52 protein-coding genes, 1 tRNA gene, 1 other RNA gene and 2 pseudogenes (2 of these 56 only partly in view) are annotated in these 57,671 nt (G+C 44.1%); 36 read left to right on the forward strand and 20 right to left on the reverse strand.

The window, feature by feature from the left end:
• Window positions 1-49: transfer RNA gene (locus ACED28_RS00805), tRNA-Tyr, on the reverse strand (it extends 136 nt beyond the left edge of the window).
• 566 nt (window positions 50-615) lie between these two features.
• Here ACED28_RS00805 and ACED28_RS00810 point away from each other — a divergent pair.
• From ACED28_RS00810 to ACED28_RS00820, 3 genes are all read left to right on the forward strand, one after another.
• Complete coding sequence (locus ACED28_RS00810; protein ID WP_371709071.1) at window positions 616-1,734, forward strand: efflux RND transporter periplasmic adaptor subunit; 1,119 nt, start codon at window positions 616-618, stop codon at window positions 1,732-1,734.
• Window positions 1,734-4,847 (forward strand): vibriobactin export RND transporter permease subunit VexH, encoded by a 3,114-nt coding sequence (gene vexH, locus ACED28_RS00815; protein ID WP_371709072.1) that lies wholly within the window; start codon window positions 1,734-1,736, stop codon window positions 4,845-4,847. Before ACED28_RS00810 ends, vexH begins: the two co-directional genes overlap by 1 nt.
• A gap of 159 nt (window positions 4,848-5,006) precedes the next feature.
• Window positions 5,007-5,327, forward strand: coding sequence for a DUF1244 domain-containing protein (locus ACED28_RS00820; RefSeq protein ID WP_004736423.1), 321 nt, complete (start codon window positions 5,007-5,009; stop codon window positions 5,325-5,327).
• 91 nt (window positions 5,328-5,418) lie between these two features.
• On the opposite strand, the gene ACED28_RS00825 is transcribed toward ACED28_RS00820, so the two are convergent.
• Entirely contained in the window at window positions 5,419-6,486 is a 1,068-nt protein-coding gene (locus ACED28_RS00825; protein WP_017103198.1) for a PLP-dependent cysteine synthase family protein, read from the reverse strand.
• 129 nt (window positions 6,487-6,615) lie between these two features.
• Between ACED28_RS00825 and ACED28_RS00830 the strand changes: the two genes are divergently transcribed.
• Complete coding sequence (locus tag ACED28_RS00830; protein WP_017062025.1) at window positions 6,616-7,089, forward strand: Lrp/AsnC family transcriptional regulator; 474 nt, start codon at window positions 6,616-6,618, stop codon at window positions 7,087-7,089.
• An 88-nt stretch (window positions 7,090-7,177) separates the two neighbouring features.
• Window positions 7,178-7,843, forward strand: a pseudogene (locus ACED28_RS00835) (hypothetical protein).
• A 301-nt stretch (window positions 7,844-8,144) separates the two neighbouring features.
• Here the strand turns inward: ACED28_RS00835 and tesB are convergent.
• Complete coding sequence (gene tesB / locus ACED28_RS00840; RefSeq protein ID WP_371709073.1) at window positions 8,145-9,005, reverse strand: acyl-CoA thioesterase II; 861 nt, start codon at window positions 9,003-9,005, stop codon at window positions 8,145-8,147.
• Between the two features lie 168 nt (window positions 9,006-9,173).
• Here tesB and ACED28_RS00845 point away from each other — a divergent pair, with 168 nt between their 5' ends.
• Window positions 9,174-9,614: a YbaY family lipoprotein gene (locus ACED28_RS00845; RefSeq protein WP_009847253.1), complete on the forward strand. Its 441-nt coding sequence runs from the start codon at window positions 9,174-9,176 to the stop codon at window positions 9,612-9,614.
• 91 nt (window positions 9,615-9,705) lie between these two features.
• On the opposite strand, the gene ACED28_RS00850 is transcribed toward ACED28_RS00845, so the two are convergent.
• Window positions 9,706-10,008: an MGMT family protein gene (locus ACED28_RS00850; protein ID WP_009847252.1), complete on the reverse strand. Its 303-nt coding sequence runs from the start codon at window positions 10,006-10,008 to the stop codon at window positions 9,706-9,708.
• Window positions 10,009-10,235: 227 nt separating this feature from the next.
• Between ACED28_RS00850 and ACED28_RS00855 the strand changes: the two genes are divergently transcribed.
• From ACED28_RS00855 to hsdR, 3 genes are all read left to right on the forward strand, one after another.
• Window positions 10,236-10,979 carry a hypothetical protein gene (locus ACED28_RS00855; protein ID WP_009847251.1) on the forward strand — a complete coding sequence of 248 codons (744 nt, stop codon included), beginning with the start codon at window positions 10,236-10,238 and terminating at the stop codon, window positions 10,977-10,979.
• A gap of 196 nt (window positions 10,980-11,175) precedes the next feature.
• Window positions 11,176-11,272: signal recognition particle sRNA small type (gene ffs / locus ACED28_RS00860), an RNA gene on the forward strand.
• A 442-nt stretch (window positions 11,273-11,714) separates the two neighbouring features.
• On the forward strand, window positions 11,715-14,162 hold the full coding sequence (gene hsdR / locus ACED28_RS00865) for an EcoAI/FtnUII family type I restriction enzme subunit R (RefSeq protein WP_371709074.1): 2,448 nt from the start codon (window positions 11,715-11,717) through the stop codon (window positions 14,160-14,162).
• A gap of 45 nt (window positions 14,163-14,207) precedes the next feature.
• Here hsdR and ACED28_RS00870 read toward each other — a convergent pair whose 3' ends face one another.
• Window positions 14,208-14,585 carry a hypothetical protein gene (locus ACED28_RS00870; RefSeq protein WP_046225068.1) on the reverse strand — a complete coding sequence of 126 codons (378 nt, stop codon included), beginning with the start codon at window positions 14,583-14,585 and terminating at the stop codon, window positions 14,208-14,210.
• Between the two features lie 77 nt (window positions 14,586-14,662).
• On the opposite strand from ACED28_RS00870, the gene ACED28_RS00875 reads away from it, so the two are divergent.
• Window positions 14,663-14,812 carry a hypothetical protein gene (locus ACED28_RS00875; RefSeq protein ID WP_008220701.1) on the forward strand — a complete coding sequence of 50 codons (150 nt, stop codon included), beginning with the start codon at window positions 14,663-14,665 and terminating at the stop codon, window positions 14,810-14,812.
• Window positions 14,813-14,972: 160 nt separating this feature from the next.
• Here the strand turns inward: ACED28_RS00875 and ACED28_RS00880 are convergent, their stop codons facing one another.
• Entirely contained in the window at window positions 14,973-15,371 is a 399-nt protein-coding gene (locus tag ACED28_RS00880; protein WP_102457679.1) for a hypothetical protein, read from the reverse strand.
• A gap of 155 nt (window positions 15,372-15,526) precedes the next feature.
• Between ACED28_RS00880 and ACED28_RS00885 the strand changes: the two genes are divergently transcribed.
• The 5 genes from ACED28_RS00885 to ACED28_RS00905 are packed head-to-tail and all read left to right on the forward strand — an operon-like array spanning window position 15,527 to window position 23,428.
• Window positions 15,527-17,026 carry an N-6 DNA methylase gene (locus ACED28_RS00885; RefSeq protein WP_371709075.1) on the forward strand — a complete coding sequence of 500 codons (1,500 nt, stop codon included), beginning with the start codon at window positions 15,527-15,529 and terminating at the stop codon, window positions 17,024-17,026.
• Window positions 17,026-18,816: a restriction endonuclease subunit S gene (locus ACED28_RS00890; RefSeq protein WP_371709076.1), complete on the forward strand. Its 1,791-nt coding sequence runs from the start codon at window positions 17,026-17,028 to the stop codon at window positions 18,814-18,816. The genes ACED28_RS00885 and ACED28_RS00890 overlap by 1 nt, the downstream gene beginning before the upstream one ends.
• A gap of 2 nt (window positions 18,817-18,818) precedes the next feature.
• A complete protein-coding gene (locus ACED28_RS00895; RefSeq protein ID WP_371709077.1) occupies window positions 18,819-20,165 on the forward strand; it encodes a DUF262 domain-containing protein in 1,347 nt (448 codons plus the stop codon).
• Window positions 20,158-22,077 carry a DUF262 domain-containing protein gene (locus ACED28_RS00900; RefSeq protein WP_371709078.1) on the forward strand — a complete coding sequence of 640 codons (1,920 nt, stop codon included), beginning with the start codon at window positions 20,158-20,160 and terminating at the stop codon, window positions 22,075-22,077. The genes ACED28_RS00895 and ACED28_RS00900 overlap by 8 nt, the downstream gene beginning before the upstream one ends.
• Window positions 22,078-22,126: 49 nt before the next feature.
• Window positions 22,127-23,428: a cell envelope integrity protein TolA gene (locus ACED28_RS00905; protein WP_371709079.1), complete on the forward strand. Its 1,302-nt coding sequence runs from the start codon at window positions 22,127-22,129 to the stop codon at window positions 23,426-23,428.
• Window positions 23,429-23,515: 87 nt separating this feature from the next.
• Here ACED28_RS00905 and ACED28_RS00910 read toward each other — a convergent pair whose 3' ends face one another.
• The gene (locus tag ACED28_RS00910) at window positions 23,516-23,854 is read right to left on the reverse strand and encodes a hypothetical protein (RefSeq protein ID WP_012604479.1); all 339 of its coding nucleotides are present in this window, start codon (window positions 23,852-23,854) and stop codon (window positions 23,516-23,518) included.
• Window positions 23,855-24,091: 237 nt separating this feature from the next.
• On the opposite strand from ACED28_RS00910, the gene ACED28_RS00915 reads away from it, so the two are divergent.
• The 5 genes from ACED28_RS00915 (at window position 24,092) to ACED28_RS00935 (ending at window position 27,307) form a co-directional block, all read left to right on the forward strand.
• The gene (locus ACED28_RS00915) at window positions 24,092-24,925 is read left to right on the forward strand and encodes an AraC family transcriptional regulator (protein WP_371709080.1); all 834 of its coding nucleotides are present in this window, start codon (window positions 24,092-24,094) and stop codon (window positions 24,923-24,925) included.
• A 104-nt stretch (window positions 24,926-25,029) separates the two neighbouring features.
• Complete coding sequence (locus ACED28_RS00920; protein WP_102257800.1) at window positions 25,030-25,758, forward strand: AzlC family ABC transporter permease; 729 nt, start codon at window positions 25,030-25,032, stop codon at window positions 25,756-25,758.
• A 2-nt stretch (window positions 25,759-25,760) separates the two neighbouring features.
• On the forward strand, window positions 25,761-26,090 hold the full coding sequence (locus ACED28_RS00925; RefSeq protein ID WP_009847233.1) for an AzlD domain-containing protein: 330 nt from the start codon (window positions 25,761-25,763) through the stop codon (window positions 26,088-26,090).
• Between the two features lie 56 nt (window positions 26,091-26,146).
• The gene (locus ACED28_RS00930) at window positions 26,147-26,452 is read left to right on the forward strand and encodes an NIPSNAP family protein (protein WP_102249511.1); all 306 of its coding nucleotides are present in this window, start codon (window positions 26,147-26,149) and stop codon (window positions 26,450-26,452) included.
• An 81-nt stretch (window positions 26,453-26,533) separates the two neighbouring features.
• Window positions 26,534-27,307: a viroplasmin family protein gene (locus tag ACED28_RS00935; protein ID WP_102257801.1), complete on the forward strand. Its 774-nt coding sequence runs from the start codon at window positions 26,534-26,536 to the stop codon at window positions 27,305-27,307.
• Window positions 27,308-27,503: 196 nt separating this feature from the next.
• Here the strand turns inward: ACED28_RS00935 and ACED28_RS00940 are convergent, their stop codons facing one another.
• Window positions 27,504-28,652, reverse strand: a complete 1,149-nt coding sequence (locus ACED28_RS00940) for a glycosyltransferase family 4 protein (RefSeq protein ID WP_371709081.1) — start codon at window positions 28,650-28,652, stop codon at window positions 27,504-27,506.
• A gap of 296 nt (window positions 28,653-28,948) precedes the next feature.
• Here ACED28_RS00940 and ACED28_RS00945 point away from each other — a divergent pair, with 296 nt between their 5' ends.
• From ACED28_RS00945 to ACED28_RS00960, 4 genes are all read left to right on the forward strand, one after another.
• Window positions 28,949-29,875 (forward strand): glycosyltransferase family 2 protein, encoded by a 927-nt coding sequence (locus ACED28_RS00945; protein ID WP_371709082.1) that lies wholly within the window; start codon window positions 28,949-28,951, stop codon window positions 29,873-29,875.
• 15 nt (window positions 29,876-29,890) lie between these two features.
• Window positions 29,891-31,327 carry a lipopolysaccharide biosynthesis protein gene (locus ACED28_RS00950; RefSeq protein ID WP_371709083.1) on the forward strand — a complete coding sequence of 479 codons (1,437 nt, stop codon included), beginning with the start codon at window positions 29,891-29,893 and terminating at the stop codon, window positions 31,325-31,327.
• Between the two features lie 136 nt (window positions 31,328-31,463).
• Entirely contained in the window at window positions 31,464-31,796 is a 333-nt protein-coding gene (locus tag ACED28_RS00955; protein ID WP_029223143.1) for a hypothetical protein, read from the forward strand.
• A gap of 98 nt (window positions 31,797-31,894) precedes the next feature.
• The gene (locus ACED28_RS00960; RefSeq protein ID WP_017104159.1) at window positions 31,895-32,509 is read left to right on the forward strand and encodes a LysE family translocator; all 615 of its coding nucleotides are present in this window, start codon (window positions 31,895-31,897) and stop codon (window positions 32,507-32,509) included.
• Between the two features lie 113 nt (window positions 32,510-32,622).
• Here the strand turns inward: ACED28_RS00960 and ACED28_RS00965 are convergent, their stop codons facing one another.
• The 4 genes from ACED28_RS00965 to ACED28_RS00980 all read right to left on the reverse strand — a co-directional run bounded on the left by ACED28_RS00965 (window position 32,623) and on the right by ACED28_RS00980 (window position 35,842).
• On the reverse strand, window positions 32,623-33,090 hold the full coding sequence (locus tag ACED28_RS00965) for a DUF3429 domain-containing protein (RefSeq protein ID WP_009847224.1): 468 nt from the start codon (window positions 33,088-33,090) through the stop codon (window positions 32,623-32,625).
• Window positions 33,087-33,632: a glutathione peroxidase gene (locus ACED28_RS00970; RefSeq protein WP_371709084.1), complete on the reverse strand. Its 546-nt coding sequence runs from the start codon at window positions 33,630-33,632 to the stop codon at window positions 33,087-33,089. The genes ACED28_RS00965 and ACED28_RS00970 overlap by 4 nt, the downstream gene beginning before the upstream one ends.
• Window positions 33,633-33,736: 104 nt before the next feature.
• Window positions 33,737-35,056 carry an ABC1 kinase family protein gene (locus ACED28_RS00975; protein ID WP_371709085.1) on the reverse strand — a complete coding sequence of 440 codons (1,320 nt, stop codon included), beginning with the start codon at window positions 35,054-35,056 and terminating at the stop codon, window positions 33,737-33,739.
• Between the two features lie 399 nt (window positions 35,057-35,455).
• Window positions 35,456-35,842 (reverse strand): thiol-disulfide oxidoreductase DCC family protein, encoded by a 387-nt coding sequence (locus ACED28_RS00980; RefSeq protein WP_371709086.1) that lies wholly within the window; start codon window positions 35,840-35,842, stop codon window positions 35,456-35,458.
• Window positions 35,843-36,244: 402 nt separating this feature from the next.
• Here ACED28_RS00980 and ACED28_RS00985 point away from each other — a divergent pair, with 402 nt between their 5' ends.
• Window positions 36,245-38,035, forward strand: a complete 1,791-nt coding sequence (locus tag ACED28_RS00985; protein WP_371709087.1) for a hypothetical protein — start codon at window positions 36,245-36,247, stop codon at window positions 38,033-38,035.
• A 120-nt stretch (window positions 38,036-38,155) separates the two neighbouring features.
• Here the strand turns inward: ACED28_RS00985 and ACED28_RS00990 are convergent, their stop codons facing one another.
• Window positions 38,156-39,499 carry a sigma-54 interaction domain-containing protein gene (locus ACED28_RS00990; protein ID WP_371709088.1) on the reverse strand — a complete coding sequence of 448 codons (1,344 nt, stop codon included), beginning with the start codon at window positions 39,497-39,499 and terminating at the stop codon, window positions 38,156-38,158.
• Between the two features lie 286 nt (window positions 39,500-39,785).
• Here ACED28_RS00990 and ACED28_RS00995 point away from each other — a divergent pair, with 286 nt between their 5' ends.
• The 6 genes from ACED28_RS00995 (at window position 39,786) to ACED28_RS01020 (ending at window position 44,526) form a co-directional block, all read left to right on the forward strand.
• Complete coding sequence (locus ACED28_RS00995) at window positions 39,786-40,343, forward strand: DUF1439 domain-containing protein (protein WP_371709089.1); 558 nt, start codon at window positions 39,786-39,788, stop codon at window positions 40,341-40,343.
• 226 nt (window positions 40,344-40,569) lie between these two features.
• A complete protein-coding gene (locus tag ACED28_RS01000; RefSeq protein ID WP_371709090.1) occupies window positions 40,570-42,132 on the forward strand; it encodes a glutamate synthase-related protein in 1,563 nt (520 codons plus the stop codon).
• Window positions 42,133-42,379: 247 nt separating this feature from the next.
• Entirely contained in the window at window positions 42,380-42,901 is a 522-nt protein-coding gene (locus tag ACED28_RS01005) for an NADPH-dependent FMN reductase (RefSeq protein ID WP_371709091.1), read from the forward strand.
• Window positions 42,902-43,065: 164 nt separating this feature from the next.
• Window positions 43,066-43,506 carry a redox-sensitive transcriptional activator SoxR gene (gene soxR / locus ACED28_RS01010; protein WP_009847217.1) on the forward strand — a complete coding sequence of 147 codons (441 nt, stop codon included), beginning with the start codon at window positions 43,066-43,068 and terminating at the stop codon, window positions 43,504-43,506.
• Between the two features lie 154 nt (window positions 43,507-43,660).
• The gene (locus tag ACED28_RS01015) at window positions 43,661-44,041 is read left to right on the forward strand and encodes a VOC family protein (protein ID WP_009847216.1); all 381 of its coding nucleotides are present in this window, start codon (window positions 43,661-43,663) and stop codon (window positions 44,039-44,041) included.
• 83 nt (window positions 44,042-44,124) lie between these two features.
• On the forward strand, window positions 44,125-44,526 hold the full coding sequence (locus tag ACED28_RS01020) for a globin (protein ID WP_029224030.1): 402 nt from the start codon (window positions 44,125-44,127) through the stop codon (window positions 44,524-44,526).
• 60 nt (window positions 44,527-44,586) lie between these two features.
• On the opposite strand, the pseudogene ACED28_RS01025 reads toward ACED28_RS01020, so the two are convergent.
• Both ACED28_RS01025 and ACED28_RS01030 read right to left on the reverse strand, forming a co-directional pair.
• Window positions 44,587-45,171 (reverse strand): annotated as a pseudogene (locus tag ACED28_RS01025) (hypothetical protein).
• 378 nt (window positions 45,172-45,549) lie between these two features.
• The gene (locus tag ACED28_RS01030; protein ID WP_009847213.1) at window positions 45,550-46,317 is read right to left on the reverse strand and encodes a hypothetical protein; all 768 of its coding nucleotides are present in this window, start codon (window positions 46,315-46,317) and stop codon (window positions 45,550-45,552) included.
• Between the two features lie 139 nt (window positions 46,318-46,456).
• On the opposite strand from ACED28_RS01030, the gene ACED28_RS01035 reads away from it, so the two are divergent.
• Complete coding sequence (locus ACED28_RS01035) at window positions 46,457-46,846, forward strand: DUF4345 domain-containing protein (RefSeq protein WP_009847212.1); 390 nt, start codon at window positions 46,457-46,459, stop codon at window positions 46,844-46,846.
• 9 nt (window positions 46,847-46,855) lie between these two features.
• Window positions 46,856-48,358 carry an arylsulfatase gene (locus tag ACED28_RS01040; RefSeq protein ID WP_371709092.1) on the forward strand — a complete coding sequence of 501 codons (1,503 nt, stop codon included), beginning with the start codon at window positions 46,856-46,858 and terminating at the stop codon, window positions 48,356-48,358.
• Window positions 48,359-48,426: 68 nt separating this feature from the next.
• On the opposite strand, the gene ACED28_RS01045 is transcribed toward ACED28_RS01040, so the two are convergent.
• The 4 genes from ACED28_RS01045 to ACED28_RS01060 all read right to left on the reverse strand — a co-directional run bounded on the left by ACED28_RS01045 (window position 48,427) and on the right by ACED28_RS01060 (window position 53,597).
• Window positions 48,427-49,452 carry a LacI family DNA-binding transcriptional regulator gene (locus ACED28_RS01045; protein WP_371709093.1) on the reverse strand — a complete coding sequence of 342 codons (1,026 nt, stop codon included), beginning with the start codon at window positions 49,450-49,452 and terminating at the stop codon, window positions 48,427-48,429.
• Between the two features lie 316 nt (window positions 49,453-49,768).
• Window positions 49,769-50,863: a porin gene (locus tag ACED28_RS01050; RefSeq protein ID WP_371709094.1), complete on the reverse strand. Its 1,095-nt coding sequence runs from the start codon at window positions 50,861-50,863 to the stop codon at window positions 49,769-49,771.
• A gap of 295 nt (window positions 50,864-51,158) precedes the next feature.
• Window positions 51,159-52,175: a nuclear transport factor 2 family protein gene (locus tag ACED28_RS01055; RefSeq protein ID WP_371707931.1), complete on the reverse strand. Its 1,017-nt coding sequence runs from the start codon at window positions 52,173-52,175 to the stop codon at window positions 51,159-51,161.
• 126 nt (window positions 52,176-52,301) lie between these two features.
• Window positions 52,302-53,597, reverse strand: coding sequence for an MFS transporter (locus tag ACED28_RS01060; protein ID WP_371707930.1), 1,296 nt, complete (start codon window positions 53,595-53,597; stop codon window positions 52,302-52,304).
• A gap of 348 nt (window positions 53,598-53,945) precedes the next feature.
• Here ACED28_RS01060 and ACED28_RS01065 point away from each other — a divergent pair, with 348 nt between their 5' ends.
• Entirely contained in the window at window positions 53,946-55,487 is a 1,542-nt protein-coding gene (locus tag ACED28_RS01065; protein ID WP_371707929.1) for a sodium/solute symporter, read from the forward strand.
• Window positions 55,488-55,513: 26 nt separating this feature from the next.
• Entirely contained in the window at window positions 55,514-56,884 is a 1,371-nt protein-coding gene (locus tag ACED28_RS01070; RefSeq protein ID WP_371707928.1) for an L-serine ammonia-lyase, read from the forward strand.
• A gap of 117 nt (window positions 56,885-57,001) precedes the next feature.
• On the opposite strand, the gene ACED28_RS01075 is transcribed toward ACED28_RS01070, so the two are convergent.
• Window positions 57,002-57,487, reverse strand: coding sequence for an Lrp/AsnC family transcriptional regulator (locus ACED28_RS01075; protein ID WP_004736367.1), 486 nt, complete (start codon window positions 57,485-57,487; stop codon window positions 57,002-57,004).
• Window positions 57,488-57,609: 122 nt separating this feature from the next.
• On the opposite strand from ACED28_RS01075, the gene ACED28_RS01080 reads away from it, so the two are divergent.
• Window positions 57,610-57,671: the beginning of a LysE family translocator gene (locus ACED28_RS01080; RefSeq protein WP_004736366.1), read on the forward strand. The gene runs 538 nt beyond the window's last position; the window shows 62 of its 600 coding nt (coding positions 1-62); its start codon is at window positions 57,610-57,612; the stop codon falls past the right edge of the window.

The following is a 57,671-nucleotide window of genomic DNA, read 5'->3' on the forward strand; positions in this document are numbered from 1 at the left end:
TGCCGGCAGATTTACAGTCTGCTCCCTTTGGCCACTCGGGAACCCCTCCAGGGTGTTTTTTCCTAACTCATAATGGATAGGCTAAAGAGATGTTTTTCCCAACGCATCTCTCAAGTGCGGAGCGCATCATAGCAAACACGTTAAACCTGTAAAGGGTTTTTCTTATGGTTTTGTGTTAAATGCTGCCTTTTTGGGCAAAGATGGCGAAAAGTACGCATATTGCTCGTGAAGTGAACATCTGTATTAAGATTTACGTACTGATAGGTAACACCTTGAGGTAATTAGCTTTCTGTATCGCGTTTGGTTCGTGTCATTCGTCATGAAACGTCAATTGAATTTAACTTAGATTTACACTTCTTGACGTTACAGCATTCATCAGTTGATAGAATACGGTTAATTTCATTTATAGATAATAATACCAATCGTAGTAAATAATTGGTCACCCTAGCTGGTTAAAACGCTCGATAACTGCGTTAAGAATTTTTGATTGTAGAATAACTACTTATCGAAACTATCTGTTGAAAAGAGCTGCCTTGTTCTCAAGTCTTTTCCCTGCGCTATTTCTGACCGCTTACCTATTGTGATTGGTATAAACCTTACTTGCAGACCATTATTATGAAGCATAAAACTGTTTTAACCCTGCTTAGCTTGTCTATCATTATGACGTCTCCAGCCGCACTAGCGAAACGTATGGGCCCTAGCACGGTCACTGTTGTTACCGAGCAAGTTGATATTCACCAAGTTAGCCAGTCTCTTTCTTTGGTCGGTAAGTTAGAAGCCGAGCAATCTGTAATGATCACTTCTGAAGTGGCTGGCAGAGTGAACTCTATTAACATCAAAGCCAATCAAGATGTCACCAAAGGGCAGATGTTGGTTCAACTCGATGACGACAAAGCAAAAGCAGCAGTTGCAGAAGCACAAGCATATTTAAAAGATGAAAAGCGTAAGCTTGCTGAATTTCAACGACTAGTGAAACGTAACGCGATCACTCAAACTGAAATTGACGCTCAGAAAACTAACGTAGAGATCGCTAATGCTCGCCTAGCTGCCGCTAACGCTAACCTGAAAGATCTACATATCAGTGCACCTTTCTCTGGTACGGTCGGTTTTATTGACTTTAGCCGCGGCAAAATGGTGACATCGGGTACAGAGCTCGTGACGTTAGATGACTTGTCTGTGATGCAGTTAGATCTTCAGATTCCAGAGCGCTACCTTTCTAAACTGTCTAAAGGTATGACAGTAACGGCTCGCACCAGTGCGTGGGGCGATACTCAGTTCACGGGTACTGTGGTGGGTATTGATTCTCGCATTAACGCCGAAACTTTGAACCTTCGAGTTCGAATCCACTTCGATAACAACAATGATTACCTAAAACCGGGCATGTTAGTGGCGGCTGATATGGACTTCCCACCAGTAGAAGCCCCAATCATTCCAGTTCAAGCGCTTGAGTATTCAGGCACTAAGCGTTTCGTTTATGTTATTGGCGAAGATAACAAAGCGACTCGTACCGAAGTATTCCTCGGGGCTCGTCTTGATAACGAAGTCGTGATCGAAAAAGGTATCGAGATTGGTCAGAAGATCGTAGTGCAAGGTATCGTGAACATGCGTGACGGTGTTTTGGTTCAAGAACTTGCCGTTAATCGCCCTGCTAAACTTGACGGCGATACAGCTAATCTTGATGGCAACAAAGCTAAACTTGATGAAAATACAGCAGCACAAGAAGGCGCTAACTAATGTTGTTATCTGATGTTTCTGTGAAGAGACCAGTAGCGGCTGTTGTATTGAGCCTGCTTTTGGTTGTGTTTGGTATTGTCTCTTTCAATAAGCTCGCAGTTCGTGAAATGCCCGATATTGAAAGCCCGGTGGTATCGATCAGTACTCGTTATGAAGGTGCATCTGCCACCATCATTGAAAGCCAAATTACCTCCAACCTTGAAGATCAGTTATCTGGCATCAGTGGTATCGATGAAATCGAATCTACGACACGAAACGGATCGTCACGAATCACCATCACCTTTGAACTTGGTTATGACCTCAATACAGGTGTCAGTGATGTGCGTGATGCGGTAGCGCGTGCTCAGCGTTCGTTGCCAGATGAAGCCGATGACCCGATTGTTTATAAAAACAATGGTAGTGGTGAAGCGTCGGTTTACATCAATTTAAGCTCAACTGAGATGGATCGAACGCAGTTAACCGACTACACCGAACGTGTGTTGATTGACCGCTTTAGTTTGATCTCTGGTGTGAGCTCGGTGGATATTTCTGGCGGTTTGTACAAAGTCATGTACGTGAAGCTGAAACCTGCGTTAATGGCGGGTCGTGGTGTTACCGCCTCTGATATTACACAAGCCCTACGTAACGAGAACATTGAAAGCCCGGGTGGCGAAGTGCGTAACGATGCGATTGTGATGTCGGTTCGTACTGCTCGTTCATATACTGAAGCCAAAGATTTCGAATACTTAGTGGTGAAACGTGCCTCTGATAACACACCTATCTACTTGAAAGATGTAGCGGATGTTTACATTGGCGCAGAAAACGAGAACTCGACCTTTAAGAGTGACGGCGTTGTTAACGTCAGTATGGGCATTGTGCCTCAGTCTGATGCCAACCCACTTGAGGTGGCTGACTTAGTCCATAAAGAAGTCGAAGCGATTCAAAAGTTCTTGCCTGACGGAACTCGCTTGGCGATTGATTATGACTCCACTGTCTTTATCGACCGTTCGATCTCAGAGGTTTACAGCACACTCTTTATTACGGGTGGTTTGGTTATACTCGTGCTTTACGTCTTCATTGGCCAAGCGCGTGCCACGCTGATTCCAGCCGTGACGGTTCCTGTGTCACTAATCTCGTCGTTTATTGCGGCGTACTACTTTGGCTTTTCTATCAACCTCATCACCTTGATGGCACTTATCCTGTCTATCGGTTTAGTGGTCGATGATGCGATTGTGGTGGTTGAGAATATTTTCCACCACATTGAACGTGGTGAATCACCATTGCTTGCGGCTTATAAAGGCACGCGTGAAGTAGGCTTTGCGGTAATCGCAACCACGCTAGTACTGGTAATGGTGTTCCTACCAATCTCGTTTATGGACGGTATGGTAGGCCTTCTGTTTACTGAGTTCTCGGTACTGTTGGCGATGTCGGTGATCTTCTCATCTGTCATAGCATTAACCTTGACGCCGGTTCTGGGCAGCAAGATTTTAAAAGCGAACGTGAAACCTAATCGCTTCAATCAATTTGTTGAACGTGTGTTTGGTAAGTTAGAAGCTGGATACAAATCGGTATTGCGCCGTGCTCTAAACTGGCGTTGGGCAGATCCAATTATCATTATTGCGTGTATGGGCGGTAGTTATGGTTTGATGCAACAAGTGCCTTCGCAACTGACGCCACAAGAAGACCGTGGTGTTATCTTTGCGTTTGTTCGTGGTGCCGATGCAACCAGTTACAACCGTATGTCTGCCAACATGGACATCGTTGAAGAGCGCCTAATGCCGCTGCTTGGTCAAGGATTCTTGAAGTCATTCAGCATTCAATCGCCAGCGTTTGGTGGTAATGCGGGCGACCAAACGGGCTTCGTTATCATGATCCTGGAAGATTGGGACGAACGTGAAGAGACAGCACAACAAGCCTTGGGTGAGGTGCGTAAGTCTTTAGCGGGTATTCCTGATGTGCGTGTGTTCCCGTTCATGCCAGGCTTCCGTGGTGGTTCGAGTGAGCCTGTGCAATTTGTACTGGGTGGCTCTGATTACTCTGAGCTTCAGAAATGGGGCGAACTGTTAAAGCAAGCCGCTGAAGACTCTCCAATGATGGAAGGTGCGGACATCGATTACTCTGAGAAAACACCAGAGCTGTTGGTAACCGTAGATAAGCAACGTGCAGCCGAGCTAGGTGTGAGTGTTTCGGACATTTCGGACACGTTAGAAATCATGCTGGGCGGTAAGAGTGAAACGACGTTCGTTGAACGTGGTGAAGAGTACGACGTTTACCTGCGTGGCGATGAAAACAGTTTTAACAATGCCAATGACTTAAGCCAAATCTACATGCGAACTCAGTCTGGTGAATTGGTGACACTCGATACTCTAACGCATATTGAAGAAGTAGCGTCCTCGATTCGTTTGTCGCACTACAACAAGCAGAAATCGGTGACCATCAAAGCGAACCTAATGGAAGGTTACACGCTGGGCGATGCTTTGGATTTCCTTGATGAACAAGCGATTGAGCAGCTACCGGGTGATATTTCAGTAAGCTACTCAGGCGAGTCTAAAGACTTCAAAGAGAACCAATCGAGCATCTTAGTGGTGTTTGCGTTAGCGATGTTGGTGGCGTACTTGGTACTCGCGGCGCAATTTGAAAGCTTCATCAACCCGCTGGTGGTGATGTTCACCGTACCTATGGGTATCTTTGGTGGCTTCTTAGGCTTGGTGTTGATGAGTCAAGGGCTCAACGTTTACAGCCAGATCGGTATGATTATGTTGATCGGTATGGTGACCAAAAACGGCATCTTGATCGTCGAATTTGCCAACCAACTTCGAGATCGTGGTATTGAGTTTGAAAAGGCGATCATTGATGCTTCAGCTCGACGTCTACGTCCAATATTGATGACGGCGTTCACGACATTAGCCGGTGCAATTCCATTGATTACCTCAACGGGCGCAGGTTATGAAAGCCGAGTGGCAGTAGGTACGGTTATCTTCTTCGGTATGGGCTTCGCGACACTGGTAACTCTGTTTGTAATCCCTGCGATGTACCGACTGATTTCCGGCTCAACACGCTCTCCGGGTCACGTGGAAGCGGAGCTTAATAAAGAACTCAGCCATGATAACGTGGGAAGAAGCAGTCACGGTTGATGAACACGCACGGCCAATGAACACGTACGCTTAATGAGCACGGAATAGTGTAACAATATTGAAAAGCCTGCGTTTGCTCCTAGCGAAATGCGGGCTTTTTTTGTATAACAATATCTGCTCAATACATTAAAAAATGAAAACTATTAAGGGACACTTAAAGTGGCTGAATTTAAATACAAGGATCTTTCTCAAGAAGAACAAGACAAGCTGGATGCAGCAACCTTTCGTCGCCTGTTAGCACACCTAGACAACAACAAAGATGTCCAAAACATCGACCTGATGATCTTGGCTGGCTTTTGCCGTAACTGTTTCAGTAAGTGGTACAAAGCAGAAGCTGAACAACAAGGCTTAGACTTGGATATCGATGACGCTCGTGAGCGCGTATATGGCATGACTTACGATGAGTGGAAACAAAACCATCAACCAAAAGCGACGCCTGAACAACTCGCGGCATTTGAAGCGAAGCAGAAGCCAGAGTAATTTGTTCTCGTTAGTGATTGATTAACAGAACAAACAAAAAAGAGCCCATCAAGGGCTCTTTTTAATTTTGGCGTCGGTGCTTACTCTGTGGTTAAGCCAACTCACCTGTTTGCGAGAAAGCTTCCAATTTCGCTGCGTAAGGTTGCAGGTCACCAATGTTGTTATTTACCCACTCGTCATTGAAGTAAGTGTCTAGGTAACGCTCACCGCTGTCACATAGCAAAGTCACAATAGAACCTGTTTCGCCACGTGCTTTCATTTCACTGGCTAACTGAAGCACACCGTACATGTTAGTACCGGTTGATGCGCCAACCTTACGGCCAAGAATGTCAGACAACCAATGTGTGGTTGCGATGCTTGCTGCGTCAGGAATTTTACGCATTTCGTCAACCACACCAGGAATGAAGCTTGGCTCTGCGCGTGGGCGACCAATGCCTTCAATCTTGCTGAATGTATTGCCTTTCACGTTCGCATTGCCTGTTTGGAAGTATTCGTGGAATACCGAGTTCTCAGGGTCGACAACACAAAGCTTAGTTTCATGCTGTTGGTAGCGAATGAAGCGGCCGATAGTTGCTGAAGTGCCGCCAGTACCTGGGCTCATTACTACCCACGCTGGAACAGGGTGATCTTCCATCTGCATTTGATTGAAAATGGAGTTCGCGATGTTGTTGTTACCACGCCAGTCGGTTGCGCGCTCAGCGTAGGTAAATTGGTCCATGTAATGGCCATTAAGTTCAGTCGCTAAACGGCGAGACTCATCGTAAATTTCATCTGAGCGGTCAACAAGATGCGCTTGGCCGCCGTAGAATTCAATCTGCTCAATCTTCTTCTTCGCTGTGCATTTCGGCATTACCGCAATAAACGGCAGGCCAAGTAGGCGAGCGAAGTACGCTTCAGATACTGCAGTACTGCCTGATGAAGATTCAATGATCGTTGTTTCTGGGCCAACCCAACCGTTACAGATAGCGTATAAGAACAGAGAACGCGCTAAGCGGTGCTTTAAAGAGCCTGTAGGGTGTGTGCTTTCATCTTTAAGGTAAACATCAATGCCTTCGATACTTGGTAGATCGAGCTTGATAAGGTGCGTATCCGCTGAGCGTTGGTAGTCCGCTTCAATTTTACGAATCGCGTTGTTAATCCATTGATGGTCAGTGCACATAAGCGTTCTCCTGATCGAGTGTAGGAATTCTTTGTAATTGGTATGCTTCCAATTTAGCTAGAATTTGAGAGAAAAACTTTGCCATATTTGCTTTGTTTTGCTTAAATTGTAGAAAATTATTCTCTTTAAATGCGATTTGGTGAAAGTGTGATAGATGCCGTAGATAAAAAAATATTAGGGTTACTGCAAGAAGACAGCACCCTGTCATTGAACGATATTTCTGAAGCGGTCAATCTCACTACAACGCCTTGTTGGAAAAGGCTTAAGCGCCTCGAAGAGAACGGTATTATTGAGAAAAGAGTCGCACTGCTGAACCCGGAAAAACTGGATCTTTCCTTTACCGCGTTCGTATTAGTGAAAACCAGTGATCATTCTCATGAATGGTATGGTCGTTTTGTGAATACTGTGTCGGAATTTCCAGAAGTGATGGAGTTCTATCGCATGGCTGGCGAATATGATTATATGATGAAGGTTCAGGTTAAAGATATGAAGTGCTTTGATGATTTCTATAAGCGCTTGGTGAATAGCATTGATGGTATCTCTAATGTGACCTCGACGTTTGCGATGGAGCCATTGAAGTACACGACGGCATTGCCTCTTTAAGCTACACCTAGCTAAAGTTAACTATCGTTTCAGTTTAACTATCTTCTCAGTTTAGATCTCGCCTCTGCGATAAAGAAAAGGAATATTCATGTTTGCAAAAGTATCTACTGCTATCCAATTGGTGCTGGCCGTTGCCATTTTCTATTTGGGTTACACCATCTATTCGTTTACCAATAAAGTCGGTGAAATCGTTGATACTTATCCGTAGGTCATCGAAGATTTATCCGGTCTTACCAAAGGGCTAAAAGTAGAAGAGCTATTAGCGTTTGCTGAACATGTTAATGAGCTTGCTCCTCAGGTGTTAGATACCGTTGAAGACGTTAGAAAGACCGTCGAAAAAGTGAATCAAACCGTTTCATCGGTCGATAATAAAATCCCTGCGATATTAGATGAAGTTAAAAATGTCCGAACGGAAGTCGGGCAGGTAAGAACCGATGTCTTCCCGCCCACATTGACTGAATTAAAACGATACCGTGTCGATGTGATGCCACCGATGCTCGCTGAAAGTAAATCTTACCGCGAACAAACTATCCCCACCGTTGTTGCCGAATCTGAAATGCTACGAGCGGAAGTTCCGGGTATTTTGGCACAAGCGAATTTGCTGGCAGATAAAAGTAAAGAGTTAGCTCAGGGCGCCGCAGAGGGCGCAGTGAAAGGCGTGGTGTTATCGCCATTTAATCTACTGCGAGACGCTGGTGATGGAATTAAAACTCGAGTACAAGGTGAATTCGAACCCTTGCTAGAGGCTGAATAGAGATTACGGACTGTTACGTGACAGCTTGTCGTTAGCATCATTAAAAAGAGAGGCTAGGTATTAAACCTAGCCTCTCTTTTTGTTTTCTCGTAAATATTTGGGGCTTGCAAAAAGCGTTTATTCGCTATTTATACCAATCACAGTAAGTAAGTGTTCAGGAATAGCGCAGGAAAAAAGCTTGAGAACAAGGCAGAATTTTCTGATAAGTAGTTATTCTACAATCAAAATTCTAACGAAGTTATCGAGGTTTTTAACAAGCTAGGATGACCAGTTATTTACTACGATTGGTATTACTTGATCGCTATTTAGTAAAACGCATCACACCTTCTTGAACGGTTGTCGCTACGAGCTCACCTTTCTGATTAAAAATTTCGCCGCGCACTAGGCCACGAGTGTTCGCAGCTGTTGGGCTTTCAATCGCATAAAGCAACCACTCATCCATCTTGAATGGGCGGTGAAACCAGATAGAGTGGTCAATCGTTGCTACTTGGAAGTTCGGCGTCATGATCGAAACTTCATGAGGGTGTAATGCCGTCACTAAGAATCCCCAGTCGGATGCGTAAGCAAGCAGGTATTGGTGAATCAATTGGTTGTCTGGCATCGCGCCATTTGCTCTCACCCAAAGGTACTGTTTTGGGTCGGCTTTCTTAGGGTTAAGCGGGTTCACTATTGTTACCGGGCGCATCTCAATCGGCTTTTCGCCACAGAAAGTCTTACGCAGTTTTTCAGGCAAAAATTCAGCAATGTGGCTTGCTAACTCAGTTTCTGATGCAAAGTTCTCTGGCCCTGGGATGTTTGGCATTTCATTCTGGTGTTCAAAGCCGGGTGCATCACCATGATAAGAAGCCGTAAGATAGAAAATAGGGCGGCCATTTTGAATCGCTTTCACGCGGCGTGTACTAAAGCTGCGTCCATCTCTTAGGTTCTCAACATCGTAAATAATGGGTTTTTCAGGGTCACCGGGAAATAGAAAGTAACTGTGGAACGAGTGAACACTGCGGTCGTCTTGAACCGTATAACGAGCAGCAGAAAGCGCTTGCCCTAATACTTGACCGCCGTATACCTGTGGCAGACCTAGGTTCTCACTTTGCCCGCGGAACAGGCCTTCCTCTAGTTTCTCTAGCTGAAGTAAATTGAGTAATTCATTTAAAGGTTGACTCATCGCCAGCATGCCTCTTGGTAAAATAGGTGTCAGATTATGGTGTTAATCATTCAGCTTAGTCAGATATCTGTCAATAAATCATAGGGTTTCGAGACAGAATATGAAAGCTCTCTTATAATTGGTGAGTAGATTTGCCGAGTCCGGCAAACATGTTGAGAGAAATTGAATATGAAAAAGGCTCTAATTCTTATTACGTCTTTAGTATCGTTTGGCCTACTTGTGGGTTGCCAAGCAACATCAGAAACCAGTGCTTCTCAGGAAGTGGTTGCAGAGAACACTCAAGTGATTTCAGGAACAGTAAGCTATCGTGAAAGAATTGCATTGCCAGAGAATGCAGTAGTGACTGTTACGCTAGAAGACATCTCACTGGCTGACGCACCATCGACCGTTATCGCGACTCAAGAGTTCACCACTGACGGTAAGCAAGTACCGTTCGCATTCGAGCTGAGCTACGACAACAACAAGATTAAAGCTAACCACCGTTACAACATGCGCGCAACGATTCACGTTGACGGCAAATTACGTTTCACTACTGACACCATTAAGTCAGTGATTACTGACGTAGAAAACACGCAACAAGCAGACCTACGTTTGGTTGGTGTCCGTTAATTCGAAATCGATGCCACTGTTAAGGCATCTTGATTAGTTTGACTTAGCTAGTTGATTCGTTGACTCGCTAATTAGGTGATTAATGGCAGCTCTAGGGCTGCCATTTGTATATTCTGAGTTTAACTTTTCCCGCGTCACTCACTTCAATCCCTTCTTCTTGCAAATGCTTTTTCTGACGATCAAAGGAATCCCCTTTCAAAGAGATCTCACCTTTACTATTGATCACCCGATACCAAGGCAGTTTGCTTCCTTCTGGTAGGTTACCCAGCGCTTTACCCACATGGCGCGCATAACCCGGAAATCCTGAAAAACGTGCGATGTCTCCATAAGTTGTTACTTTCCCATATGGAATTTGGTGAATCACAGCAAAGATTTGGGGCAAAAATTGGTCCATACTAAATGTTCCTAGTTCATAAATACCAATCACAGTAAGTAAGTGTTCAAAAATAGCGCAGGGAAAAAGCTTGAGAACAAGACTGCTCTTTTTGATAAGAAGTTTCGATAAATAGTTATTCTACAATCAAAAAATCTAATGAGGTTATCGAGGCTTTTAACAAGCTAGGGTGACCAGTTAATTACTACGATTGGTATGGTACCACGGATCGGTAGAAGGAGAGGGCTATGGTATTTTCAACGTTTCAGTTCTTGATCACCACATTATTAGCGGTTGTTTGCGCGAGAGCAATCAGTTTAAGTGAGGGAGATATCCCAGTACTTGCAATGGTCATTCCTGCATTATGGATTCTACCGCAGGGCGGTATCGCAGGTTTAGCTTTGCTTGCTGCCATGACCACTTACGGTCTAACCCTTCCTTTGCAACCCATCACGCTCTCTGTCAGTGTATGGGTGTTATTCCCACTATTGATGGTGGTCTTTTCAAAACGCAGCAGTTTGTCGGTCGTGATTATTTCTGGCTTGATCGTCGCAACGCTACAAGTCGGGATCATGGTGACGCAATCCGCAGGAAAGCTTGATGGCGTTCCGTGGGTTACTACGCTGCAAACCTTGTCGATCATCGTGATTTGGTGGGCGGCAAATCATCTTAAGCCAGCCAGCCGACACAGCTGGTGGTCATTAGGTTTGATACTTCCATTATGGATGGCCGATTTACCTTATGCCGCTTTGGTTGCTTTGTGTGTTACAGGTATTATGGCATCGATGGAAACACTGACGCGCTTGAAAACTTTCCGTTGGAATAAACTGTTGTGTTGGACATTGCCAACAGTCGGTTTTGCGGCTTTGGTGATCACCCCAAGTATCGAAGTGCCTAGTCCCGTTTTTGTGGTGTGGTTATGTTTGTTGGGCACCGCTTGGATGACAGACTATATCCTTCGTACAGAAGATAACGAAGACATCGATATTTAGCTCTTATGTAACCAAACCTTCCAACTGCAGGTAAATGGCGAATTTACCTGCGATTTGCGAATGGGTTGAATAAAGGATAAGCACTTAGAACGCAATTGTTCAAAAATAGGGTGGAAGGGCTTGCAATGGTTGCTGCGATGCTTAATAATCCAATCACTCTTTGAGGCAAGCCTCTTAGAAAAAGAATCTATGGAGGCTCTGGTCCTCCCGCAACACTAACTTGTGAACTCGGTCAGGCCTGGAAGGGAGCAGCCGCAGCAGGCGACGTGTGTGCCGGGATGTGGCTGGGGCTTCCACCCATTAAAAAAGCCGCTCTTAATGAGCGGCTTTTTGCTATCTGCAGTTTGCCTTTTTCTTGTTCAAGAACGTTTCATCTTTCTTAATTCGCAGGTAGCACCACCGCAGACGCTTCTTCCTCTGAATCTTCTTTGTCTTCGACTTTTTCAGTTACCCAATCAATCGTCTTTGTTAGATAAAGCTTGTTGGTTTCGGTATCAGACCAACGTTTTTATAATCCTCAACTCAACTCAACTCAACTCAATTGGTCAAAAACCGATGGGGTTCAAAACGCTTTTTACCCTGATTTCGAAGGTTATGATGAGTTACGTTTAGGTGATTTTAAACAAAGAGTTATCGCAACATTCACTTAATCACATCGTGAATAATGCACACTCGGATTTATATAGGCTTTACGATATACTGATTGGCTAATGAGTATCTCTACGAGTAACCCGAATGGTCAGCAGTATTAATAAAGCCAAGTTATCTGAAACCGACATCATTACCAAATTCATACTTCCTGCGATTAAAGAGGCAGGGTGGGATGATATGACTCAGATTCGCCAAGAAGTGAAACTGCGCGATGGTAAAGTGATTGTTCGAGGCCAAGCTGCTGCTCGTCAGAAAGTAAAATCAGCTGACATCGTACTTTATCATAAGCCGAGTATGCCGCTTGCGGTGGTTGAAGCAAAAGCCAATAAACATGAAGTTGGTAAAGGTATGCAGCAAGGCATGGACTATGCAAACTTGCTTGAAGTGCCATTTATTTTTGCTTCGAATGGTGATGGTTTTATTTTCCACGATAAAACCAACCCAACTCAACTTGAAACGGAAATTCGTTTAGAGGATTTCCCAACACCTCAGCAGTTGTGGGAAAAGTATTGTGCTTGGAAAGGGTATAAAGAAGAACATCTGCCAATTATCACCCAAGATTACTATGATGATGGCAGCGGTAAATCACCGCGTTACTACCAGCTTCAAGCTATCAATAAAACAGTAGAGGCCGTTGCTGCTGGCCAAGACAGAGCCTTACTGGTCATGGCGACGGGTACCGGTAAAACCTACACAGCATTCCAGATCATTTGGCGTCTTTGGAAAGCCAAAGCCAAGAAGCGAATTCTATTCTTAGCAGATAGAAATATTCTTGTCGATCAAACCAAAACGAATGACTTTCAGCCTTTTGGTACGGCAATGACCAAGATTACAGGTCGCAAAGTCGATCCTGCTTTTGAGGTTCATCTAGCTCTTTATCAAGCGCTTACTGGGCCAGAAGAAGAACAAAAAGCCTACAAGCAAGTCGACCCTAACTTCTTTGACTTAATCATCATTGACGAGTGCCACCGTGGTAGTGCTTCAGAAGACAGCGCTTGGCGTGAAATTCTTGAATACTTTAGCAGTGCGACTCAAGTCGGTTTAACGGCAACACCAAAAGAGACCGATGAAGTATCTAACATCGAGTACTTTGGCGATCCAATTTATACCTACTCTCTTAAAGAAGGTATTGAGGATGGTTTCTTAGCCCCTTATAAGGTCGTTCGTGTCGATATTGATGTGGATGTCCAAGGTTGGCGACCAACCAAAGGGCAAACTGACAAAAATGGCGAAGTGATTGAAGATCGAATCTACAACCAAAAAGATTTTGATCGCACTATGGTTATTGATGAGCGTACAGAGCTTGTCGCACAAACCATCACCAACTATCTGAAACGCACCGACCCAATGGCCAAAACCATCGTGTTCTGTAACGACATCGACCATGCAGATCGCATGCGCCGTGCATTGGTAAACTTGAACCCTGAGCAAGTTAAGAAGAACGATAAATACGTAATGAAGATCACGGGTGATGATGACATTGGTAAAGATCAGCTAGACAATTTCATCAATCCTAAGAAAAAGTACCCTGTTATTGCCACGACTTCAGAGCTAATGACGACGGGAGTTGATGCAAAAACCTGTAAATTAGTGGTGCTTGATCAAGGTATTCAATCGATGACCAAGTTTAAGCAAATCATTGGTCGTGGTACTCGTATTGATGATCGCTACGGCAAGCTTTGGTTCACCATCTTAGATTTCAAAAAAGCGACTGAACTGTTTGCTGATGAACGCTTTGATGGAACTCCTGAACGCGTGAAGGTCACGACTCCAGAGCAGTTCGAAGATGAAGACGATTTAGATGACATCATCGACGGCGTTGATGATGTCGATGCTGATAACCCGTTCGGTGATGAAGACATTGACCCTGATTCAATTCAAGAGCCAGAGGCTACCTATGGCGAAGATTTTGGAAACTCCCCTGAAAGTACAGGCGGTGCAGACGATTGGGATGATGAGAATCGAGTTCGCAAATTCCATGTGAATGGAGTTCCAGTAAAAGCGCTCGCTGAACGTGTCCAATATTATGATTCAGACGGTAAGCTTGTAACCGAGTCATTTAAAGACTACACCCGAAAAACCATGGTGAAACAGTTCTCCTCTTTAGATGAGTTCACCAAGCGTTGGAACGAATCTGACCGCAAGCAAGCCATTATCGATGAGCTAGCCGAAGCAGGTATTCTATGGGAAGCACTAGAAGACGAAGTGGGTAAAGACATGGACCCATTCGATATGATTTGTCATGTCGTTTACGATCAACCTGCTTTAACTCGTAAAGAGCGCGCCGATAACGTGAAGAAGCGTAACTACTTCACTAAATATGGTGATACCGCCCAGCAGGTACTGAACAACCTTCTTGATAAGTATGCCGATGAAGGTGTGCAAGAGATCGAAAACATTCATGTTCTTAAAGTGAAACCTTTCGATGAAATGGGCAGACCGTTAGAAATCATTAAGAAAGGCTTTGGTGGCAAACCGCAATATTTAGAAGCGGTTAATGAACTGGAAGCTGCTATCTACCAATCTGCTTAACAATATTCACACCGTGTAGATACGAAAACCTTTAAGGCCGCTAATTTAGCGGCCTTTTTTGTCTTCATCGGAGAGATCCAGTTCAGATGAGAGTAGTGCAAGTTGATCGGCTAACATTCCGCTTATGCAGTTGTGATCAATATATCTAGGTAAAATATTGCCTAAGTTGAGGGCTTGGTAGTCAGGGTGTTCAAACAGTACTTGTAAATACTTATTGAGGCGCTCTTCGGGCGTCGAATCACGCTTTAGCTGCTTTTTGATGTTTTGACCAAGCTTACGGATATTCTCTTTGTCTGTTTCTTTAAAATCGTCGTTATCATTGAGCTCTTCATAGAGTACATCAGCAAACCGATGATGACTCCAACCTAATGCGTCTAAAGTATTTTGAATCTGTTTTTGCTTTTGTTTTGTAGTTGTCCCCATAGTTCCCCAACCCCTTAGTTAATATTACCTGGTCTTAGCGAAGACACATTAATAACGATATTTTTAAGGATAAAATCATGACTAAGTCAAAAGCACCAATGACACCAGAAGCCGCTGCTCGCATTCAAGGTAATGCCGCAAAACAAAACGGTGGGCAAGTTCCTAAAGGCGACTTTGCTGGCCGAGCTCAACGCGCAGCTGCTCACAACCAAAAACAAGGGAAATAGGAGTTCATCATGAATAAACCAGCTTCAAGTACACCTAAAGGTGGCGCTAAGCCGAATCCAAATTACCCAAGCACGACGGGCAAACCATCGGGCGGTGGTCGCGGAAACACACCTAAGCGCTAATAATTAAAGGAGGGGTAGCATAATGCTGCCTCTCCTTTTATGAGCATCTGTTAGCGTGTTGCTTGAATGTGCGAAGAAATATAGCTTGATCTGATTTGTAGTCTGAATATGCCACATCATTTTCTGTTTTTTCTAATGCGCATAAACAAGCTTCCCGTTTACTCTCATACCAACTTACCGACACCATATTTTTGCTAGAATTCACGCAAGTATCGACAATCGCGTATTCCACTTCGAGAGGATATCTTTCTTTGTCTAACCCACTTTCAACGGCGTAAGCCCCTAGGGCTCCAACCAGTAAAGCGGAGCTAGCAGAAACGAGCTTTCGCTTGCTGAACTTAAACCCTTTAAAGCTCTTCTCACACTCTGAACACGATATGTTTTCTGCAAATTCAATCTCATTGTCCTTCTGGCAATGAGGGCATTCTATTTTCATTATTTAGCCAACTGTATTTATGATTATGATTTTATAAGTTCAGGCTATAGATTAATGAATCTTATATCTATGGTTTCATAGAACTAACTTCATTTTTTTTGACCTAGTTCTGCTATAATTCGCCACAAATTTCAGTTGTTTAAAAGTAGAAAAACATGTCTATCAGTTCAGTTATCAAATCCATTCAAGACATCATGCGTAAAGATGCGGGTGTCGACGGTGATGCACAGCGCCTTGGTCAAATGTCTTGGTTACTTTTTCTTAAAGTATTTGACGCTCAAGAAGAAGAGTTAGAACTAGAACTGGACGATTACAAATCACCAATCCCAGAACAATATCTATGGCGTAATTGGGCGCAAGATGCTGAAGGCATTACCGGTGAAGCGCTGCTTGAGTTCGTAAACGATGACTTGTTCTACAAACTGAAAAACTTAACTGCACCAGTTGACCTAAACCCGCGTGGTTTTGTAGTGAAAGAAGCATTTAGCGATGCGTTTAACTACATGAAAAACGGTACGCTACTGCGCCAAGTGATCAACAAGCTGAACGAAATTGACTTTACTGACTCTTCAGAGCGCCACCTATTTGGTGATATCTACGAGCAAATCTTAAAAGATCTACAAAGCGCAGGTAACGCGGGTGAATTCTATACGCCTCGTGCCGTTACACGCTTCATCGTCAACCGATTAGATCCAAAGCTTGGCGAAGCGATTATGGACCCAGCAACGGGTACTGGCGGCTTCCTAGCGTGTTCGTTTGACCATGTGAAAGACAACTACGTGAAAACAGCAGCGGATCACCAAACACTGCAAAAGCAGATCCACGGTGTCGAAAAGAAACAACTGCCACACCTACTGTGTATCACCAACATGATGCTGCACGGCATTGAAGTACCTGTGCAAATCAAACACGGTAATACACTGAACAAACCGCTTTCAAGCTGGGACAGCAACATTAACGTGATTGCAACCAACCCTCCGTTTGGTGGCACAGAAGAAGACGGCATTGAAAAGAACTTCCCGGCAGAAATGCAGACGCGTGAAACTGCCGATCTGTTCTTACAGCTTATTATTGAAGTACTTGATGAAAACAACGGTCGAGCAGGCGTAGTACTGCCAGATGGCACATTGTTTGGTGAAGGCGTTAAAACCAAAATCAAAAAGATGCTGACCGAAGAATGTAACCTGCATACCATCGTGCGTTTACCTAATGGGGTATTTAACCCATACACAGGCATCAAAACCAACATTCTGTTCTTCACCAAAGGCAAGCCAACTAAAGACGTATGGTTCTACGAGCACCCATACCCAGAAGGCGTGAAGAACTACAGCAAAACCAAACCAATGAAGTTTGAAGAGTTCCAACAAGAAATTGATTGGTGGGGCAATGAAGAAGACGGTTTTGCAAGCCGCGTTGAAAACAACCACGCTTGGAAAGTGCCAATCGGCGACATCATTGAGCGTAACTTCAACCTAGATATTAAAAACCCGTATCAAGGTGAAGTGGTAAGTCACGATCCAAACGAGTTATTAGAGAGCTACCAACAGCAGCAGCAAGAGATATCACAGCTTCGTAATCAGCTGAAAGACATTCTAGGCACTGCGCTGAAATCATCGGTAGATTCGACGTCTGCAACAACTGGTGAGAGTAAATAATGAGCGTAGAACAAATCTCTATGAACCAGTTGATCACAGATAACATCGACGTTTGGACTTCAACCGTTAAAACCAAGTCAGCCTCTGGTAGAGGCAGCAGCAAAAAGCGCGAGCTTTATGGCGTAAAGAAACTGCGTGAGCTGATCTTGGAATTAGCCGTGCGCGGTAAGTTAGTACCCCAAGACCCAACGGATGAACCTGCAGCGGTACTGCTTGAGCGAATTGCGGAAGATAAAGCGCAGTTGGTGAAAGACAAGAAGATTAAGAAGCCGAAAAACTTACCTGAAATATCAGACGAAGAAAAAAGTTTTGTATTACCAGTTGGTTGGGAATGGGCTCATTTACAAGATTTGACGACATATGTTCAGCGAGGGAAAGGACCTAATTATGCTGAATCAGGAAGTGTACAAGTAGTATCCCAAAAGTGTGTGCAAAACTCTGGATTTGATTTATCACCTGCTCGTTATGTGACTGATGAAAGTCTTGAAAAATATCAGGAAGAAAGATATTTGCAAGACAATGATATTCTATGGAATTCAACAGGTACAGGCACTGTTGGTCGTGCAAATGTGATTACTAATATTCCTGAAAAGCGTATCGTTGCCGATTCACACGTTACTGTCATTCGCCCAACCAATTTCTATAGCCGATTTTTATGGTGTTTCATTATGGCTCCAGGGGTACAAGCTAGAATACAACCAGACCATGAGAATGCATTAGTTTCTGGGTCAACGAAACAAGTCGAATTAAATACAAGCTCAGTAGTATCTGTAATAGTTCCTGTTGCACCTCTAAAAGAACAACACCGTATCGTCGCTAAAGTCGATGACCTCATGACACTCTGCGACCAACTAGAGCAACAAACCGAAGCCAGCATTGAAGCGCATCAGGTATTGGTGACAACGCTGTTGGACACGTTAACCAACTCTGCTGATACTGACGAGCTAATGCAAAACTGGGCACGCATCAGCGAGCACTTCGACACCTTGTTCACCACCGAAGCGAGCATCGACCAGCTAAAACAAACCATCCTGCAACTGGCGGTAATGGGTAAACTTGTCCCACAAGACCCAAATGATGAGCTGCAACCAAATGATTTAGTTACTGTTGTTAAAAAGCTGAGGACAATATCATCTTTAGCTAAGAACACTGGGAAAGTTGACCTAAATACATTCGAATTCTTTTCAGAGAAACTTGCACTTCCAAGTAATTGGACTGTTCATCCATTAGCAGAAATCGTATTAGCGGTTGTCGATTGTCCGCACTCAACGCCTAAATGGACGGATAATGGTGAAATTTGTGTTAGGACTACACAAATGGCGCCATTCTCATTAGATTTATCTACAAGCCGTTACGTTAGCTCTGATACATATCTGAAGAGAATAGAAAGACTTAAACCCGAAAGTGATGATGTTTTATATAGCCGTGAAGGGGGAATACTTGGTGTTGCGTGCAGAGTACCTTCAGGTGTTGAACTTTGCTTGGGACAAAGAATGATAGTTATTCGTCCTTCACGGTTAATTACTTCAAGGTTTCTGGAACTGGTTCTAAATTCTCCTCTGGTTAATGAAATAGCTCGACATAATACAACTGGTGGAGCAGCTCCAAGGGTCAACGTTAATGTTATCAAAGGCTATCCTATCCCTCTTCCTCCTTTAGAGGAGCAAAATCGAGTTATAACAAAAGTTGATGAGCTGTTTTCCGTATGTGACGCCCTTAAAGTTCGCTTAAAAGACTCTCAAACAACTCAACTTCACCTCACTGACGCTATTGTTGAGCAGGCGGTGTAACTATGGCAATAGTCTTCAATCAGCCCCAAGCCATTGCTCAGTTGTTAGAACAAAAACTCTTGATACCTGAGTATCAGCGTCCATACAAATGGCAGCCTAAGCACGTTAATCAACTGATTGATGACATCTTTAATCACCGCACTAAGCCATGCTATCGGCTTGGTACGGTGGTTCTGCATCAAGACAAAAATTCAGAAAGTGGTGGAGAAAATCAGGCTCTAAACATCGTTGATGGTCAACAGCGTCTTCTTACCCTAACGTTAATTTACACCATTCTGGATACTGAACAGAAACGTATCTCATCGACTCTTCTTGAGCACAAATTTGAATCATCAGTCAGTATCGAAAACCTTAAGAATAATGCGCAAGTCATCTCTGAGCGAGTAGCGAGTCTTTCATCTACAGAAAAGCAAGAGCTACTCGATTTCGTTCTTAACAAGTGCGAGCTTATCCAAGTTACGCTAGATGATCTCAGTGAAGCCTTCCAGTTCTTCGACTCACAAAACGCTCGTGGTAAAGCCCTTGCCCCTCATGATCTGCTCAAGGCTTACCATCTACGTGAAATGATGGACTCGACAGAGCAAACAGAGAGGTTGCACCATGTAAGCTTGTGGGAGCAAGGCGTTAACCCCGATGATGACTCTGCGAATTTGCGTACTATCATGGGAGAGTTCTTATTCCGTATGCGCCGTTGGGTCGATGGTGACTACGGCATACAGTTTAGTCGCCATAACATCGATGTATTTAAAGGCATTAACCTAGAAAGCACTCAGTACGCCTATGTAGATTCTATGCTTGCGCTTGATTATGCGATTGAAACTTTTAATGCTGATCCCGCACGTAAATGGGACAAGCAAACGAAAGAGTATCCATTTCAAGTTGATCAGGTGATGATCAACGGTAAACGCTTCTTTGAGTACATTCAGCACTACATGGCGATTCACTCGACCTTGTTCGTTGGTGATGATGCAAGGCTATCTTCATTCGTCGATAAGCACGCTAAGTACAAAGGCAGTAGCCGTAAAGGCGATAGCTATGTACGAAACCTATTTTTGTGTGCAGTGATGTACTACTACGACAAGTTCGGTGATGTGGAGTTAGAGAAAGCGGCACAGGTTTGTTATCGCTGGAGTTATTTCCTTCGCCTTGAGCTACAACGTATCGGCATGGAATCGGTAGATAACTATGCCAAGGATCGCAGTGGGCTGTTCAGAGCAATCAGCAAAGCTGTTCACCCTCAACAGGTGTTGAACTTTCAGCCTCCTTATATTCAAGAGCCTAAGTTCAAGAACGCGAAGGACGTGCAGGCATCTATTGAAGCAATGAAATCGGGAAGTGTAAATGAGTGATTCAAACCAAGTAGAGCAGTTATCCGTTAGAGCACTTTTCGACAGCAACACCCAATACGTTATCCCTATCTATCAGCGTAACTATGCTTGGGGCGCGACAGAGATTGAGCAGCTTATCCAAGATATCAGTGACGCCGCAGGATTGATTACTCAATCTGCTGAAACCGCTACTGCCAAACAAGCAAAGTATTATCTGGGTAGCCTTGTTGTTTATCAGCGCACAACGCATTCACACCAATCTAATGTGGTGTACGAAACCATTGATGGACAGCAAAGGCATACCACACTCTCTATCTTGTTGGCGTACCTCAAACATCGTGACGTGCTCGAAGAGAGTGAGCTAGAAGGGTTAGACATTAATCTCACCTTTGATAGTCGCCCAAAATCCTCCAGAGCATTAGATGACATCTATACAGGCAGAACTAATGGCGAGTCAGAAGAGCCTAATATTCATGCTGCCTTCAACATCATCAAGCGTTACTTCAAAACCAAAGGATTAGATACACAGGCGAAAACTAAGCAGTTCTTTGGGTATCTATTAGAAAACGTAACCATCCTTAGAGTCGTCGTTCCACCACAAACCGATCTTAACCACTACTTTGAGATCATGAATAACCGTGGTGAGCAGCTAGAAAAGCATGAAGTTTTGAAAGCGAAGTTTATGGCTACCCTCGATAATGATGAGGAGAGAGGCTGCTTTTCCACTGTTTGGGATGCTTGTGCGAATATGACGCGCTATACCCAAATGGGCTTCCAATCGGACTTACGAAAAGACGTATTTGGCTCAGATTGGCAGACAATGCCAACAAGCTTTGAAGCGATTCAAGAAAAGCACACGAGCAAGCAGCAAAAAGAAGATGCAATGACGCTGCGAGAAATCATCAGTAACAAGGCATCTCGCTCAAATACTGAGGATGACGAGCGCGAGAAGGAAGAACGTTTTGGTTCGGTTATCGACTTCTCAAACTTCTTACTTCATGTCTTAAAACTGATGAAGACAGAAGAGAACGTTTCGCTTGATGATAAGAAGCTGATCGACGCATTTATTTCTAAAGACGATGGCTTGAAGGTTGGCGCTAAAGCTTTTGTCTATGAACTGCTTAAATGCCGAATTCTGTTTGATAGTTACGTAATTAAGCCTGATCAGCACGATGAAAAACGTAAGTGGAGTTTGTTAAGACTTAATGCGTACAAATACGGCAATAATCTAAGTCCTGAATATCCAAATGCGTTTAGTAGTGAACAGAACGAAAAGATTCGTATGATCTTGGCAATGTTCCATGTGTCGAACCCCGCTTTGGTATATAAGCGTTGGTTGAATGACGCTTTACGGGTATTGAACGATCTCGCTACAGAAGACCGATTGGAAGTTGATGGTAGTTCCTACTTAGCTGCACTTGAAAAGCAGAGTGACAAGTATTTTGATGAGATCTGTGGTGGTTCTCAACTTGAGTTTACAGAGAACAATGTCGGTGTATTACATCAAGGTACAGGTGTTCAGAACTTCGTATTTAACCGTTTGGATTACCTACTTTGGCGCAATCTATCAGACGGGAAGCCAGTTGGCGACATTACTAAAGAGACTCTAGGAGCCCACTTCACAAGCTTTCAGTTTGCGTTCAGGACCTCTGTTGAGCACTACTTCCCGCAAACCGACCCATCTGGTGCAAGTAAGATGCAGGACGTGGATCGTTTTGGAAACTTATGCCTTATTTCGCCAAGTAGTAACTCAAGGCTTAGTAATTATTCTCCGCAAGATAAGAAGAAGTTCTATCAAGAGAACAATCGTGCAGAGAGTTTAAAGCAAGCCATCATGATGAGTTATGACGATTGGGGACCCGATGGTATGGCACGTGAAAATATTCAGAATCATGAAACAGTGATGATTAAGGTTCTGCGAGATCAAATTTGAGAAGCAATAAAGTAGTTTGGGCAATGTCATTAATTAGAGCTTTATAGAAATGATGAAGTTAATCGAAGATTTTTGTTCCTCCATAGCAGGAACGGCAAAAACAAGAGTGAGTGACCCATTTATAGGAACATTCATATTTTCTTGGTTTGTATGTAATTGGAACTATGTTGCTCTTCTTTTTTGGGGAGAAGGTAATGCTACTGAGAGAGTTGGTGCTTTTTACATCTACCTTTCAAGGACATCGATCTTAGGGTGGAATAGCCTTTTTGTATTTCCTTTTTTAGTGACCTTATTTTACTTGTTTGCTTTCCCTTGGTTGTCACTGTGCGTGAAAAGGATACAAAAATCGGTTAATGATAAGCTACATCAACAAGCGGTCGAGATTGAAGAAGATAAAGTTGATCAACAAGAAAGTTTGAGTAAAGCCAGACTTAGGGCTGACCCAGATAAACAATTTCTGGAACAACTTGTTCAGCAAGATATCGATAAAAGAAATGAAATACTCGATCATATAAAACAACGAACGGTACGTTTTGAAGCCAAAGCTAATGAAGCATTGAGCCAAGAAAAAGAACAAGAGGCTAAAACAAAAGAAGCAGAAAATAGCGCAAAAGTAACTCAAGTAGAGTTGGACAAAAAAGCGAAGCAGTCTGAACTAGACAAGATTAGGTTTGAGAGTAACAGTGCCAAAGCAAGAGCTACACTAGCAGCCAATCGTTTTCCATCGGCTTATTTTCTTATGTTAAATATTGAGGGAAGTTTACTTCAAGCCAATATCCAACTTTCAATGAAAGCCTCCAGTGAGATTGTTGCTTCCTTATTTGGATATGAAGATTTTGAAGCGGTTCTCGCTGATGAAAACTTTAACAACGAGTCAATGGAGTCAGTCAAGTATGTTTATTATGATGATGAACTTGCGAAGAGACTAGAGCAAATAGTAGTAGATGAAGATTCAGAAGATGAAAACTTAACTGCTGACTTGATTTTTGACCATTTACATATGCTCTTTGGGGGAGAGCCTTTTGAGCTTGTCACTGATGAAAACTTGATTGAATATAGTCGAAATGTGGTACAGGAAGATCCGTATCAGTTCTTTAATCCAGATGGATCTGATTCAGTAATAGCTGGTTCAAATACTATCTATGATCAGATTGATGATATTACATTCGCTGGGGGATATTTTAACGATGGCTTCGTTGTTGATATAAAGGCTACCATCAGTGGCTATAACCAAGCTTACCTTGACCATGCAGGAAAAACGATGAACGTGGCGGTAGAGATGAGCAGTACCGCTTTAGTTGGCAAACTTGGTCTAGGGGCTATCGAACATACAGGCTTTTCGGATCTTTAGGATTGGGTGATAGATGTTAACTCTTAATGAGCGGCTTTTTGCTATCTGCAGTTTGCCTTTTTCTTGTTCAAGAACGTTTCATCTTTCTCAATTCGCAGGCAAAACAACCGCAGACGCTTCTTCCTCCGAATCTTCTTTGTCTTCTACTTGGTCAGCAACCCAATCAATCGTCTTTGTTAGATAAAGCTTATTGGTTTCGGTATCGCACCAACTCTTGGATAAACCTCTTCGATTAAATTCACTGCCAATTGCTGCGAGTGTCTGGTTGCTTGATCGCCCGTAATACAAGGTGTCGCACAGTTGCAGGTTCGACATCGATTGAGGATACGTATTGACTGGCGAGGAGTTCATGCTCAGTGCTTTTGATTGGTTATGAGTGCACCCTGTTAGGCTCAGGAAAAAGAAAAGGATTAGCGTATTTTTCATGGTGTATCAGATCTGTTGCCGATGATTTGAAGACAGTATTGCCATGATGTCCTCACTAATTTGTCAATTTTTCGCCAACTAGTTATAGACCAAGACTTTCCTCCCAGTTAGAAAGCGTTATTAAGGCAACGACAAAAACGGAATTAACAAACAAAAGCGCAATTTTGTACAAAAGCTGAAAGAGCCTATAGAGTAGACTGATAAGTCGCTCGATAATTAACAGGCTTGGGAATTGTTATGGAGAACAAGAAGCGCTCTAAAGAAAAGGCCGAATATAAGATCACAGAAGAGCTCGGTGGCCTTGAAATTCTTGATGCTGAATATGAAAAGCAGAACTTCTCACGCCACAGCCATGAGGGCTACACGCTTGGGGTTATTGAGCAGGGGGCGCAGCGCTTTTATCGAACAGGCGGGCATCATATCGCGCCACAAAATGCGATTATTCTGGTCAATGCCGACGAAGTTCATAGCGGTCACTCTGCCACTGAAGGCGGTTGGGCGTATCGAGCCATGTATCCACTCCCAGAGCAACTTGCCAAGATCACTCAAGAGCTTAACCTACCGAACTACGGTGCGCCTTACTTCCCAAGAGCGGTGGTTGAAGACCCTGAACTCGCTAATCAATTGAGGTTGGTATTTAACACGATTGATGAATCCGACAATCGCTTGTTAAGAGAAACCTTGATGTACGGGATGTTGGTTAAACTGATTAGCCGACACGGAAAATCGCCGCTTACCCCTCTACTAGACGGGAAAACTCAGCGCCAGCTTGTGTTGGTGAAAGAGTTTTTAGATGATTTCCCACAAGCCGATGTGTCCTTAGAGGAGCTGTCTAAACTGGCGGTTTTGAGCCCGTTTCATTTGGTACGTTCTTTTCAAAAAGAGTTCGGCCTTCCACCACATGCGTATCAGATTCAGTCTAGATTGAGGTTATCGCGTAAGTTATTGAAGCAAGGGCATACGATTTCAGATACCGCGCAAGAGTGTGGCTTTCATGATCAAAGCCATTTTCATCGACATTTCAAAAAGGCCAATGGTTACACGCCGGGGCAATACATCAAAATGCTCTAAATCGGACGCATTAATTCGTTCGCGAAATCGAGCAAGTTTGTACAATCGAACCGACTCCACTCTTCTTACATTGAATAGCTAATGTGAAGAGAGAAAAGAATGATATGGATAGTGAAACAATGGATAGACGAACACAGTTATGGAAAGGTGTTTTGGCTGCGATGCCCTTGAGTATTGCGGTAATACCGTGGGGCATATTAGCTGGATCATATGCGATAGATGCTGGATTGAGTCAGCTTCAAGCGCAAGCGATGTCGGCTATTCTATTTGCCGGCTCAGCACAACTTGTCGCAGCAGGGATGTTCAAATCGGGCATTGGGTTAGGGACTATGTTGTTGACCACGTTCTTTATTACTTCAAGACACTTTTTATACAGCGTATCGATGCGTGACAAAATCAGCCACCTTCCTGCTCGTTGGCGTCTATTACTTGGCTTTTGGCTGACCGATGAACTGTTCGCGATTTGTAGTGGCCAATCTCAGCAAGAGTTTAACCGCTGGTACGCTGCAGGTGTCGGTGGTGGTTTTTACCTCGTTTGGAACATCGCGAGCTTCGTTGGCATTGTCGCGGGAAGCCAAATTCCTTCGCTTAATGAAATTGGGCTCGACTTTGCGGTCGCAGCAACCTTTATCGCCTTGGTGTTCCCATTAATCCGAACTCTACCCGTCGTTGTGTGTGTGGTGGTTTCACTGGTCACTTCGGTTGCCATGTCGGTTAACAATATTGAGGGCGGGCTAATGATTGCAGCGATCGCTGGTATGTTAGCGGGCTTTTTCAGCGAATCGTTCCAAGAGCGAAACAACGGTAACAAGACAATCGTGGAGGGGAAATAGAGATGATTTGGTTAACGATATTACTTATGACGGCGATTGTTTTCTTTAGTCGGTATTTGTTTCTTGAGCCTGCAATCCCGCTTCGACTCAATCAAACCGCAAGGCGCCTATTGCGTTATTCAAGCCCTGCGGTACTGACTGCGATTTGGGGGCCAATTGTATTTGCACCAGAACAAACATTTTGGCCAAGCCTTGAAAACCCATACTTGATAGGCGCGGTGGTCACAGGTCTGTTGATTTGGAAAACAGGCAATGTGCTGCTAACGATTGGCGTCAGTATGGGCGTGTTTTTGTTCTATAACCTCGTTGCGGTTGATTACCTTTTTTCTTGAGCTTCAACGTCAACTTCGGCTTTGTGTTTCTCCTATTATTTAAGGGCTGAATAACTATGATTACTTGTTATGTTCGATATGTAATTGATCCTAAAAAGGTAAGTGAGTTTGAGGCATACGCAAAAATGTGGATTCCTCTGGTCGCTAAATTCGGAGGTCAACACAACGGTTATTTCTTACCGTCGGAAGGGGCGAACAATATTGCATTGGCGTTGTTTACCTTTGAAAGTTTGACTGCCTACGAAGAATATCGGGTTAAGTCGCTGAGCGATGCTGAGTGCATTAAAGCGTTTGAATTTGCAGACGAAGTTGATTGCATCGTGAGTTATGAACGCAGCTTTTTTAGACCTGTTTTAGAGTGATAGACCTTGCAACGTATAGCTTGGTGGCATCTAATGTACTGATTCACTATTTGTGTGTTTAGGTTTTGGTAAGGAGTTAGTTTGGCTAAGAAGTATTATGTGGTTTGGAAAGGTCGCACACCGGGTATTTTTACTACTTGGAATGAGTGTAAGTCGCAAGTTGATGGTTTTGCTGGTGCGAGATATAAATCGTTTCCAACACTAGGCGAGGCCGAGTCTGCTTTCGGTGGTAAAACGTCGTCTGTGTCAGGTTCTTCGGCTACAAAGCCAAGCTCTGCGGGGAAGGCGACGAAAGCTAAGGTGCCGCCTCTTTCGGAGCAGCAAATCACAGATATGCCTTTTGATATCAAGATCTTTACCGATGGTGCTTGTGAACCAAATCCTGGTGAAGCAGGGACGGGGTTAGCGGTCTACCAAAACAACCAGTTAACAGAATTGTGGTATGGCTTGTATCAGCCTGTTGGTACCAACAATACCGCCGAGTTACATGGGCTTAAGCAAGCGTTTGTTCTCGCGAAAGAGAAGCTAAACGCGGGTCTCTCTGTAGCGATTTATTGTGACTCTAAGTACTCAATTGATTGTATTACTAAGTGGGCAACGGGTTGGGAGAAAAAGGGCTGGACTAAGTCGGGCGGCGAGATCAAAAACCTCGATATTATTAAGCCTGCGTATGCTCTCTACCAAGAACTGGCTTCAAAAATTACCATCTACCATGTGAACGGACACGTTGGCATTGAAGGTAACGAATTGGCCGATAGAATGTCGATTGTGGCTATTTCATCGAAAGAGCAGGAGCTAGCTCAATATCGTGACATCGAAGATCTTGAGTCTATTTTGGCGCTGCGAGCAGGTTAGCTAGGCTTCTTAATGAAAAGCTAATAAAAGTTACTGAAAGCATAAGTTGCCATCATTAGGCTGTGCTAAGTTGAGCGTTACATTTCAAATCAATGTAGCGCTCTTCTGTTTTTGTGGTGCTCAGTTGTTTTGATGTGCTTAGTAGCTCGTATGGTGCTTAGCCGTTCTTGCGATGCTCAGCCGTCTGAGCTATTCCTTATTGAGCTGGGTTCTCTATCCAACGAGATAATTGCTGAGCTTGTTTGATCGAATTAAAACTGTCTTTCACTCTCTCACGTGCCTTTAAACCCATCGATGTTTTATCGTTACTGCTCAGCTGCGCGAAACGCTCAATCGCTTCTCTTAATTCTTCCACGTTTTTTTCGCTAACCACAAAACCTGTCTCTGGTGAGACGATCTCTTTGCATCCCATGATGTTGGTGGTAATGACGGGTGTTCCCACGGCCATCGCTTCTTTTAAAACCAGTGGCCCTGTATCCACACACCCGGTTTCGGAAAAACAGAAGGGCGCGATTAGGCTGTCATAGTTCGATAGTTTCTCTTTCACCCACTCGTGAGGTTTCGCGCCAAGAAAGGTCACGTTTCGAGCAAGTCCTTTTTCTTTGACCTGCAATTTTAATTGTTGCTCTAAATCGCCAGTACCGATGATATCGAGATGAATGTCGAGAGGTTCGGCAATCGGTGCCAATGCATCAATAAGATGGTGGATACCTTTTTGCTCCACTAATCGACCAAGAAAAACAAAGCGAAGTTGCTTCGTTTCGGTTTTGGGGGTGAGTTGGAATTGTTTGGTATTCACTCCGCAGTGCAGGAGCTTAATGTTTCCCTTAGCCATGGTGTTGAAATCAGTGAGCATGTCTTTGCACACTGCGACCACAAAATCACTCGACGAAATCTTATGTTCAATGTCATAAGCGAACTCGTAAACATCATGACCGTGAGCAACGAACGAACAGGTGATATTCAGCAGCTTTGCCGCGACGATGGCGTGAGCTGTGGTGTGCTGACAGAAATGCGCATGAACGTGTTCGGCGTCGTTTTCCGCGAGTTGCAGCGCTAATTTAAACCCATAAGCGAACAATGACTTTTTGGGCATGCTGGTTTGCTTAGAAACAAAGGATACCGCCCGGAGAAAGCCAAACCAATTGATGCTGGCTATCTTACCCGCCCGAACATCCTTACCAATTTTTATGATGTCATAGTCAAATGACTTTTCACTCTCTTCTATCTCAAATGCCATCACGCAAACATCGTGTCCACAAGCTTTCACCGAGTCGACTTCTGTTTGGATGAAGGTCTCGCTGAGTACAGGATAAGTTGGTGCTATAAATGCTACTTTCTTCATTTTTTGCTCCTTTGACTAATGCTATTAAAGTCAAATAAGCAAGATACGAACCAAGATCAAATCGTAGCTTTGGAGGGCTTTTCGATTGCTTTCCGAAGGTTACCCCTTAAGACGTCGCTCGTTTTCTCAAATTGATAATCAAATTGGAGTTGCAGTTTTTTTGGACATCTGTGTTTTGTCGTCATTTTGAGAATGGACACGTAGGAGACTGATCTAAAAGTGATTTCATAGCAAGCCACTCTCGGCATAGAAGATGCAACGTCAGCCATATAACGTATAAATCTGAGGGCGTCATTATGGCTAAAGTAAGTGTTGTTATTCCTACCTACAATTGTTTGGATTACCTGCCGAAAGCGATTGGTAGTGTACTAAAGCAGACTCATCAAGATGTTGAACTTATTGTCATTGACGATAACAGTAACGATGGAACGTCGACGTATCTCGCTTCGATAGACGACGAGCGTATTATAACCATATCGACGTTGGGTGTTGGTGCGCCTCAAGCGAGAAACCTAGGGATTGAAAAGGCGACAGGTGAATACATCGCTTTTCTAGACGCAGACGACTTCTGGTTTCCTGAAAAAATTGAGCGCCAACTCGAGTTTCATCAACGTTACCCTGATCTCGCGATGAGCTTTACTAACTACGAACACCTGACTGAAGATTACCAAGTGATAGTGGATTGCTTTAGTTACTGGTCGCAATTTCAAGATCAAGACGAGCTGTTCATCAACATCGAGAACCCGCTGGAGTTCATCATTGAAAACAACGTGATTGGAACTTCAACGGTCATGGTGAAAGCGGATGTGTTTTCTCAAACAGACAGCTTTAATCCTGATATAAAATATGCAGAAGATTGGGAACTGTGGCTTCGAATGAGTGAAAGCCATCAGATCGGTGTGTTGAATTCTGTGCAGGTTGGCTACTTGATGAGAGCGAGTTCTGTTACCCAAACTGAAAGTCTTAAACTGACAAATTTGCAGTCTATCGAAACCATTCTTCAACGTTACCAAAATGACAGTCAGCGATGGAACCTACCGACGTCCAGTTTCAAAATTGCAAAGGCAAGAATATTAGAAGGTTACGCCGACTATTACAGAGGCTTACAACAAAACCGACTGGCCATCTCATACAGTATTCGTTCGTTAGTTTTGGCTCCTCAAAAAAGAACTTTACGACACCTTCTTGGGGACTGTAAAAGTTTCCTAATGCCTGCATTGTAGGAATAGGTGACTCCAATGGGTTCATTAAAACAGTCGGCCTATTACGCCATTGGTATCGTGATGATGAAAGGGATCTCGCTCGTGATGATCCCCTATATCACCCATAAGATGACGTTGGTTGAATACGGTTCTTTAGAAGCCATTGTCTTATTGGCTGACATCGGGACGATCCTATTTAGCTTTGGGATTGTTGAGGCAATGTACCGGTATGTGGGCGTCGCTGAGGGTGAAGAAAAGAGAAAGCTTGTCTCGAATTGTTTCACGTTGAGTGTCTTGGTCTGTGTGCTAGGAGGGGCTTTAATTGCTCTTAGTATGCCGTTGTTGTTACTGATGTTGCCCGTCGAGTTTCAACCTTATCAAATCCTACTTTTGCTAATACCGACCATGTTAGATGGTGCGATTTCTATCCCGCTAACATTGATGCGAATGAATGCGATGGCTAAGCGCTTTTGTATGCTAAATGTAATGAAGGCGAGTGTGCAAGCTGCTATGACGTTTGCATTGCTTGAAGCAGGTTATGGCATTGATGGTGTACTAATATCTGCCGCTGTTTCGAGTGTGTTGTTGATGCTGTGTTTACTGCGTTATCAAAGGCAGGAGATGGGCTCATTTGGCAGCCTCAAATACTCCGCTAAGATCCTAAAATTTGGATTGCCCACGTTAGTTGGTGGCGCTTCGATTTACATGATTACAGGGCTAGACCGTTGGGTGATGGCAAGCTTTGTTGGTGTTGAAGAACTTGCAATCTATGCGGTCAGTGGCAAGTTTGCATTGCTGCTTGGCTTGCTACTGCAGCCTTATGCTCTGTGGTGGTTTCCAAATCGAGTGGCCATGTTGCAACAACCTGATGGTAAGAAAGAGTGTGCGGACAGAGCGCTAGTCGGTGTTAATCTGGCCATTGTATTGGGTTGTTTGATGATCCTTACTGTACCTGGTTTTATTACATTGATTTTGCCAAGCAGTTATCAATATGCAGGCACGATTGTTGTAGCACTCTTGGCGATTGGTGTGATTAAGAACGCTGGGGATTACCTCAACCTTGGTTGTTTCAGCGGTCACTCAAGCCAGTCGCAAATGTGGATACAAGGCGGGTGTGCGATTCTAGCTGCGATTGGTTATTTTGTTGTTACACCGAGTTATGGAGTGTGGGGCGTGGTGGTGGTGCTTTGTGGCACTTATGCCGTGAGACTGTCACTGCTCTATATCGTGAGTCAAAAGATGGAGTACTTGCCTTATGAACATCGTAAATGGATGGCTGCGGTGAGTATCGCCATACTTGCGATTACCAGTGACCAGCTTCTTGGTTGGGTGCTGGTTGATGTTCATGACTTTGTTTTAGGCAGTTTTGTGGCAATAGTGACGTTAGTCGCCTTTGTTCGATACTCTGTTATTCCTGTTCCACAAGCGTTGCTCGATAAGCTCACGTTAGGCAAACATTCCCACGTAAGTTGAACCGATTTCACCCAGAGCGAGGGTATTCTGATAAGCGTCTAGGGAAATATGAATTATTAACAATAAAACACTGTTCATAATTGTTTTAATTAGATAGTATTTATAAATCTAGTGAATACTAACTATGGAAAGATATATGAATAAGTGGATGCTGCTCCTCTCTCTGTTTTCAGCTGCCTCTTACAGCGCCTCTGAGTTTTCAAATGAGGGTATTACTGCTCCCGACTTCAATTCACCGGATTTTAAGCCACCTGAAGTTTCTCAACAGGAACAACACAATATCGTTTGTGAAAGTGTCGTTTGTAATTCAATCTCGCGATCGCAGCCCGTTCCTGAAGTGGGCGAAGTACCGGATAGAGAGCCGAATAAAACATTAGAAACGATAGCGAGTGCGATTTTCATCGCGGGCGAAATTGGTATTGCAGAGAATTTGATTGAACCAGACGAAGAGCATTATATTGTCGAGTAATGATTAATTAAAATTGCGGCATGTGAAGCGGTAAATACAGAGCTTTCTGCATTCGTTCATTGATTAAATATTTACGAAGTTTTTAACAAGGACGAAAAATGGAAATCTGGAAGTTAATGCTATTCATCCCCGCTTGTTTCGCGCTCAACATGACACCGGGCCCAAACAATTTGTTATCAATGAACAACGCTCGTTGTTACGGATTTCAGGCCTCCTTTGTCGCTGGTCTAGGAAGAATCCTTGCTTTTTCCGGCATGATTGCTTTGGCTGCATCTGGTTTAGCGGTTGTGCTTTATACTTCTGAAACGCTGTTTTTCCTGATCAAATTATTTGGTGCAATGTATCTGTTGTGGATCGCGTTTAACCTATGGCGATCTCAAGCCAGCCCGGTCGCGGATATCGAGCGAAATAAGAACTGGTTTGGTCTTGTTAAACAAGAGTTCGCACTCGCTGCGGGCAATCCAAAAGCGATACTCATTTTCACTGCATTCCTTCCTCAATTTGTCGATGTTTCTGCGAACGTAAATACTCAATTCTTTGTTTTGGGAAGTACGTTTCTTGTATTAGAAATGCTCGCAATTTCTATCTATGCAGCCTTTGGCTTATATCTACGGCATTGGTTTTCAAAACCTCAAATGGCCAAGCGCTTCAATAAAGCATGTTCTGTGTTTCTTGCCTTGTCTGGTGCGAATTTATTGGTGAGTCGTCAGTAGAAATTGACTGGTTTGTGAGTTGTATTTGTCGATGGTTTTGGTGCCATTAAAGAAGAGAGTGCCTATCTAGAGCCCGCATCTTGATGCCGGTTTAAATATGGGCGTATGCACGCCTAGGTCAACATCACGATACCGTGCATTAATACGACACTAGAGGTCAGTCGGGTTCGCATATCAAAGTAGCCGTCGGGGCCTTCACTTTGATTCTCTTCTCTCATTGACCTTTCCGCTCGCCAAACCGCAATGTAGCCTAAGATCAGAATCAGAGTGGTGAGGAACTCTTGTTGCTCACCGAGTAGCACCGCTAGCCACGCTGCCAACACAATAACATTGCTAAGAATCAGAGCCTTGTTGCTGGATTGGCTTTCGAAGTTCTCTATCCCATTGCCCCACAAGATGCCCGACAAAAAGCTCAAGATAACCACGCTGTAGGTGATGAAGAGTGTTTCGCCGCTCAAGCTAAAGAATTGCCTGTCGGTGAGTGATAACAGTAGGCCGAATAAAAAGGGGATTAAACCCATATAACCGAGCTTGGCCATGGTGTTGCGTGTTTGAGTTGTCTCCATGTAATCTAACCTCATAACTGCTGCTCTATTGCATTTTTGAGGGTGCTACTGGTTGGCGATGTAGAACTCGGGAAGGTTGCTATCACTTTGCCTTCTTTGCTGACCAAGAACTTGTAGAAATTCCATTTCGGTTTGATACCGGCTTGTTGTTGGATTTCGGCAAAGACTGGATTTGCGTTTGGCCCAGAGAGTGACGCGCGCGCCATCATTGGAAAGGTGACGCCATAATCTAGGTAGCAGATTTTTGCGGATTGCTTCTCGCTTCCTCTGTCTTGGCGAAAATCATTACTTGGGAAACCAACAACCGTGAACCCTTCATCTTTATACGTTTGGTGAAGCTGCTCTAGTTGCTCGAACTGAGGCGTGAAACCGCATTGGCTTGCCGTATTCACGATTAATAAAGTCTTACCTTGGAACTCTTCACACAGCTCAATTTCTTCGTTTGAATTTAGCAGCCTTTGTTTGCCGTTGAGTATCTTAGGGCAGCTTGCTGAAAAAGCGAATGAACTCGTTAGGCTCGCGATTAGGGCGGTGGAGCACAGCAGTGAATGTTTCATAAGTCTGACTCATTTTAATTGGCGTAACTGTTATTACTGTTCAGCGACTTGAAATGATCACTTTAAAGGCCAGAATCGCTTAAATATCAGCTATCGCTTAAGTGTCAATTGTTGCTTAGCAAATAGGGCGCCACCAAGCGCCTGATATTCACCTTGGCTCCAAGGCGAGATGCCAGCAGGTACATGCCTCCAATCTTTCGGTGGAGGAATAGAGCGTCTGCTGGTGGCGTGTGCCAATACTCTTGCTCCATGCTGAGTATGGTTCCCGCTTCACGAAGCCTTTGGGCTAAACCACTGGCTTTGAAGTCGTAATCTTCATCGACAAGCATGGGTTCACAGGCCATTTTCACTAAGTTGAGAATCGCTTGGCGCTGGTCTGGGAGGATGGTCTCGCTAAAAAATCCAATCTGCTCTAACGCCTTGTTGAGTCCTTGTTCATCGTGAGTAATCACAGAGGTAAAAGCCAAACGATAGCCATCACTGAAGCGGCCGCTGTATTCTCGGGTTGCCCCAAAATCTAACAGCCCAATCTGTCGCGTGTTTTCAACGTAAAGATAGTTGGCGAAGTTGGGATCGGTTTGCACCATCTTGAAGTCGAATAACTCTCTGAACAGAAGCTCGAGCAAGCTGTGCATCACAAAATCACGGGTGCTTTGATCATAACCTTCAATTTGCTCTATCGAGATGCCCTCAATGAAGTCCATGGCGAGCACCGATTCTGATGAGATTTGCGTATGAATCTTAGGCACGACGAAGTGAGAGTGCTCTTTTAATGCATTTTGATAACGAGTCGCGTAGTCAGCCTCGCGAGCATAGTCGGCTTCATCATGTAGTTGTTTTTTCGCCTCTTCTAACAAGCCTTTGTAATCGACTGACTTTGGTATCAACCCAACAATATTGAGCAATGTACCAACGTTGTCCACATCACTGTCGATGCTTTTTCGAATGCCTGGGTATTGGACTTTGATGGCAAGTTTGTCTCCCGCATCACTGTAGGCTTGGTGAACTTGTCCGATGGACGCACTGGCGATCGGTTTAAAGTTGAAGGAAAGAAATTCTGCTTTCCAGTTGATGCCGAGTGAGCTTTCTAACACTTGGTTGAGCTGCTTTGTTGGCAGAGGATCTGCGTCTGAGCGCAGGCGAGAAAGAATATCGGCTAATTCAGGTTCTAAGACATCGCCTGCATCCATTGATAGCATCTGCCCCAGTTTCATTGCTGCACCGCGCAGGTGTGCGAGTTGATCGGTTAGCCGAGCAATGTTTTGTGGCGTTAGCAGTAAGTCTTTTGCTTTGGGCCTGTTGCCTTGTGCTATTTGCTTGGTGCCTTCCGTTAGCACATTACCTGCGACCCTTGTTGCCAACGAGGCAAACTTACTGAATCTAGAAATTCGATGAGTGGGAAGGTTTCTCTCTTTTGCCGACATAAAGGTTCTCACTTAGTTATCAAGATTGATACCAATCGTAGTAAATAACTGTTCACCCTAGCTTGTTAAAAATCTCGATAACGTCGTTAGATTTTTTGATTGTAGAATAACTACTTATCGAAAAAAGCCGCCTTGTTCTCCAGCTTTTTCCCTGCGCTATTTTTGACCACTTACTTACTGTGATTGGTATGACTACAAAGTTCTATAAATCATTACCCAACCGAATGTTTTGTTGTGGTAACTTGTCTCACGAAACAGTAAACAGAATTTAAAGGACAAAACATGAAGTTTATTTGGTTGAAAGTTGCCGTCACGGTATTGGTATTCGCAGCACTGTTTGGCATCGTTTACTACAAAGTCGCCAGTGGTATATCTTAATTCCAATGCAATTTAGTACAGCTATTTAGTACAGCTGTTTCCGTTGCAGCGTGACTTCCCAGTTAGCCAAAAAGAGACTTTATATCGGTTTTTCGCAAACCGCAGATAACACCAGTCGGCCATTGGCTTAAATATTGCCCAGCGCAATGGGGCATATAGCCAACCTTTGCCCACCAGCTTCCACGCTTGGTAGGTCACGTCTAACCCCAGCAGTAATTTCCCATTCTCATCGAGTGCATGCAAAATCGTATTAGCTGCCTCTGCATCTATCTGCGGGTAGTCTGAAAACGCCTCACTGTAGATATCGATGGTTTGAATCTGTTTTTTGGTATCAGATTTAGCCAGTGCCGCCATCTCTTTCGCGCATAACGGGCATGTCCCATCGTAAAATATCGTAAGTTGTGTCATCGTCTGTTCGCCTATCATGTCACGACCTGAACCTTCAGTTACCCGTTAAGTCGGCACCCGTCAATTCAATCGCTTGTTATTCAATAATCTAGCAATGGCTACGTTATTGCACCTTTTAAAGATCACTTACCTTGTATCCAAAGCTCTAAGAATGTCTGACGTAGACACTTTGTTCATCCTTTCAAGTCCTTGATTGTTTGGTCAAATCTCTGGTTTATGGACAAAGGATAACAAAGCGTCCAATAAAGGTTTGCCTTCAATATATAAACATCAATCAATTCAACAAGTTGAACTTGGCTTGGAATATGCTCTATCGAACCTACGAATTGCTAATGGATTTTCTCCAATTTGGGCATGGCAGAAAACCCTAAAAGCATAAGTATGGATAAATGGAGAGAGAACATGAAGGTTATAAATTATTTACTTAGTGTGCTTTTGTTGTTTAGTAGCCCCCAGTTGGTGTGGGCTACTGTTGATGTGATGGAACTTGATGGTAACGCGACCAGTGATAATAGTGGTATTGATTGGGATGACGTAAATGATCCCAACAGCACGGTTGGGATTGCGGAATTTTTCCAAAAAGACCGTAACGGTATCGACCAAATCTTTTGGAAGGGTGGATCAAAAGATGATTCCGACATTACAGATTGGGCGTTCCGTACCGCGTCACCACAACCAAAAGATGACTTTACCAATGCGTATGCCGCTGCCTTTGAAAGCGAAGGTGACTTGCTGATTTACTTTGGTGCAGACCGATATGCGAACAATGGTGATATGTACATTGGCTTCTGGTTCTTACAAGACCAAGTAGGGTTACCGGATGGGAAAACTAAGGGCGACTTTGTTGGACAGCATATCAATGGAGACATCCTTGTGCTGATTTCATTCCCACAAGCAAGTGGCGGTAATCCGTATATAGAAGTGTTGCAGTGGGATTTAAATAATGGTGATGTCACCGACAACATGACGAGAATTTTCCAAACGGACGGTGACCCTAAATCGAATGACTTCGTTGGTGCAAGATGTGGCAGTGGTGCTGTCGGTGTCGAGAAGATCTGTGCGATTTCAAATGATGATTCTATCGGGGCAATTGCTCTACCCAATGTACAAGGTTGGGACTATCTCGCGAAAACGGGTGAAACAACCTCTATTCCGACAGAAAGCTTTGTGGAAGGTCGATTAAACTTGTCAGCTCTGTTGAATGATGAGTTTGGTATTGAGGATATTCCTTGTTTCAGCAGCTTCTTAGTGGAGTTACGAGCTTCTCGTTCGATTGATGCATCTTTGGCTGACTTCGTTGTCGGTTCATTCAGTTTATGTAGCATCAATATAGCGGCGACTTGTAACACAACCAGCTTTACGGTTGATGGTATGTTCAACATAGATTACACCGTGACGGTCACCAACACTGGCCCTGGTTCGTTAGGCACCAATGGTGACTACGAAGTGGCCTTTTTATCTGAGTCACCAATCTTAGGTGCGCTTCCAGTGGTTGGTAACGGCGATGAAGTGTGGAGTGTCGGTGAGTCATTCGCAATCATGGGGAATTATCTGTCTGTAAATAACGGTGCCGTCGGCGTGATAGATGGTGCGGTGGATCTTGATGGGCTTATCGTGAATGCTCAAGCGCCAGTGGCCTACAATTGTCCACCAATAGACTTGAGCCCGATGGTTGAAATTTCTAAGGTGTGTAATAGCTTCTTAGAGGTTGATGGCGGTCAAGTTGTGCTTAAGAAAACCTATGATGTTGAAATATGTAATACTGGTGATATCCCATTGGCCATTGAATCGCTGGTGGATTCTAAGGATGACTCTTTGAGCCGTTCTGATTTACCGGCTGAAGTAGTCAACAGCAGTTATTACCTCGACTTTGCTTTACCTTGTGATGATCTTGAGGATGTGACCACATGTGGTGCTGGTAATATGTGTAGTGCATTAAGTGCCGATCCTGAGTTGTTTGCTTGTAAAACAGGTGAAGGAGAGTGGATACCGAACTTTGGTGATGCGATTGGCCAAGTGTGTACACAAGTAAGTAAAACTTATGCGCCAAATGTGTTACCAACCGGAACTGCAGGAATGCTATCTAATCAAGTGACAGCAACGTTTGACTCGCTGTTCTTGCAACAAGCATTTATGGAAACATCGAACATTGCAACCTGTGATGTTTGTCCATTTACTGTTCCTGAGCCATAAGTACTTTCATTAATTGAGTACGACTAAACTCTAAAGCAGCCTAGTTTGTTAGGCTGCTTTATTAGTTATTAGTTATTAGTTATTTAGTTATTTAGTTATTTAGTTAGCTAGTTAGGCGACTTAAATTACTATCTGATGTTTCTTGATCAGCTTGTATAAGGTTGTCCGAGAAATAGACAACGCTTTAGCGGATTGGGAAATATTGTAGTGGTGTTGCTGAATCACTCGACGAACATTTTTTGAAGAAAGTCGAGTGTCACTCTTAGTATCGGGCGACGCGTCTTTTAATTGAATCCCCATATGACGAGTAGAGAGGGCGCTTGAATTAGAAAGAACAATCGCCCTTTTTATGCAGTTGAATAACTCTCTAACATTGCCCGGCCAATGGTACTGTTTCATTTGCTCAAGGGTGTCACTAGGCAGTTTGGTTTTGGATGCGTAATTGTGCTTCAGTTCAAATCGAACCAAATCTTCAATGTCTTCTTTGTGATCATTGAGTGGTACTAGGTCTAATGGAAGTACATTGATGCGATGAAAGAGATCCTTTCGAAATTTACCCGCAGCAACGGCTTGTTCGATATTGACGTTGGTGGCGAAAATCACACGGCAATCTACGGGCAATTGGTTGTTACTGCCGAGTCGCTCTATCAAGTTATTTTCTAGAAAGTGGAGTAAGTAGGTTTGCAGCGACAGTTCAAGGTCGCCGATCTCATCCAAAAATAGCGTGCCACCATTCGCTCTTTCCACGTGTCCGACGTAGCGTTTGTTTGCACCCGTGAACGACCCTTTTTCAAAGCCAAATAACTCTGAGTGAATCAGGGATTGTGGAATTGCGCCACAATTTACAGCGATGAAAGGTTTTTGACTGCGGGCTGAGGCCTCATGTATTAAACGCGCACATAGGCTTTTTCCTGTTCCGGTTTCCCCTTGAATCAGCACTGGAAAATCGTTGTTAGCGATCTTGGCTATTTTCTTTTTAAGTTGTTGGATGGTTCTGGATTGCCCTACCAATTGACATTCATGGCACGAGGCAGGCTTAGGTTTAGTTTGCTTGGTGTCTACCATGCCATACGCATGCCCTAAATTTCGACAAAGCCATTCTGTATCAATAGGCAGGTGGTAATAATCCCAAAAGGTTTGCTTAATGAGTGATAAGTTGCGGCTTGGTGGTTGGTTGCAGATAGCGATTGCTTTTAAACTTGGAGAGTGAGCCTTTAACGCTGATATTTGCTCACATTGTTTGTCGATTGAGGATGATGTTAGACAAGAAACCACAATTGGTGCGTAGCTTTCGCTGCGTGTCTCGAGTAAGTGAATGGCCTGTTCGGTCGTTTCTGCAACTTGAGCTTCCCAGTTATGGAGACGCAGTTCTCCAACCCACTGACTATGGTGCAGGCATGCGGTGTTGCATAACAAAATCACAGAACGAGTTATTGGCTCAGGTGATACTCTTTTTGATGGCATTGTGCTCACTCTTCATGTTTCGATGTCCATGATGAAACCTTCAGTAAGCCCCCTAAATATCCCATAAGCTTAGAAGCAAAATTCAATTAATTCGAGTACACAAATTTGACGGTGTTTAGCTGACAAGTGGGCATTTTTTCAAGCGAGAAAGTTAATCTGGTGCTTTACTTACTGATATTCATGCTATTAGTAAATATATTCACGGATATCGTGTTTTTACTTTTTGTTTGCTGATGAACACACAGTAAACCCCGCGCTAATCACTAACGATAAAGAGCTGATATTGATGATAATTAACGTAGCAAAAAAGTTCATTTTGGCAGCGTCTGCACTGATGCTAGGCGGTTGTGTGAGCTACAGCGTGACCGAGCAAGAAATGACGAACTACCTGCAAGATTCGGTGATGTTAGAACAAGAAGTCGGTGTGCAAAACGTTATGTATGCGCAAGTCGCTGTTGATGATTTAGCGGTGCAGATTGGTAGAGCTGATACCGAGCGTGTGTCTGTTTTAGCGAACACCAATGCAAAAGTTCAGGTGTTCAATATGCCGAATATGGGGTTGGACTTGGATATCGAGTTCAGTGCGATTCCTGAATACGACAAAGAGAGCGGCGAGATTTATTTGAAATCACTGCGTTTAGAGCGCTTTGAAGAAAAAGATAAACAACTGTCGCCTGAGGTCGCCAAACTACTTAAGCCTGCCGTTTCTATGATTGACTTTGCTTTGTCCCAGTCACCGGTTTACAAACTGGACAGCAATAAGGTTCAAGAGTCATTGATCAAGTCCTCGGAACCTAATCTAGTGATTAAAGACAACAAGCTGGTCATCGAGTTATTCGATTAACCTTTTACGTATAGCTTAGACTCAGATTTAAAACACAATGGCTGCCGATTTGGTGGCCATTTTTGTTTGTGTTGAATCAGCAGGATTTCTGTTTTTAGGCTGTCTATCCAGCTTGTTTTCTCTGGCTCATTTATTGAATTAGCCGCGTATCTCACCTTTACTTTACTCTTGTGAGCAAGTCATCGCTTCAGTCATCAAATCATAAGAAAGAAAAGGTGAGCGAACTATGAAGAATCCAGTAATAGCGGATAACAAACCCGTTAAGGTCGAGCTAACAGAAGGGGAGGAGTATTACTTCTGTACCTGTGGGAAATCGAAAAACCAACCGTTTTGTGATGGTTCTCATGCAGGAACGGGCTTCAAACCGAAGAGTTTCGTGGCCGAGGAAACCGGCGACGCTTACCTGTGCCGCTGTAAGTATTCGAACAATCTCCCTTTCTGTGATGGCACCCATAAACAGTTTACGGCTGAGCAAGTGGGCCAAGAAGGCCCCGATGTTCACATCCAAGCGGCAACGCCCGATCTCTCACCTGCGGCTTCTGCAACCAAAGAGGAGCCCACGGTTGAGTTCATTCATCAATTAGCACGAGATGGCTTATCCAAAGTGGGGCATCACGGGCCAATGACTTCAATGGGCGTTCCAAGATATCTATTGCCTCACTGGGATGATATTCAAGTGATGGTTGCACAAATGGCGACCAAACCGTTATTGGAACATGTGCCAGTTGGTACTGAGCTTATTATTGGGCCAAAAGCGAAAAAGCCACTCAAGTTGAACATATCTTTGTTTGTTTCTGATATGAGTTTTGGGTCGCTGTCTGAAGAAGCGAAAATCTCTTTAGCGACAGGCGCGGAGCTTGCGGGAACTGGAATTTGCTCGGGTGAGGGAGGCATGTTGCCCGAAGAGCAAGCGGCGAACTCACGTTACTTTTATGAATTAGCTAGCGCACAATTTGGTTACGATGAATCTAAGCTCAAAAATGTCCAAGCCTTCCATTTTAAAGGTGGGCAGGGTGCTAAAACCGGAACTGGCGGTCACCTACCGGGTGCGAAGAACATTGGCAAGATAGCAGAGGTGCGTGGCATTGAAGCGGGTACCGCCGCGATTTCTCCACCCACCTTTGTTGATCTAAAAACCGTCGAGGATTTCAAAAATTTTGCCGACCGAGTTCGAGAAGTGACAGGCGGAATCCCAATTGGCTTCAAGTTGAGTGCCAATCATATTGAAGAGGATATTCAGTTCGCATTGGATGCCAGTGCCGATTACATCATCTTGGATGGTCGAGGCGGTGGCACAGGTGCGGCGCCAGAAATGTTCCGTGACCATATCAGTGTGCCAACTATTCCAGCGCTTGCTCGTGCCAGAGCCTATCTAGACAAGCAAGGCGTAAGTGACAGAGTCACCTTAATCATTACTGGTGGGCTTCGTGTTCCGATGGACTTCGTAAAAGCGATGGCGCTTGGTGCAGATGGGGTCGCTATCTCGAACAGTGCCATGCAGTCGATAGGTTGTGTTGCAGCGAGAATGTGTAACACCAATAATTGCCCGGCGGGCATCGCGACTCAAAAAGCCGATTTACGCCAACGGTTAAATGCCGAGAAGGCATCGAATCAACTCAAGAACTTCTTCGAAGCTTCGAATGAATTGATGCAAGTGATGGCGAGAGCGTGTGGCCATGATCATTTAAATCAGTTTAATCCTCACGATCTAGCAACATGGAATCGCGAAATGGCCGAGCTATCCGGAGTCGCTTACTCTGGTGTCAGTCCATTAAATCAACTTAAGTAAATAGTATTTCGATAAAGCACACTCACTGTATTTTGGGTGTGCTTATTTTTGCCATGCAATACCAATCCATATTACACCTGCTGTAATGCACTGCTTTATTAGCGTTTTTAAATTATTTCCTATTTCTTGAAAATATCACTTTACCTCAAGTTAACTTGAGGTTTTATCATCCTCTCCAATCCAAAAACATCAAGTATCACCTTGTCATTTTTAAAGAAATGTTTCTAACCGAATTCGAGGGCAAATAATGAAAGTATTAGCGATTGGCGCGACCAACAGTAAAGTATCGATTAACCAACAATTGGCGGCTTATACCGCAAGCCTTGCGAACAACGCGCAAGTTGAAGTGCTTGATCTTAATGATTTTGAAATGCCGATTTACAGTGAAGACAGAGAAAAGGCGTCGGGTATTCACCAGCACGCGCAGCGCTTTTTTAGCAAGATTGGCGAAGCAGATGCTGTCGTCATTTCGTTTGCAGAATACAACGGTTCATACACCGCAGCCTTTAAGAATGTGTTTGATTGGACATCACGAATCGACATGAAAGTGTATCAAGGCAAACCTGTTGTTATGCTCTCCACATCACCAGGCCCAGGCGGCGCAACATCGGTGCTATCTTCTGCTGTAAACTCTGCGCCATATTTTGCTGCGAACATCAAAGGCACACTGTCTGTGCCGAGTTTTTACGACAATTTTGATGTGGAGACAGGGGAAGTGACCAACGCTGAAATATTAGAGAACCTTAAATCGATCATGAGTCAGATTTAGAAATCGAATGACCTTCAATTAGACAAAGCAGCCATGTTCATGACTGCTTTTCGTTGAGCCCGCAGTCAAAGTTTAAGGACATTAATTAGTTAAGATGAGAATTGGTTGTTATTATAAAGTTAAAGTAAGCTTTAAATATTTATGATCTCAAGGATAGTGTCGTAATGAGAAACATCGTATACCTCACCATAGGCCAGTTGGCAGAGCGCAGTGGCGTGGCTCCTTCGGCCTTACGTTTTTACGAAACCAAGGGGTTGATTGCTTCGATTCGCACTAACGGAAATCAACGCCGGTATCAGTCGGCGATGTTGAGACGAATTGCGTTGATACAAGTCGCACAGTCGATAGGCTTCACGCTAGAAGAGATCACCGAAGAGTTATCGACACTGCCGATGAACCATACCGCGACTAAGCGAGATTGGGAGCGCGTTGCTAAGAAGTGGCAGGGGCAACTCGACAGTAAAATGGCGCAGATTAAATCGCTACAAGAAAACCTAACTGGTTGTATTGGTTGCGGGTGTTTGAGTATGCAAAAATGCCAATTGTTGAACCCTGAAGATATTCTGCATGACCAAGGACAGGGCGCACAACGCATTGTTGATTAGACTAACTGAGTTCCTGAAAGACATGGAGCAACGGGCTAAGTTTTAGCTTTTACTCAATGGGTTAAGCAACAGTTGTGGCCGAATAGCGTGCCTAGACAATCACGAATTATAGGTCTAGTTTAGGTGGTTCTTTCAATAAAAGAAGAGGTTAGTTATGTTCAGCCATGTTTTTCTCGGTACCAAAGATATTGAACGCGCGAAGGCTTTTTATGACCCAATCATGAAAGTGCTTGGTTATAGCGAAGGTTCTGTTGATCCCAAAGGGCGCTGTGTTTACGTTAGCCAAACGGGTGTGTTGGGTTTAACGAAGCCGATTGATGGTCAGCCTGCGACTCACGGCAACGGTATGACGGTGGGTTTTCTTGCATCCTCCCCAGAAGTTGTAGATGAGTGGCATCGTGTTGGCGTCGAAAATGGCGGTACCAGTATTGAAAATGGCCCCGGAGCGAGAGGTTCTGACGAGCGTCGCTTGTACATGGCTTATTTGCGAGATCCTGATGGAAACAAGATCTGTGCAACTCACTTTATGCCATAGTGGCGTATGCTTATACCATAATGGCTTATACTTAGATGACATGGACTGTTAAGGATCGCTGGCGAATGCGAAGAACCAACAAAATGACACCTAATGAACTGTTTTATGAAAGCTTTGAGCGTTGCAGGATCGATGAAGAATTTCTAGAAACATTTTTGGCGGACTTCTGCGAACACAACCCTAGGTTTTCAGAGCGATTTGAAAACATAGGGTTAGAGCAACAAACCAAGATGCTTAAAGCTTCAATCATCCTTATCTATAACTCTGCAGGTCTGCCGAGCGTACGAAACTCGGTGAGAAAGCTTGGGAAGCGACATAAAGATTTAGGCATGGATATTTCTGAGCAAGAGCTCAACGAGTGGTTTAATTCCTTGCTCAATACGGTTAAAAAATACGATCCACTTTATGATGAAAATATCGAACAAGCTTGGGCACATACCTTGGAAACAGGACTTGCTATCATGAAGAAAGAGTGTGTAGTCTGAATCAAAAAATGTACAAAGTAAGCCCCACACAACAAGAGGCTTACTTTTTTATCGACTCAATTAAAAGGTAAAGCCTGCTTGGATACTCAGTACCGACTCAGCGGTATACCAACCAGTACTTCCGCCGAACTCATACCAATCAAATCCAGCTCGAGTCACAAACTTGGAGTGGCCGAAAACTGGTTTTAGTGACTTGTATTCTGCGCCGATGCCGTAAGTTAAGCCAAAATCACCATGGGACCCTTTGTGGACTTCATTATTATCGCTAGATCGGAACACCAATTTGGTATCTGAGTGTGCGTAAAACGCGCCCGCCTTACCATAAACAGCGAAGTTTTCGCTGAAGCTGTGCTTATACATAGGTGTTAATGAAAGCATTAAAGAATCGAACTATTGCTCTGTTTGAAGCACCTTGTCACCATTATAGCTAGTAGACTTATCGTCAGTGCTGATAACAAGTAACGTCGATTCAATATACCAATTGCTTTGAACGATCTGGCTACCTAACGTGAATTGAGCGCCAACGTCACCGCTATCCATACCTACACCACCTAATGTGTACATTTCGTTTGATGCGAAAGCTGAAGTTGATGCGACCCCCGTAACTTAGGCAATCGTAAGAGCCGCTAAGACTAATTTTTTCATTGTTTTTACTCTGGTTTGTAAATTTCGGGAGAGGATTTTAGCGGCATTTTCAAAATAAAAAACACTGTTCGAATGGGCGGTGGTAAGATTAAATGAAGATTAAATATCTCAAAACATAAGCCTGTATTTCCATGACCTAAAATTACAATTTTTTAGATGGATCAAATGCGCGGTGTGCGAGAGTTAGTCTATGATTTAATGGGTTTTCTATGAGGGAGGGCGGTGCATGTTTCACGCAGAAAAACCTCTGGCGACGGAGGTCATCACCAGAGATAAGAATCATTCGAGGCTTACGTTTTAATTGAAATTAAATCCAAATGACCAATGTTGGGTTGGCATTGGATTGGCCGAGGGTTCTAACACGTTACGATAATCGGATTAAAAGTGAGCAGCCCAACCAATCAGGAATCCTTGCGATGCGGTATCGTATTCAAAGGTACCTTTGTTTTCGTAATCAACCCAAGTGGATTTATACGCCAGATTTAAATCCGACCAGTCGTTAATTTGATAGCGAGCGCCGGTTAACAGAGATGAGGTAAAGTCGGTATCGCTTCCAAGGCCCATATCTAAGCTCGTGTGCACAGTCCAATTTTTGTTGAGTTCCTTGGTCCAACGAACGCCTATCAGATAATCAATCCAATCTTCTTCTAAAGATCTTGAATTCAGGGTTGTCCCGCTGTTTGTGTAGAGTTTGGAATCAATATCGTTATCCCACCAGCGTAATCCAACCATATAATCAATGGCACCAATGTCGTATTGGTAGCGTTTAAAGCCTTTTGCTTCTAAAACGCCTTGTCTGATCTCAAGCTTGCCATTAAGAATACCTGTGTTGCCGATGATTGAATCTGACTTTCCGCTCAGTTTCATGTAGCTGTAGTCAACGTAATAACCCCACTGATTGTTATAGATCCCCTCTAGTCGAAGCATCGCTCCCATATCCAAATGACCCATGATGAATGCAGGGTCGACATCAACATCGCTAGAAATATCACCAATTGTTGTATTACCACGGATATTTAAAGCAAGCGCATAAATTTCTATGCTGTGTTGCCACTTTTTCGTGTCCGATTGTGAACTTGCTTCTTGTGCATTTACGGTTGAACTAACAGCCAACGCTGATGCGAGTAGGTAATGCCATTTAGCCATATTGATATCCTTATCTTCGATGTGAAATAGCACGAATGTGAATGTGTGTTTTAACTATCCATTTTTCACATATGCAACTTGTATATTGCTGATTGTAGACTATGTTTTTTGAAAAGAGCCAAATTAAAAGAGTAAGGATATGAAGCCACAAAGCATTTTTTTGTTCGTTGCTGTTTTGGGTTTAACACCGATTGCGTTGTCGTACGGTTATGCCCCCGTTGTCTCCCTTGATTATCTTTTCGGAATTGATGCTAGCCCTATCAATGTCACTCATATCTTTCGTGCTGTGATGGGGTTGTACTTAGCGTTGGCTCTGTTTTGGATAGTAGGGGCGTTACTAAAGAAATACCGACTGCCAGCACTCTACAGTTTGGTGGTCTTCATGTTGGGTTTGGCTGCCGGCCGAGTCATTAGCTTGTTGATAGATGGCATGCCTCACTGGCTACTTGTCGTCTATCTACTATTGGAGCTTGGCTTTGGTTTGGTAGGAATAAAAATGGTTCACAAAGAGCAATCTGAAACAGTATAAGGACATTCTATGAAAAGGATTTTCCACCTTGTTGTGATGAGTGTGTTGAGTAGCTTTTCGCTATCAGCATGGTCAGCACAAGAGCAACCGAATATTTTTGTTATCTTCACGGATGATATTGGAATATCAAACCTGAGTGCTTATCACAATGGTGTGATGAGCAGCGAAACACCGAACATCGATAGTATTGCTGAAAAGGGCATGCTATTAACGGATTACTATGCTCAACCTTCTTGTACGGCGGGTCGTTCTGCATTCTTAACGGGTCAACTCCCTGTTCGAACAGGCATGCACTCAGTTGGGTTACCGGGTGGCCCAGTTGGTTTAAGTGCCGACACGCCAACGCTTCCTGAAATCCTTAAAACCATGGGTTATGTCACGGGGCAGTTTGGCAAAAACCACCTTGGTGATAGAGATGAATTCTTACCGACAATGCACGGTTTTGATGAGTATTGGGGTTGGTTGTATCACTTGAATGCAATGGAATACACAGAAGATCCAGATTGGCCAAAAGATGGATCTTTGGATGCGTTTGCACCTCGTAATGTTATTTATGCAAGATCAGACGGTAAAGGTGGTCAAACGATTGAAGACGATGGTGCATTGTCGATCGAGCGTATGCGTACACTCGACGATGAAGTAAATAAACATGCGATCAACTTCATCGAAAGGGCGGTTGAAGCGGATAAGCCATTCTTCACTTGGTACTGTCCATCACGTGGTCACGTTTGGACGCACCTGTCACCTGAATATGAAGCCATGCTTGGCCAAAATAGTTGGGGGCTTCAAGAAGTGGTCATGAAAGATCTTGATGACCATGTTGGTGAAATGATGGCCAAAATGGAAGAACTCGGTATTGCCGATAACACCATCATCATTTTCACGGCCGATAATGGTCCTGAAATCATGACATGGCCAGATGGCGGTATGACCCCATTCCATGGCGAAAAAGGGACAACATGGGAAGGTGGCGTTCGTGCTCCTGCATTGGTGAGTTGGCCGGGCAAAATCCCTGCTGGTAGTGTCGGCAATGGCATCTTTGACGGCATGGACTGGTTACCAACGCTGATTGCAGCGGCGGGCGGCCCTACAGATCTAAAAGAGAAAATGCTGAAAGGTCACGATGGCTTTAAAGCGCACTTAGATGGTTACAACCAAGTCGATATGCTGACCGAAAAAGGTGAGTCGAACCGTAAAGAAATTTACTACTACGAACGAGACAAGCTACAAGCGGTTCGAGTGGGAGATTGGAAAGCGCACTTCGTGGTACAGAATCACGGTTGGAGCGGTCCGAAAGAAGAACTCAATGCTCCGTTACTGTTCAACTTACGTCGTGACCCATACGAGCGAGCAGCTGAAGAATCAGGTATGTACTTGAAGTGGATGGGGCAGAAAATGTGGGCATTTGGTCCTGCTCAAGCCGCTATTCAGCAACACTTAGCAACCTTTGAAGAGTGGCCTCCCGTTACGCCTGAATCTCCGGCAGGGAAAACCGGCGGTGTGGGTAACTAGTTAAATATCATAAAAAATCCCGCTCACACTGAGCGGGATTTTTATTGGAATGCGTTTTAACGTTGGTTCTATTTCAGCGTGGTATTTCGTTCAATGAACTTCACTGGCACCATCAACTTAACCAAGCTCGTGTCTTGTTCTTGAATCTGACTAACCACAATTTTCACAGACTCACGTGCAAGGCGTCTGAAATCTTGCTTGAAGGTCGTGAGTTGATAGTTCAACCACTGAGTCTGCGGGATATCATCAAAACCGACCACTTGCAGATCTTCTGGAATATGCAGGTTGAACTCTAAGCGCGCCACATCCATCACTGCCATTGCTAGGTTATCTGTCGCACAGAAAATCGCTTGCGGGTGTGTTGGTTCTGAAAATAGGGCGCGAATAGTATCCAGTGAATCAAGGTAGTCATAATCAGCTTCAATAACACGAGCTTGTTTGCCCGTTAGGTCTTCGAATTCTGAGCAAAAGCCTGCCTCGCGTTCGCCGTTGGTGTAGGTCGGTACGTTACCGGTCAGGTAAACCGCTGATTTCGTTCCCACGCTATGAAAATGTTGAGCGGCAACTTGGCCTGCGGCGTAGTTGTCGCTCACCACATGGCTACTCTTAGTCCCTTCAACAACACGTGCGAACTGGACGATAGGGATGTCGAACTCTTCACATTCTTCATAAAGCGACTTATTGAATGTCGCAGAAGCCGCAATCACGCCATCAACTCGGTACTGGAAGATATTAGGAATAGAGTGGTTGTCGTTTCCATCAACTTGCCAAGGAATCAATACCGCAGAGTAACCCTGTTTTTGTAGCTCAGTGGAGATAAGCTGTAGGGTTTTCATATGGATAGGGTAGTCAGCGTCAGGAAAAACTAGGCCAATCAATTTGGATTCATTTGTCGTCAGACTGCGGGCAAAGGCATTCGGACGATAATTCAACGATTTTGCTGCATCGAACACTTTCTGCTTGGTCTTTTCAGACACCGAACTGCCCGGTACAAATACGCGAGATACCGTTGATTGAGAAACGCCAGCCAGCTTAGCGACATCTTTAGAGGTGACGGTTGGCTTTGACGCCGTGGAGTGTTTTGGAGAGCTCATAGACCATACTTTTGAACCAAATTAACTGCGCACAGGATACCATAATTAGGTACGTACTCATAAAGCAATAACAAGGAATGATATGAAAAATAAGGAATAATGACTATTTTGAATTTGATGTTGGGTATAACCCATTCTCAGTGTTGGTAAAAAAGTATGATTACAGAGACAGTGACTAAAAAGCTCTGCGTGAGAGCAGAGCTTTAGATTACAAGTTTACCCACAAATGGAGTGACATACCGCTAAGTCATTAGACTGTTAAGCCAAAAGCCAAAAGCCAAAAGCCAAAAGCCGCTAAGCCATAAGTCACTAGCCATTAGAAGTAGTAACGGATACCAGCTGCGAATTGGTCATCGCTATTCTCGTAATGGTTACCAACAGACTTGTCGTTGCCATTATCAAATTGGTATTCCGTCCAAACTAAGAACTTGTTCTTCTTAAAGTGGTACTCAAGGCCCGGGATAATTAGCTGACGCTCGTAGCCATTTGCGTTGTCGTCTGTGTCCGTTAAGTAGTTAACGTTAAAGGTTGGACGTAGACCATTTTCAAAGTGGTAGTAGGTGAAGAATTCAGCACCACGGTGGTCGTAGAATTCTGCTTTGCTGGTGGTTTCCCAGTTAGAACCTTGGCTGTAGGTGAAGCCAACAAACAGACCATTATTGGTGTAGTTCAAACCTAATAAACCGATGCGTTGTGTGTCGCCATCTTTGATGTTTTGAACTGTGCTATCCACATCATCAAACTCATTCTGATGGTACGCTAAGCCAATCGTTAGGCCATCCATAACGGTGTACAGCGTTGAAGCACCGATACCGTTTTTCAGCGTAACAGTATCTGAATTCGTTTGGTTGAATCTTGTTGATACAGCGACATCTTCACGAGTTGTTTGGTAAGTGAAGCCGTATTTCCAGTTGTCGTTAATGTTGTTGCGGTAAGTTATCGAGTTTTCAGCACGGCCTGTGCCTGATGAAATACCCCAGTCAGATAGGTTGTAGTAACCAGAACCACGTGAACCAAACACACGACCCATATCGGTAAACCAAGCCACATCGTAGAAGGTAGACCACTGCTTAGTACCTGCTGCGATCTTGCCGTATTTCTCGTGCTCGACGCCTGCGTATAGAAGTCGGTCGTAAATGTTATCGCCGTTAGCGCCCGAGTTATAACCCCATTCGGCATGGCCAAAGCCAGTCCAATCGTTGTCTAGTCCCATTTGACCTTTAAGGCCGAAACGAGAACTACCACTGTTCCATTCGCCATTATGATCGCCGCCCTTATCTTGGTAACGAACGTCGAAACGACCGTCTAAAGTAAGGCTATCGCCCGCGTCATTGGTAAAAGTGTGTGCAGCAAAAGCTGAACCTGATGTAAGTGCCGTCAGGATCACTGCAGAAAGTATCGACTTGTTCATTGTTGTTCTCTTTATTCAGGTCGCAGAAAGCCACCGTGCTTTCAAGCCCGTTATTAGTATTGGTTTGGCAGGATGTACCCCATCCATGAGGCACTATTTGATTCAATTATTGGTGGAGCAATTATTGACTGGTGAAGCAATTGATTGATGGAACATTGATTAGTTGGTGAAGCACTTGCTAGGCGCGAGAAGGAACGCCTAGCAAGTCATAGCAACCCAAATTAGATGTCGACTTAGGTTGCTACTGTTTGGTTTCTATCTTTTGGCTATTATCGCTAGGATTAAAGCGTTTCGATTACAGCGTTGGGTTCATGATGGTTGAAGTGCGCTCGAACACGTCTAGACCTTGTTGTTGTAGCCAGTAGGGAAGGTCGATAAGCACCCAGTTCTCAGACAGTTTGTCGCCGTCACGGTAGTAAACGTCAACCACTTGCATGTTTGCGCGTACTTCACCACCAGTCATACCAAGGAAGCCACCTGTTGGTGTGTTTGATAGGTTTGGCCAACCGAAGAAACAAGAGAAGTTACCTTCAGCGAAACGACAAACGTGACCGTTGAACTTCTTATCTTTCAGGTTGTTACGGAAAGGAAGTTGATGCTGTTGTTGGTAGCGAGGAATCGTGTAAGACGCGCCGATACCACATGGGCCGTACCAAATCATGTCTTTTGACCAGCTCTTCGCTAGTACTTCTGGTGGACAACCCATTGCGCCGCTGTCGTTTAGTGCAGAAAGGTCATCAACCATCTTGTTTACAAGAGCAAGAGTCGCAACGCCTTCTTCTGGAGCTGCATCTTCGAATAGCAGACCATCGTGATTACGTGGGCCAGGGTAAACGAAGTGCTTACCTGTTGATGGTGGAAGTGGGTAACAACCCGCTTGGTCCATCATGCCTAGAAGATCTAGGAACAGGCCTGTCTTTGTGATCTTGCCGTCAACAACACAGTTAAACTCTGCGTAGCGAACGTTCATGATTTTGCCAGTAGGGCGCATGCCTAGGTATTCAGCGTCGAATAGACCCATGAAGTGACCCATGCTCATTACCCAAATCTCCTCTGGGTTAACTTCGTTGTTACCGCCGATGAAGATATCTTGACGACGCTGCATGCGTGTCATTGATTTCATCATTGGAGCCCAGAATACGTCAGCCGCAGCTTGAGCGCCTTCTTGTTCGCGGAATGGGTAAACACCGCGCCATAAGTAATCTTCAGACGTGTGTGCTTTTAAAACTTCAGCAACGTTTTCGTGAGTAGCGTTTTCCATTGCGTCAAAGTAGTCACGAACAATGCGTTTAGCTTCTTGATATTTAGACATAATTAATTCTCGTTTTGTTGTCGAGTCAACATTCGGAACAGGACTCGATTTGGATTTTGTTACCGGCTGATTTATCAGCCGGATTGATGTTTATTTCGTGTCTTTAGAGGTTTCGACTAAAGGGGATTAAGCTTTTGCTGGTTCCGCTTTCTTGCTCTTGTCGAAAATGCCGCCTTTCAATGTTTCTGGTAGAGATAGCCACAGTAGACCAGCCAGAATCCATACGATTGGCGAGCCCCACATTGCTGTCGCAAGGTCGCTGCGCTCTTGGATGAATACCAACACCATTGGTGCCCACATGCCGATGATACGACCACCGTGGAACAGAGCTGCACCGAAGCTACGTAGGTGAGCTGGGAACAACTCAGAGAAGTAGCCACCCCATACCGCAGAAGCAGACAGACCGAAGTTGTAGATAAGGCCTAGGATAGCCAGCATGTTTAGGCTGCCGATCATCACGTCGCTTGGCGCAACGAAGAATACTGACGCCATGACACCCGCAAGAATGAAACCAAACGCGTTCACTTTACGGCCGTATTTGTCGGCGATTGCACCCCATACCCAAGCACCGAATAGAGAACCGAATGCTGAGATAGAGAAGATGATGCCGATAGTTGAACCGTCAAATTGGCGAACTTCTTTCAGGTACGTTGTCACGAAGCCTGAGAAGAATTGGTAGCCATAGAAGTTAAGGCCAGCCAGTAGTAGACAAGTGATGGTTAGCTTGCGGTAAGGCGCGCTTAGCATTTCACCCCAAGAACCTTTCTTCGCTGGTTTATTCGATGCTTCAGCCGCGGCTTGATCTTCTTCACCGTAAGCGATCACTTTCTTGTCGCTAGGCAGGATGAAGATCATCAGTGCAGCTGCAACTAGAGGAGGAATACCACCCACCCACATTAGGCTCTGCCAAGGTGCATCGATGCTAGAAATGAACGCCGCGTATGCACCCATTGCCATTAGGGCAACCGAGAACATCGAAGAAGCGAATGCCGTTAACTTACCGCGAACGCTTGGTGTGAACAGGCCGATCATCAGGCTTACTGCTACGGTGAAGTAGCCACCTAAAGAAATACCGATGATGAAACGCATTGCTGCCCACATCGCGTAGTCAGTAAACATCATGTTGATGATGGTTGCGCCACCGTTCAGTGCAGTGATGACAATAAGAGTCGATTTCTTACCAAAGTTTGATGCCACCCATGCACAGCTCAGAGCACCAATAAGTGCACCAACCGACTGCCATGTATAGAACTGAGCGGTATCCGCCAAGTTAATACCATCATACGCATCAACGATGTATGGGCGTACGTAGTCAATAATTACAAAGTTATAACAATAGAAAAAGTAGCCAACTAGAATTGCAAGATAAGCAGCTACCCTTTGAATCATAGGAACTTCGCTCATGTGTTTTTTAGTAGTCATGACCGATAAACCTTTATTTTTTATAGGGTGTTTTTAGTTTCGATTATTGTGTGGCGGTTATTGAATATCACCACACCATCTTCATTTCGGGAGAGATAATAGAATTTTTGTGGTTATTAGATCCGTGATCAAAGTCAATTTTAAAATGAGTGCGTACCCATTTCGTGTATTTTAGTGATCTTGATCTCATTAGATCGTCATTTTGCGACTTTTTGGGCATTTAGAGTGTTTAATCATCTATCTTAGTGACAATACTCACACTTATTGTGGGTTTTTGAGGGAAAATATCCATTTTTGAGTACTATTGGCGGCGAATGAATTGCGAAATATAATAAACGGAATCTAAAAATGGTTACGTACTCAAGTTTTGTGGTTATTGCTTTGTATGTACTAACTACTCTATTTATCAGTTACTTAGTGAATAAGCGTTATAGCGTTGGTGGCGATTTCTCAACGGGCGGAAAGCAATTTGGTTGGTTTACGGCAGGTGTGTCGATTCTTGCAACCTACATCAGTGCGATGACGTTCGTGGGTATGCCGGGTTGGGTTTATAGCTCAGGCATGGAAGCGATGAGCGTCCATTTGAATTACCCAATAGTGATCTTTTTTGCTGTGGTTTTCTTTGTCCCGGTGTTTTACAAACTCGGCCTGACTTCGATTTATGAATACCTAGAGCACCGCTTTGGCGTTGTTGCTCGCACGATCAACTCTATCGTGTTTATTGTGGTTCAGTGTATTTCGGCTGGGGTAATTTTGTATGCAGTTGCACTGATCTTGGTGCAAGTGTTGCCGGTGAGTATCTCCGAGGCGATCATCTACATCAGTTTGTTTACCGCTTTGTATACTTATGCGGGGGGTATCTCAACCGTCATATGGACAGACATGTTGCAGTCGGCGGTGCTGATCATAGGCAGCATTGCGATCTTTGTTTTATTGCTGATGAAGATTGATGCAGGTGAGGTGTTGTCTCCTGAACATCTGAATATCATCAACCTCGATTTCGACTTGGGTGTTGATACCACATTGTGGGCAGGTGTAGTGGCTGTGAGCTTCTTACATCTAAGTGTCTATGGCACTAACCAACTGATTATTCAAAGAACATTGGCGACTAAGAACGTTAAAACTGCACAAAAATCGATGTTGCTTTGTGGTTACGGCGCGTTCTTTATTTACCTGTTTTTCTCTGTAATGGGCGTTCTTCTGAGTGTCTTTTATCAAGACCAAAGCTTTGAAAACAGCAACGAAGTGATTCTCGATTTTGTGTTTAACCATACCAACCCAATCATTGTTGGTTTGGTGATTTCCGCACTCTCAGCAGCAGCGATGTCGACCTTGGATTCGACTTATAACTCAATGGCGACAGTCGCAACATTCGATTTCTACAAGCGCTTTTTCCGTAAGAAAGCCTCTGATGCACATTATGAATCGGTGGCAAGAAAAATGAGCCTTGTTGCTGCAGCGTCGGTTGTTGTTCCTGCATTACTGGCGGTTTCTAATGAATCAGTGCTTAAAACTATTGCTAGCCTGACCTCCATTTTTGTTGGTATTCGCCTTGGCTCTTTTATCCTGGGTTTGTTCTTTAAAAAGGCAAATGAGAAAGGGGTGATTGCAGGCAGTATTGGCAGTGTGGCCGTCGTATTCATCGCTAAATACAGCGGCATAGCTTGGCCTTGGTTTGCCTTGATTGGCACTGTGGTTTTCTTGGTGTTAGGCGTTGTTGTAAGCCGTTTCTGGGGAGAGGTGACCGAGCAACAAAGCGAATTTATTGCCAAGCAGAAGCATTTGTTCGCTAAGCCTACCGCGAGTCATTACGGCTTGTTGGTATTTGCTGTTGTGACGATTGCTGCTTGTACTGTTATCCCTGATTGGCTTTATGCCGCTCTTTCTTAATTGACCGATTTTTTACTGGTATATCTATGTTATCGATCTTTGATATCTACAAAATTGGTGTGGGACCATCGAGCTCTCACACCAACGGCCCAATGATTGCGGGTTTTCATTTCACACAATTAATCGCTGATAGAATCGCAGATGTGACGCGTGTTCAGGTGGATTTATACGGTTCTTTGTCATTGACTGGAATAGGGCATCACACTGACAGAGCAACCATCTTGGGTTTGCTTGGAAATAAGCCAGACACGATTAAGATCACCAGCGCTAATGAAGCGATGCGTCTTGCTATCAACAGTGGTGAAATGCAGCTGAGTGGCCATCACACCATTGGCTTCAATTATCAAACCGACATGCTATTCCACGAAGACAATCTGCCTTTGCATGAAAACGGCATGATGATTACAGCGTTTGACCAAAGCGGAAGCATAATTGTTGATGAAACTTACTATTCGATTGGCGGCGGTTTTATCGCAACCGCGGATGAACTGCAGAATGGCACTCAAACTCAATCGGTCGAAGTCACCTTCCCATTCAAAAATGCCGATGAAATGCTGCAACAAGCCGATAATAGCGGGATGAGCCTCGGTGGCATGATTCTAAAAAATGAAGCGGAGTTCGAAGGTTCTGACATTATTTCAGAAAAAGCCGATCAAATTTGGCGAGTAATGACTCGCTGCATGGAACGCGGATTTGAAACCGAAGGCATTCTTGATGGTGGTTTGAACGTGACTCGTCGTGCGCCAAACTTGTTGAAGAAGCTTGAAGCGAATGCGGCCGTTGAAAACGACCCAATGGAAATCATGGATTGGATTAACTTGTTTGCCTTTGCCGTGAGTGAGGAAAATGCGGCTGGTGGCCAAGTGGTGACATCACCAACTAATGGTGCCGCGGGTGTCATCCCTGCCGTATTGATGTATTACCATCGCTTCATTAAAGAGTTGGATACTAAGCAGTTAAAAGACTTCTTAGCCGTATCGGGCGCGATTGGTATTTTGTACAAAACCAACGCTTCTATTTCTGGTGCGGAAGTAGGGTGCCAAGGTGAAGTGGGCGTATCGTCTTCTATGGCGGCAGCGGGTTTAACGGCACTACGCGGCGGCAGCAACGAGCAGATTTGTATTGCAGCAGAGATTGCGATGGAGCATTCACTCGGTATGACGTGTGATCCGATTGGTGGCTTGGTACAAGTGCCATGTATTGAACGAAATGCGATGGGTTCCATGAAGGCGATTAATGCTTCACGAATGGCACTCAAACGTAACAGCAAAAGCCTGATTTCATTGGATAAGGTTATCGCTACTATGTATCAGACGGGTAAAGACATGAATAAGAAGTATCGTGAAACGTCTCTAGGTGGTTTGGCGCTGATTCATTTAGCTCACCCTTGTGAATAGCAAGCGTAAATAAACGATATCTGTTTCAAAATAACAAAGCCCAGCCCCTAAGTTTTAGAAATCTAGGGAGCTGGGCTTTTATTTTGCTTAAAGTAAAGGGCTGTCAGGAGAAGTGAACTAGTCTCCAAGAGGCAACTTATAGCTGTTTTTCAACTCTTTAACCGAGATATTCGACTGAATCGCACTTACACCTTTTACTCGTCTGATCGAGCTAATACGCTCAAAGTACTCTTCTAAATCTTTCGCTAGCACTTGAATCATATAGTCGGCGCCGCCTGCAATGCAGTGACACATAGGAATCCAATCGGTTACTTCGACAAACTCTTCAAACGGTTCTGTGTTTTCTACTTCATGGTTACCTAAGGTCACAAGAGTAAAACCAGCCACATGAAAACCAAGCTTTTTGCGGTTTAGCTTCGCGGCGTAACCATCGATATAACCCGTCTCTTCCATGCGTTTCCAACGGCGCCAACATGGGGTTTCGCTGAGGTTCACTTTCTCTGCGAGCTTGCTGTTGCTCATGCGTCCGTCTTGTTGGATATGTTCTAAGATGGCGATATCTGTGTCATCTAACACTTCTTTGGTGGATTCTTTCTGTTTCATGGTGTTTTTAGGAAAGTCTTGCTCAAATTTGCATTAATATTAGCCTATATAGCAATTTAATTCCTAGTCGAATCTGTAAACTCTCTCCGTATAAATACTTTACTTATTAGGAGTGAGAGGAAATGAGCTCTCAATTAATGCTGGCGTTCTTGCTATTTTCCACATCAATTGCAATTACACCTGG

Origin of the sequence: Vibrio sp. 1F253 (genome assembly GCF_041439295.1) — a bacterium.
Lineage (GTDB): Bacteria > Pseudomonadota > Gammaproteobacteria > Enterobacterales > Vibrionaceae > Vibrio > Vibrio tasmaniensis_A.

Bases quoted from the DNA above. Each gene is read 5' to 3' on its own strand.
- ACED28_RS00810 (WP_371709071.1), top strand. From the start codon at position 616: ATGAAGCATAAAACTGTTTTAACCCTGCTTAGCTTGTCTATCATTATG.
- vexH (WP_371709072.1), top strand. From the start codon at position 1,734: ATGTTGTTATCTGATGTTTCTGTGAAGAGACCAGTAGCGGCTGTTGTA.
- ACED28_RS00825 (WP_017103198.1), bottom strand. From the start codon at position 6,486: ATGTGCACTGACCATCAATGGATTAACAACGCGATTCGTAAAATTGAA.
- ACED28_RS00830 (WP_017062025.1), top strand. From the start codon at position 6,616: ATGCGATTTGGTGAAAGTGTGATAGATGCCGTAGATAAAAAAATATTA.
- tesB (WP_371709073.1), bottom strand. From the start codon at position 9,005: ATGAGTCAACCTTTAAATGAATTACTCAATTTACTTCAGCTAGAGAAA.
- ACED28_RS00845 (WP_009847253.1), top strand. From the start codon at position 9,174: ATGAAAAAGGCTCTAATTCTTATTACGTCTTTAGTATCGTTTGGCCTA.
- ACED28_RS00850 (WP_009847252.1), bottom strand. From the start codon at position 10,008: ATGGACCAATTTTTGCCCCAAATCTTTGCTGTGATTCACCAAATTCCA.
- ACED28_RS00855 (WP_009847251.1), top strand. From the start codon at position 10,236: ATGGTATTTTCAACGTTTCAGTTCTTGATCACCACATTATTAGCGGTT.
- hsdR (WP_371709074.1), top strand. From the start codon at position 11,715: ATGGTCAGCAGTATTAATAAAGCCAAGTTATCTGAAACCGACATCATT.
- ACED28_RS00870 (WP_046225068.1), bottom strand. From the start codon at position 14,585: ATGGGGACAACTACAAAACAAAAGCAAAAACAGATTCAAAATACTTTA.
- ACED28_RS00875 (WP_008220701.1), top strand. From the start codon at position 14,663: ATGACTAAGTCAAAAGCACCAATGACACCAGAAGCCGCTGCTCGCATT.
- ACED28_RS00880 (WP_102457679.1), bottom strand. From the start codon at position 15,371: ATGAAAATAGAATGCCCTCATTGCCAGAAGGACAATGAGATTGAATTT.
- ACED28_RS00885 (WP_371709075.1), top strand. From the start codon at position 15,527: ATGTCTATCAGTTCAGTTATCAAATCCATTCAAGACATCATGCGTAAA.
- ACED28_RS00890 (WP_371709076.1), top strand. From the start codon at position 17,026: ATGAGCGTAGAACAAATCTCTATGAACCAGTTGATCACAGATAACATC.
- ACED28_RS00895 (WP_371709077.1), top strand. From the start codon at position 18,819: ATGGCAATAGTCTTCAATCAGCCCCAAGCCATTGCTCAGTTGTTAGAA.
- ACED28_RS00900 (WP_371709078.1), top strand. From the start codon at position 20,158: ATGAGTGATTCAAACCAAGTAGAGCAGTTATCCGTTAGAGCACTTTTC.
- ACED28_RS00905 (WP_371709079.1), top strand. From the start codon at position 22,127: ATGATGAAGTTAATCGAAGATTTTTGTTCCTCCATAGCAGGAACGGCA.
- ACED28_RS00910 (WP_012604479.1), bottom strand. From the start codon at position 23,854: ATGAAAAATACGCTAATCCTTTTCTTTTTCCTGAGCCTAACAGGGTGC.
- ACED28_RS00915 (WP_371709080.1), top strand. From the start codon at position 24,092: ATGGAGAACAAGAAGCGCTCTAAAGAAAAGGCCGAATATAAGATCACA.
- ACED28_RS00920 (WP_102257800.1), top strand. From the start codon at position 25,030: ATGGATAGTGAAACAATGGATAGACGAACACAGTTATGGAAAGGTGTT.
- ACED28_RS00925 (WP_009847233.1), top strand. From the start codon at position 25,761: ATGATTTGGTTAACGATATTACTTATGACGGCGATTGTTTTCTTTAGT.
- ACED28_RS00930 (WP_102249511.1), top strand. From the start codon at position 26,147: ATGATTACTTGTTATGTTCGATATGTAATTGATCCTAAAAAGGTAAGT.
- ACED28_RS00940 (WP_371709081.1), bottom strand. From the start codon at position 28,652: ATGAAGAAAGTAGCATTTATAGCACCAACTTATCCTGTACTCAGCGAG.
- ACED28_RS00945 (WP_371709082.1), top strand. From the start codon at position 28,949: ATGGCTAAAGTAAGTGTTGTTATTCCTACCTACAATTGTTTGGATTAC.
- ACED28_RS00950 (WP_371709083.1), top strand. From the start codon at position 29,891: ATGGGTTCATTAAAACAGTCGGCCTATTACGCCATTGGTATCGTGATG.
- ACED28_RS00955 (WP_029223143.1), top strand. From the start codon at position 31,464: ATGAATAAGTGGATGCTGCTCCTCTCTCTGTTTTCAGCTGCCTCTTAC.
- ACED28_RS00960 (WP_017104159.1), top strand. From the start codon at position 31,895: ATGGAAATCTGGAAGTTAATGCTATTCATCCCCGCTTGTTTCGCGCTC.
- ACED28_RS00965 (WP_009847224.1), bottom strand. From the start codon at position 33,090: ATGAGGTTAGATTACATGGAGACAACTCAAACACGCAACACCATGGCC.
- ACED28_RS00970 (WP_371709084.1), bottom strand. From the start codon at position 33,632: ATGAAACATTCACTGCTGTGCTCCACCGCCCTAATCGCGAGCCTAACG.
- ACED28_RS00975 (WP_371709085.1), bottom strand. From the start codon at position 35,056: ATGTCGGCAAAAGAGAGAAACCTTCCCACTCATCGAATTTCTAGATTC.
- ACED28_RS00980 (WP_371709086.1), bottom strand. From the start codon at position 35,842: ATGACACAACTTACGATATTTTACGATGGGACATGCCCGTTATGCGCG.
- ACED28_RS00985 (WP_371709087.1), top strand. From the start codon at position 36,245: ATGAAGGTTATAAATTATTTACTTAGTGTGCTTTTGTTGTTTAGTAGC.
- ACED28_RS00990 (WP_371709088.1), bottom strand. From the start codon at position 39,499: ATGCCATCAAAAAGAGTATCACCTGAGCCAATAACTCGTTCTGTGATT.
- ACED28_RS00995 (WP_371709089.1), top strand. From the start codon at position 39,786: ATGATAATTAACGTAGCAAAAAAGTTCATTTTGGCAGCGTCTGCACTG.
- ACED28_RS01000 (WP_371709090.1), top strand. From the start codon at position 40,570: ATGAAGAATCCAGTAATAGCGGATAACAAACCCGTTAAGGTCGAGCTA.
- ACED28_RS01005 (WP_371709091.1), top strand. From the start codon at position 42,380: ATGAAAGTATTAGCGATTGGCGCGACCAACAGTAAAGTATCGATTAAC.
- soxR (WP_009847217.1), top strand. From the start codon at position 43,066: ATGAGAAACATCGTATACCTCACCATAGGCCAGTTGGCAGAGCGCAGT.
- ACED28_RS01015 (WP_009847216.1), top strand. From the start codon at position 43,661: ATGTTCAGCCATGTTTTTCTCGGTACCAAAGATATTGAACGCGCGAAG.
- ACED28_RS01020 (WP_029224030.1), top strand. From the start codon at position 44,125: ATGACACCTAATGAACTGTTTTATGAAAGCTTTGAGCGTTGCAGGATC.
- ACED28_RS01030 (WP_009847213.1), bottom strand. From the start codon at position 46,317: ATGGCTAAATGGCATTACCTACTCGCATCAGCGTTGGCTGTTAGTTCA.
- ACED28_RS01035 (WP_009847212.1), top strand. From the start codon at position 46,457: ATGAAGCCACAAAGCATTTTTTTGTTCGTTGCTGTTTTGGGTTTAACA.
- ACED28_RS01040 (WP_371709092.1), top strand. From the start codon at position 46,856: ATGAAAAGGATTTTCCACCTTGTTGTGATGAGTGTGTTGAGTAGCTTT.
- ACED28_RS01045 (WP_371709093.1), bottom strand. From the start codon at position 49,452: ATGAGCTCTCCAAAACACTCCACGGCGTCAAAGCCAACCGTCACCTCT.
- ACED28_RS01050 (WP_371709094.1), bottom strand. From the start codon at position 50,863: ATGAACAAGTCGATACTTTCTGCAGTGATCCTGACGGCACTTACATCA.
- ACED28_RS01055 (WP_371707931.1), bottom strand. From the start codon at position 52,175: ATGTCTAAATATCAAGAAGCTAAACGCATTGTTCGTGACTACTTTGAC.
- ACED28_RS01060 (WP_371707930.1), bottom strand. From the start codon at position 53,597: ATGACTACTAAAAAACACATGAGCGAAGTTCCTATGATTCAAAGGGTA.
- ACED28_RS01065 (WP_371707929.1), top strand. From the start codon at position 53,946: ATGGTTACGTACTCAAGTTTTGTGGTTATTGCTTTGTATGTACTAACT.
- ACED28_RS01070 (WP_371707928.1), top strand. From the start codon at position 55,514: ATGTTATCGATCTTTGATATCTACAAAATTGGTGTGGGACCATCGAGC.
- ACED28_RS01075 (WP_004736367.1), bottom strand. From the start codon at position 57,487: ATGAAACAGAAAGAATCCACCAAAGAAGTGTTAGATGACACAGATATC.